Genomic DNA, 57671 nt, shown 5'->3' with positions numbered 1-57671 from the left:
CGGGCTGTCCATGGCGTACAGCAACCAGTCATCGGCACGCAGGTCGGCGTGGAACCACAGCGCATGATCGAGGCTGGCGACCTGCATGTCTTTCTGCCACACGGTCTTGCCATGGGGCAGCAGCGAGGTGGTCAACAGGCCAAAGTCCGAGGCATAGGCCAGCAGGTATTTATGCAGCGCTGGCGTGTCCGCCAAGGCACCGTCGGCACGAAACCACACGTACTTGACCGGGTCGGACGGCTGCGGGTTGAACGGGTCTTTTTCGGTGACCGGGCGCACTTCGATGGGCTTGGGGCACAGCAGCTTGTCGCGCATGTGCTCGGGGATCAGGTGCGCACGCTGCTGGGTCAGCTCCAGCTCCGACGGCAGGTTTTCCGGGCCCACGACCACCGGCATGGTGGTCTGGTGCTCAAAGCCTTCTTCGTCGTACTGGAACGAGGTCGTGCAGGTGAAGATCGGATTGCCCTTTTGAATCGCGGTGACACGACGCGTGCTGAAACTGCCGCCATCGCGCACGCGGTCCACCGAATACACCACCGGCAACGCGGCATCGCCAGGGCGCAGGAAATAACCGTGCAGGGAATGCACATGCCGCGCTTCGTCTACGGTCTGGCTGGCCGCCGACAGCGATTGGCCGAGCACTTGGCCACCGAACAGTTGGCGAAAGCCCAGGTCCTGGCTGCGGCCGCGAAAGAGGTTTTCCTCGATCGGCTCCAGGGTCAGCAAGTCCACCAGATCTTCCAATACTTGGCTCATTGAAACTCTCCTCAAAGCAAAACGGTATCTACCTGTAGGAGCGAGCTTGCTCGCGAAGGTCGTTAACGATGACGCAGCGCTTCTGGTTTACCGCAGCGCTCTTGCGTTCTTCGCGAGCAAGCTCGCTCCTACGGGTTTCTGTTGAGCATGACCGCCTGCTTATCCGTGCAGCGTGTCCAACCATTGGGCGCGGGTGATGCGGTACAACACGTGAGGGCGCAGCGGGTCACCGGCTGCGACTTTCGGGTGTTCAAAATCTGCCTGCGGATCGTAATGCATACCGATGGCCTGCATGACTTTTTGTGAGGGCAGATTGCTCTCGGTGGTGAAAGCCAGGATTTCGTCCAGTTGCAGGCGGTCAAAACCACAGCGCAACGCCGTCCAGGCGGCCTCACTGGCATAACCCAGGCCCCAATGCTCACGGGCCAGGCGCCAGCCGATCTCCACCGCCGGGGTAAAGCCGGCTTCGAAGCTGACATTCGCAAGCCCCGTCAGGCCGATAAACTCACCGGTGTCCTTGCGCTGCAAAGCCCAGAAACCAAAGCCATATTCAGCAAAATGCCCGCGTATCCGGCCGATCAGCGCCGCGCTTTCCAAGTGGCTCAATTGCGCCGGGAAGTAGCGCATTACCTGCGGGTCGGCGCACATGCGCGCAAAGTCCGGCAGGTCGCTGTCGCGCCATTGGCGCAGCACCAAGCGTGCACTTTCCAATTCCAGTATCGGCTCCATGGGTCCCCCCTGCCTTGCCATGTGCGTGAGTGTACAGCGCTGTTAAGATCCTTCGCAGGTTCCCGTCAGAAAATCCCATGCCCTTGCCATTGATCTACCACGAAGACTACAGCCCTGAGTTCCCGGCGGACCACCGGTTCCCCATGGACAAGTTTCGCCTGTTGCGTGACCACTTGGTGGACAGCGGCCTGACCGAAGACAGCCAATTGCTGCGCCCGTCGCTATGCCCGGCAGACATTTTGGCCCTGGCCCATGAACCTGGGTATATCGAACGCTACATGGGCGGCGAACTGTCCCGCGAAGACCAACGCCGCCTCGGCCTGCCCTGGAGCGAAGCCCTGGCCCGGCGCACGGTGCGTGCGGTGGGCGGCTCGATCCTGGCCGCCGAACAAGCCCTGGAACATGGCCTGGCCTGCCATCTGGCGGGCGGCACCCACCATGCCCATTACGATTATCCGGCCGGTTTCTGCATTTTTAATGACCTGGCGGTGATCAGCCATTACCTGTTGGCCAGCGGCCGGGTCAATCGTGTGCTGATCTTCGATTGCGACGTGCACCAGGGCGACGGCACTGCACGCATCCTCCACGACACGCCGGAGGCCATCACCGTGTCGCTGCACTGCGAAAAGAACTTCCCGGCCCGCAAGGCCCAGAGCGACTGGGACATCCCGCTGCCCATGGGCATGGGCGATGCCGACTACCTCAAGGTGGTGGATGACGCGCTCAACTACCTGCTGCCGCTCTACCAGCCAGACCTGGTGCTGTACGACGCCGGCGTGGATGTGCACAAGGACGACGCCCTCGGTTACCTCAAGCTGACAGACGCCGGCGTCGCCGCCCGTGATGAAAGCGTGATGCGCCACTGCCTGGGCCGCGACATTCCGGTGATGGGCGTAATCGGTGGCGGCTACAGCAAGGACCGCCCCGCCCTCGCCCGCCGCCATGGCATCCTGCACCACAGCGCGCAGCGGGTATGGACGTCATCAGGTTGTCATTGAAGTGTGAGCGTTACCCACAATGCCTGTGGAACGGCCTGTGGATAACTTGAGCGTAAGCGGCTGCAAGCGTTTGGCCGTATGGCCTGTAGGAAAGTGTACGTTTTTTGATCAGGCAGCGGCGTCGTGGTCGGGTAGAATGCTCGGCCTATTCATACCACCGTAGCCCTGCCCATGCCTCAGACTTCTGCCCACCACGTCTCCATTATCGGCGGCGGCCCCGCCGGGCTGATGGCCGCCGAAGTCTTGAGCCAGGCGGGCGTGCGCGTGGACCTGTACGACGGCATGCCATCGGTGGGGCGCAAGTTCCTGCTGGCCGGCGTGGGCGGTATGAATATCACCCACTCCGAAGCCTACCCGGCGTTCCTGTCGCGCTACGCCGAACGCGCCCCGCACATGGCGCCGCTGCTGCGCAGCTTTGGCGCCGAGGCGTTGTGCGAATGGATTCATGGCCTGGGCATTCAAACCTTCGTCGGCACCTCTGGCCGCGTATTTCCTACCGATATGAAAGCCGCGCCCCTGTTGCGCGCCTGGCTCAAGCGCCTGCGGGAGCAAGGTGTGGTTATCCACACCCGGCATCGTTGGACGGGTTGGAATGCCGAGGGCGATTTACTTATCCACAGCCCGGAGGGCGAAAAAGTTGTCCACAGCGACGCCTTGCTACTGGCCCTGGGCGGCGGCAGTTGGTCGCGCCTGGGCTCCGACGGTGCGTGGCTTAACCTGTTTGAAGGCAAAGGCCTGCCCTATGTGCGGCTGCAACCGAGCAACTGCGGGTTTGAAGTGTCGGCGTGGAGCGAGTTGATGGTCAGCAAATTCGCCGGCGCACCGTTGAAAAACGTCGCCATTGGCTTGGCAGACGACAAACCTCGGCTGGGCGAGTGTGTGATCACTGCCACCGGTATTGAAGGCAGCTTGATCTACGCCTTGTCAGCGCCGATTCGCGAAGCGATCAACCGCGACGGTGCGGCCACGGTGCATATCGACTTGCTGCCCAGCAAGCCGCTGGACAAGGTGCAGGCCGCATTGGCCAAGCCCCGTGGCTCGCGGTCGATGAGCAAGCACTTGCACAGTCAGTTGGGGTTGGATGGCGTGAAGGCGGCGTTGTTGCGCGAGCTGACGCCTGCTGAACACTTCACCGATCCGGCGCAATTGGCGGTGGATATCAAGGCGTTGCCGCTGACGCTGGTGAGGACGCGACCGATGGATGAGGCGATCAGCACGGCCGGTGGTGTGCCGTTTGAAGCGCTGGATGAGCGGTTGATGCTCAAGCCATTGCCTGGGGTGTTCTGTGCGGGGGAAATGCTCGATTGGGAGGCGCCGACCGGTGGGTATTTGCTGACCGGCTGTTTTGCCAGTGGCCGGGCGGCTGGGCTGGGGATGTTGGAGTGGCTTAACCGCTGAAACTTTCAGTGAGTCCAAGTCCGTCTTCGCGAGCAAGCCCGCTCCCACAGTTTGAATGTATTCACAGATCAACATGTGGGAGCGGGCTTGCTCGCGAAGGGGCCATCAAAGCCCCCTAAAAGCTTACTTCTTCTTACGCGGCCCGGTGTTAAACACCGGCACCTTGCGCACCGGCTTGATCGAAGGCTCGGCCGGGGCCACTTCCCCACTGTCCACCCACTTGCCCAGGTTGCGCTTACCGCCACCGCCAGAGGCCTTAGGCTTCTTCGGCTTTTTCGGTTTCTTCACCACCTGCCCGCTGGCATCGGTGTCCGGCACGCGATGCTCCGGCTCGAAATCCGGCTCCATTTTGCGGGTGAGGGTCTGGCGGGTCAGCATCTCGATGGCCGAGAGCATGTTCACCTCATCGGCACACACCAGGGAAATCGCCTCACCGGTGTTGCCCGCACGCCCGGTACGGCCAATGCGGTGGATGTAGTCTTCGGCCACGATCGGCAGGTCAAAGTTGACCACCAGCGGCAGGTCTTCGATATCCAGGCCACGGGCCGCTACATCAGTAGCCACCAGGATCTGCACGTCGCTGGCCTTGAAGCGGTCCAGTGCGCGTTGGCGGGTGGCTTGGGGTTTGTCGCCATGGATGCCGTCGGCGTTGATGCCCAGGCCCTGCAACTTGTCCACCAGGGCGTCCACGCCGTTGCGGGTCTTGGCGAACACCAGCACTTGCTTCCAACGGCCCTTGCGCATCAGGTGCACAAACAGCTCCGGCTTGCGCTTTTTGTCCACCGGCACCACCCACTGCTTGACGGTGTTGGCGGCGACGTTGCGTGGGCTGACTTCGATGCTCAGCGGGTCGTTGAGCATCTGCCCGGCGAGCAGGCGAATGTCATCGGAGAAGGTCGCGGAGAACAGCAGGGTCTGGCGCTTTTTCGGCAACATGCGGTAGATGTTCGCCAGTTCTTCGGAGAAGCCCAAGTCGAGCATACGGTCGGCTTCGTCCAGCACCAGGGTTTGCAGCTGGTTGAGTTTCAGTGCGTTCTGGCGGAACAGATCGATCAGGCGGCCAGGGGTGGCGACCAGAATGTCCACACCCTTGCGCAGCTTCATCATCTGCGGGTTGATGCTCACGCCGCCGTACACTGCGTAAGTGGTCAGCGGCAGGTGTTGCGCGTACTCGGCAACGCTGGCGTGAACCTGCTCGGCCAGCTCGCGAGTCGGGCACAGGATCAGCGCACGCGCCGAGTTGGCGGCGACTTTCGGCCCTTCCAGGGTCAGCAGTTGCAGCAGCGGCAAGGCGAAACCTGCGGTCTTGCCGGTGCCGGTCTGGGCCGCGGCCATCAGGTCGCGACCGGCCAGCACGGCCGGAATGGCTTGGGCCTGCACCGGCGTCGGGGTCTGGTAGCCAAGCGTCTCAAGGGCGCGCAGCAAGGGTTCGATCAGGCCAAGGGTGGCGAAAGTCATGTAGTTACCGTAGGAAAAATTCAGCGCAAGGGCGTAATGCGCGGCAGTTTACCTTATTTCCGGTTTGGGCTTGCGCCATTGGGGCAGGCTGATCAGCAACACCGCGCTGATGATCACCAGCATCGCCAGGGCTTCTTCCAGGCCGATGCTCTCACCCACGAACACAATCCCCAGTAACACGGCCACGGCCGGGTTCACATAGGCATAGCTGGTCGCCGCCGCCGGGCGTACGTGCTTGAGCAGGTACATATAGGCGTTGAAGGCAATGATCGAGCCGAACACCGTGAGGTACGCCAGGGCCAGCCAGCCTTCCAGCGGCGGCATGGCCTGCAGGTGCTCGCCAGACAACGCGCTGACGATCAGCAGCGCGACGCCGGCCACGAGCATTTCCGCGGCGCTGGCCATGGCGCCTTGGGGCAGCGGCAAGTGGCGGCTCCACACCGAGCCGAAGGCCCAGGACGCCGCTGCCATCAACAGCAACACCGCGCCCAGTGGGCTCGACTGCAAGGTACTGCCCATGTTGAGCATGGCGATGCCGATGATCCCCAGCAGCACCCCGGCCCATTCCAGCCGCGTATTACGCGCGCCCCAGAAAAACCCACACAGCAAGGTAAACAGCGGCACCGTCGCCACCGCCAGCGCGGCCACGCCGGACGACACGCCCATATGTTCGGCCACACTCACGCCACCATTGCCCACGGTGAGCAACAAAATGCCGATCATCCCGGCCGCCTTCCACTGCGGCCAGGTCGGCGCCGGCACCCCGCGCCACCTGAGAAAGCCGTACATCAACGCGCCCGCCGTGCAAAACCGAATGCCCGCCAGCAACAACGGCGGCCAGTACTCCACGCCAATGCGGATCACCAGGTAGGTGGAACCCCAGATCACATACAACGCAAAAAAGGCGGCGATCAACGGTAAGGGAAAGCGACGTGGGCCAGGCATTGGGCGGCTCTATGGCAGGAAATGGGAGACTTATTCTAGAAACGAAGGTGGATAAACTTAAGTTACAAAACCTGTTTAAAACGCCAATACACTTCTCAAACCATGGTTATCAAGGCTATAAACCGTGCTTTCGAAAGCGATGCGCAACCGGAGCCTTATCATGGACAAATACGACCGCATGCTCCTCAGCGCCCTGCTTGAAGATGGCCGTGCTTCCTACGCGCAACTGGCGCGCACCGTGAACCTCTCCGCCCCCGCCGTGGCCGAACGCGTGGCCAAGCTTGAGGCCAGCGGCGTGATCACCGGCTACCAGGCCAAGGTGGATTTATCCAAGGTGGGCTTGCCGATTCAATGCGTGATCGAGTTGCGGCTGACCAATCATGGCAGCCAAAAGGTGTACGACGCCCTGGCGGAAATACCCGAACTGACCGAATGCCACCGGGTTACCGGCGACCCCTGCGTGATCATGCAAGCGGCGGTGGGCACCATGCCGCAGCTGGAAGACCTGATTAATCGGGTGGCGAAGTTCGGGTTCAGCAAGACCTCGATTATTTTGTCCAGCGCCATAGAGCGGCGGGTGCCGTTGGGGCAGTTGGACACCAATGGCAAAAATGCTGGCTGATCTGCCCAAGCGACGCGGTCAACTGTGGGAGCTGGCTTGCCTGCGATGGCGCCAGTGGCCTCACCGGTTGCCCGCCGCCGCCCCCCTGTAGGAGCGAGCTTGCTCGCGAAAAACCCGAGGGCGCCGCGTGCATTCAGGACGCCAGCGTCACCGTTGGCGTTCTTCGCGAGCAAGCTCGCTCCTACAAAGGGCTTGATCTGCGCTCGATCAGATCGACTATCTGCTTGATGGTCGTGATGTGATCCCAATCCTCCTGCGTCGCTTGCAACTTGAACTGCCATTTGATCTGCATGACAAAGCACGTCAGGTCGTCATCAATGATGTCGAAGTCATGGATGAAATCGGTTTGCTCCGTCACTTCACTTCGGTCGATAAAACCGATGATATCGACGAATAGCTGGATCACTTTTTCGCTGATGTCGGCTCTGGTCGAATGATCCTTCATTTCTAGCCGCCTTTTTATCCTGAATAACAACCTGAGCCTCGAAGATGCCCTGGCCCACGCGTCGGATGATGTGATGAACGGGGTGGTGGACCAGGCGCTGGAGTGCGCACAGCCTCGATAGGACACGCATAACCCCATGTGGGAGCGGGCTTGCTCGCGAAGGCGGTGTGTCAGTCAACTTATTTAGCGACTGACACCCTGCATTTGCTGATCGTTCCCACGCTCTGCGTGGGAATGCCGCCCTGGACGCTCTGCGTCCGCTCTTAAAGTCGTGACGCGGAGCGTCACCAGATGCATGCCCACGCGGAGCGTGAGGACGATCATCTTCAGTGTACTTAGAACCCGCGATGTTTCTTCAGGTGTTCATTGATCTTTGCGGCAGGCACTTTCTGCAACGTGCACAACAGGTCATGGGACAGCTCGCGCAAACCATGAGTCTGGCGCAGTTCCTGGGCCAGGTGCGCGGTGAGGTTAGCGGCCATTTCCGCGTCCGCCAGCGCCCGGTGAGCCTGGCCGGTGTGGGGCAGTTTGGCGTAGGTGTTGAGGGTGCCGAGCTTGTGGTTGGGCGCCGCCGGCATGAGGCGGCGGGCCAGCAGCAGGGAGCAGGCGAACTTTTGCAGGCGGGTGCGGCGGATCAGGCCGAGCTCAAAGTCCCAGAACTTCTGGTCGAACGCGGCGTTGTGCGCCATCAGTGGCGTGGTGCCGACGAACTCATTGACCTCGTTCATCACCCGCTCAGCCGGTGGCGCGCTGCGCAGCATGGCGTTGCTGATGCCGGTGAGCTGTTCGATAAACGCCGGTACACGCACGCCGGCGTTCATCAGGCTCTGGTAGCGGTCCACGATTTGCCCGCGTTCGAGGATGACCACGCCAATCTCCGTGGCCCGGCAGTGGCTGCTGGGGGTGATGCCGGTGGTTTCAAAGTCGATGACCGCTATGCGTTCCAAACCTGTTCCTACTCCGTTCAACGATCTATTTGAGCAACAACGCGCCTTCGATCGGCACGTAGTGGCTGGCGGCGCGTATCAATGAGTTGGCCGTCAGCCCCGGCACGCCGTAGGCCACGGCGCGCACGCCATGCTTGTGGATAATGCGCTCGAGCAGCATGTCGAAATCACCGTCACCGGAGGCCAGCACGACCTCGTCGACATGGTCGGCGGCGTCCATGATGTCCAGGGTGATGCCCACGTCCCAGTCGCCCTTGGCCGAGCCATCGCTGCGCTGGATGTACGGCTTGAGTTTTACCGTAAAGCCCAGGTTGCGCAGGATCTGCTGGAACTGCTGCTGCTTGCTGTCGCCACGGTCGATGGCATAGGCGTACGCCTCGACAATCTGCCCGCGCGCGCTGATGTCAGCCCACAGAGCGGCGTAGTTGAAGTGGCAACCATAGGCCTGGCGCACGGTGTAGTAGAGGTTTTGCACATCGGCGAACACTGCAATTTTTTTCACCGCACTTCCTCATGGACAGCCAGGCGCCAGCGCCCGGAAAGGGCGCCAGTATGCCAGCCAAGGGAGTGTTTCCGGGAAAAAATCAGACCGGAGCGCCGTGGCGTTCCGGTCTGCGTGGGTCAGACGAAAGAATCGTCGTCGCCAAAGGATGAGGAATCGTCCGAATAATCGCTGTCGGTGTTATCACTGCCCCAGCGGTCATTGCCGGCGAACTGCTGGTCATCGTTGCCCCAGTTGCCTTGATCGCTGGCCGGTGCCGGTTGTTCGATGATCTCCTCCACTACCTGCGGCTGCGAGTTGTGATGGAACAGGCTGCTGATCCCTTCGGCCAGCAACACACCACCGGCCACACCCGCGGCGGTCTTCATGGCGCCACCGAGGAAACCACTGCCGGCTGGTGCGGCGACCGGTGCTTGCGGCGGCTGGTAGTTCTGCTGCGGCGCAGGCTGGCCAAAAGCGGGCCGCGCCGGTTCACGCCAGCCCCCACCTGAGTTACTCGGCGCAGGCTGTGGCTCCCGGGAGCCGCCGCCAAAGATGCTCGACAGGAACCCACCACCGCTGGCCGGCGCAGGTTGCGTGGCCTTGGCCCGTTGCAACTCGTCCTGCAATTGCTGGATCTGCTGGGCCTGTTGCTTGTTCTGCGCGTCAAGGCTTTGCAGCGCATGTTCCTGCACCAGAATCGACTGGGTCATGTAGTAGCCGACGGCGGGTTGGCGAGCCATATGCTCCTTGATCCGCGCTTCGGCCTGTGCGTCGCGGGGGGCTGAGTCCGTTTCGGCTTGCTGCAACCGAGAAAACAGTCCATCGATCAGGGTTTGCTCTTCGCTGTTCATGGCGACCTCGTAGATTGCCGATAAAAATTCTCGTCCCGCCTGTGATCAGGCCAGGGGCTTTTCAGTTATGGGGATGTTACGAGTTGTTTCAATGGTCTTTACTCAAGGTTTACGTTTGCGCCCCTTTGAGCCTGATCGGTTAAAGTGTCGCCCTCTGCTTCCAGGCCTGTGATGACCCCGATGAATCCGTTAGACGTTTTGCGCGACTCCTTCCGCTTTACCCAGCGCAACCTGGGCGCCATCGTCCAGCTGTGCCTGCCATTGGTGATCCTCGAAGCCTTGCTGCAACAGGTGCTGGACCACACGCTGGGCCCGGATGCGTTTCCCGGCTACAGCGTGGTCGTGGGTTTATTGGTGTACCCGCTGTACACCGGCGCCCTGATCCTGTTTCTCGACGCCCGCACCCGGGGCGAGTCGCCGCGCACCAAGGACATATGGGCCATGGCCTTGAGCCTGTGGCCGCGTTTCGCCCTGCTGACGGCCATGAGCACCTTGCTGATTCTGCTGGGGCTGTCGCTGTATTTCCTGCCGGGCCTGTGGCTGATGGTGGTGTTGGCGTTTGCCGAATACCTGCTGGTATTGCGCGGCATGCCGGCGTTGGCGGCGATGAAGGAAAGCCTGCGCCTGACCCGTGGGCATTTCTGGCGCATCCTGGTGTGCCTGCTGTGCGTGATGACGCCGCTGTGGCTGCTCAAGGGCGCCAGCGTGGCGGCGTACCCTGAGCCGGCGCCGTTGCTGGGGCTGCTGATGGACAGCGCCCACAGCTTTCTGCAACTGTTCACCAGCGTGGTGTTGTTCCGTTTATTCATGCTGATCGGTGGCGACGCCGACGTGCGGTGATATGCTCCGTGGCTCTTCTGACACGCATATAAGCCGAGCCGATGACCCGTTTATTGCGCATCACCCTGTTGAGCCTGTTGATCATCGCCGGCCTGCTGGCCGCGCTGATCTACAGCCTGACCTGGCGCCCTGCCGACAAAGAGACCCTGCCCGTCAGCTGCGTGGCACCCCGCGCGCCGACGTTGTTGCCGGGGCAGGCGCTCAAGGTCATGACCTGGAATGTGCAATACCTGGCCGGCAAGAACTACGTGTTCTGGTACGACACCCCGGACGGCAGCGGCCCGGATGATCGCCCCACCGTCGAAGACATGGCGTTCAGCCTCGACGAAGTGGCCCGGGTGATTCGCGACGAACAGCCCGACATCCTGCTGTTGCAGGAAGTCGACGAAGGCGCCAAGCCTTCCCACTATCAGGACCAGTTTGCGCTGTTGCAGGAGCGCCTGGTGGATCTGTACCCGTGCAGCACCCAGGCGTTCGACTGGAAAGCCGACTTTGTGCCCAGCCTGCACATCTTCGGTAGCGTGGGGCGCAAGCTCGCTACCCTCAGCCGCTACCAGATCGAACACGCCGAACGCCTGCAACTGCCAACCGCCGAAGCCAACTTCATCAGCCGCCAGTTCCAGCCTAAACCTGCGTTGCTACTGACTTACCTGCCCTTGAGCGATGGCGGCCAACTGGCCGTGCTCAATACACGCCTGGACGGCGGTGCGCCTGGGCGCAGTGCCGTGCGGGAGCAAGTCACGAGTACGGTAAAACTGCTGGATAAACTCGAAGGTCGCGGCACACCCTGGTTGATTGGCGGGGATTTCAACCTGCTGCCACTGGGCCAGTTCTTGCGCCTGGACGCGAGCAAGCGTGGCCAGTATTCGCCGGACAGTGAGTTGCATCTGCTGTGGGACAAGTACCCGATGATCCCCAGCAACAGCCAATCCAGTGGCATCGACCGTGAGAAATGGCTGACGCACTTCCCCAACGACCCAGGCCTTGATGGCCCGGATCGCACGCTGGATTACCTGTTCTACAGCTCGCGGATCAAACGTCTGGAAGCCAAGGTGCGCCAGGAAGATACGTTGCGCATTTCCAACCACCTGCCGGTGATCGCCCGCTTCCTGCTGCCTGCCGCGCAATAAGCCCTAGGGTTTCAGGAGCGGCTTAAGCCACTCAAGGCTGGCAACCGTGGTGCCGGATGGGCGGTATTCACAGCCGATCCATCCTCGGTAGCCACGCTGCTCCAGCGCCGCGAACAAGCCAGCAAAGTCCATGGTCCCGGTGCCCGGCTCATGACGCCCCGGGTTGTCGGCGATTTGTACATGGACGGTCCTGTCGTAAAACTGCGCCAGCACCCCGGCTGCATCGCCGGTCAACAGCTGGGCATGGTAAAGGTCCAGAATCATCCCGACACTCGTAAAGGTTTCCAGCACCTGCTGGGCCTTGCTGAAGTCAGACAGGTAATAGCCTGGCATCGCCTGCGGGCTGATCACTTCAATCAACGTTCGCAAACCCTGATCTTCAAGGTACTTGACCGCGTATTCCAGGTTATTGGTGTAGGCAACCGCGCTCTCATCCTGAGGCGTGGTCACGCCCGACATGATGTGCACATCCGAGCAGTTCAGCGCCTTCGCATAGCGGGCAGCCTCGCACAGCCCATCGCGAAATTCCTGCTCCTTGCCCTGCAAGGCAGCGATGCCTTTGGTCACACCCGCCGGCGCCGCGAACTGAATCAACGGCAGGTTGTATTGGGCCAGGTGGTCGGCGAGCAGGCTGGCGTCGAATTCATAGGGGGACGGGAACTCCACCGCCCTGAAACCGGCAGCGGCGGCGGCTTCGATGCGTTGCAGAAAAGGCAATTCGTTGAATTGAAAACCGAGGTGAGCATTGAATTTGAGCATTGGGTACCTATCCATCCTGGGAATAAACAAATCATCAGCCTGGAGCCTCCTTCGCGGCTCCAGCGCCACACTATCGAAAGTGGTCAGTGCGAATACTCATGCTCTTCGTATGGTATTTTCCCACTCCAGTGCGGTGGGGGCATCTGCCCCGACGGGAACGGACTGAAGCTAACCATTCGGAATAGAACCTGTGATCAAGAAAGACCTCGCCCTGCAGTTGGCCCCCCGCGTCATCGACCTGGTTCGCGCCCGTTCGATGAAAGCCGGTGAGCCCTTGCGCGAGCAGACCTTTGCCCAAGCGCTCGGGGTGTCGCGCTCGCCGATTCGGCGGGTTTTTGCCTTGCTCGCCGAATGGGACCTTGCCATTCAAGAGCCCAATCGTGGCTACTTCCTCAAACAAGGTGCCGGGCAGATTCAGGAGGCCGCAGTGCCTTGCGCCAGCGATCCTTTCGAGGACTTTTACCTGCGTGTGGTCGACGACATTCTGGGCGGTGAAATACCTGCGCACTTTTTCGAAGCGCAGTTGTTGCGGCGTTACGAGGTGCCGCGGGGGCAGTTGCTCAAGGTGCTGAACCGGCTGGCCAGCGAAGCGATGGTGGAGCGTAAGCCGGGCCAAGGGTGGGGCCTCAAGGACTTCGTGCATAACACGCAGGCGCACATTCAAAGCTACCGTTTCCGGATGGCCATCGAACCGGCGGCGCTGCTTGAGCCGGGTTATCAGGTCAATCACGCCGCGTTTGCCCAGGCCAGGCAACAGCAACAGGCCCTGATCGACGGCGAGATCCAGACCCTGTCCCGCGCGCAACTGTTCCAGGTGGGCGCCCAGTTTCACGAAATGATCGTGCAGTGTTCCGGCAATGTTTTTTTCATCGACGCCATACGCCACCAGAATCAGCTCAGGCGCTTTATGGGCTACAAGGCCAACATCGATCGCACGCGTCTTAAGGCGCAATGCCAGGAACACATCCATTTGCTCGACCTCATCGAGTCTGATCGGCGTGAAGAAGCCGCACAGTTTCTCTGGCGCCACCTGGATCAAGTCGGTCGACTCAAGACTGATCAACGCGCAACGCCAGAAGACAGCCAAATCTAGAGCACGTCACTGGCAACCCGTCAGTGGCGTAATGCCGTGCAGTTAAGGCTTTTTGTAGGAGCGAGCTTGTTCGCGAAAAAATCACAGGCGCCGCGTTCACACAGGAAACACGCGTTATCGTTGATGTTTTTCGCGAGCAAGCTCGCTCCTACAGAGGGCGCTATAGGCTTAACTGCACGGCATTACGTCAGTGCCGCAGCTTCGCCATCCCCCGCCCGATAAAGGGCCAATCAGCCTAGCACAATTGTTTCTAATCGAAACACAATACAAAAAAATCACCAAACAGTTAATTTTTTCACTACATATTGTATTTCGTTACAACAATAGGCAATCATGCGCGCCGCTCGGACACGGATCCGCATCGAAATCGCACAGGGATGGTTGCCATGAACGAAAGGACGTTGGGTAGCGCAGCGGGAGTCTCAAACCTCCTGTTCGGGGGGTACAACACAGTGGTTGCCCTGCTAGGCGTGATGCTGGCCTATAAGGGCGGCGTGCTGATGGCCGCGGGGGGGTCGCCTTATTACGCGATGATGGGCACCGCGCTGTTGTTATCGGCCATCCTCATGGGCCTGAAAAAGCCCCTCGGCCTCTACCTTTATGGCGCGGCCTCTGTGGCCACCTATGCCTGGGCGGTGTGGGAGTCTGGTTACGATGGCTGGGCCTATATTCCACGCCTGGCGTGGCTGGCGGTTCTCAGCGTGCCGTTCCTGGCGTTCTGGCCCGTGGTACGGCGTGATTTTGCCAACGCCAGAAAAAGTCATTACTTCACCATCATGGGTGTGCTGCCGCTGGTGATGGGGGCTACCATCCTGGTGCCGCTGTTCTTCCCGAAAAGCGTTCACCTTGCCGACTCGGCGCTCGCCACCACACGCCCCACCGCAACGTTCAGCCGCAGCACCGTCGCCTCTCCAGACGGCAATATTGCCGCGTCACACACCGAGACCAACTGGACCGCTTATGCAGGCTCCAACCTGGGCAACCACTATTCAGCCGCGTCGCAAATCACGCCTTCGAATGTGTCGGGCCTGGTCAAAGCCTGGGAATACCACCACGGCGACGTGAAGCAACCCGGTGAGAAAACCAAGTACTTGAACGAAGCCACGCCGATCAAGGTGGGTAACTCGCTCTACACCTGCACCCCCAAGCAAATCATCATTTCCCTGGATGCCACTACCGGGAAGGAGAACTGGCGATTCGACTCCAAAGTCGACCCGGACTACTTCGCCAATGGCGGCGCCTATTGCCGTGGCGTCTCTTATTTCGAAGTCCCCAATGCCAGTGGCTTGTGCGCCTCGCGCATCATTTGGGGCACCAATGATATTCGCCTGGGCGCGGTAGACGCCCTGACCGGCCAGGCGTGCCCCGACTTCGGCAACGCAGGTTTTGCGGATTTGAAAGACGGGCTGGGCACCTTCAGAAAAGGCTCAACCGGCATCACATCTGCCCCTCTGGTCATTCGCGGGGTGGTGATCACCGGGGGCCGCGTGCTCGACTCGGATGTACGCCCTGCCCCCTCGGGCGTGGTACGCGCCTACGATGCAGTGACCGGCAAACAGAAGTGGGCCTGGGATTTGGGCCGGCCAGACACCAACGCCCCCGCTCGTGACAACGAGACCTACACCCTCAGCACCCCCAACTCGTGGGCACCGCTGTCGGCCGACGATGAACTGGGCCTGGTGTATGTCACCACCGGCAACGCAGCGGGCGATTTCTATGGCGGCACCCGCACAGAACAAGAAGACACGTTCAGCTCTTCTTTGGTCGCACTGGACGCCACCACCGGTAAGGTCCGCTGGCACTTCCAGACAGTCCACCATGATCTATGGGACTACGACCTGAGCCCGCAACCCAGCCTGATTGATTTTCCGACGGCTACCGGGCCACGGCCGGCCGTGATTCAGGCGACCAAATCCGGCCAGTTGTTCGTGCTTGACCGCGCCACCGGCGAACCACTGGTAGATGTCGTGCAAGCTCCCGTTCCACAGGGCACCGCCCCGGGCGACTACACCGCAGCCACCCAACCACTGTCCCCCGATATGCCGAGCACCATGGGGCGCCCATCGAAAACACCGGAAGTACTGACCGAAGCCAACGCCTGGGGCCTGACGCCTTTCGATCAGATGCAATGTCGCCTCGAATTTCGCCAGGCACGCTACGAAGGAATCTTCACTCCGCCGGTCGTGGGCCAGCAAAGTCTGATCTTCCCCGGCCATCATGGCGGCTTGAACTGGGGCGGAGTGATGGTAGACCTCAAGCGAGGGCTGCTGATCATCAATAATCAGCGCCTCCCTTATATGCAGGGGCTGGTGCCTCGCGAAGAACTCGATGCCATCAATGCCAAGTCGTTCCAGGAGTCGCCGGGCAATGCTCAGGGTTTTCGCGTCCAGGCCGGTTTGCCTTACGGCGCGATTAAAGATCCGTGGATGTCATCCCTTGACCAGCCTTGCATTGCGCCACCCTGGGGCTTTATCGCCGGTATCGACCTGCGCACTCGCGATGTCGTCTGGAGCCGCCCGTTCGGCACAGGCTATGACAGTGGACCTTGGGGGATCGCCTCCCGGATGCGCTTCGAAATCGGTACACCGAGTGATGCAACGGGCGTGACAACCGCCGGCGGCGTGACGTTCATCGGTGCCGCTATCGACCGGTTCATGCGGGCTTACAACAGCGAAACTGGCGAACTGCTCTGGGAAGAACGCCTTCCGGCAGGCAATCAGGCGTCGCCCTTGACCTACATGAGCCAGGGTCGACAGTACGTCGTGGCGGTGGTTGGCGGTCATGACCGGATCCCAACCAAGTTGGGCGACAGCATCATCGCCTGGGCCTTGCCCGCGCAATAAATCGCGTGCTGTTTGAGAGGCTCGCTATGACCGTATGGATAGACATGTTCTATCCCGTAAGTCATGGCGTAGCTTCTGGTGTGACTAAGTTCTCATTACTTATTGCGGGAAGGTTACAAGTAACGACTATCACGGCTGCCCGTTAATCACGCCTCAACACTCATTTCTACGCAAGATTAAAAGCGCCTGACTCTCAGCGCGCTCGCAGGCGATTGCGCCCGGCTTATTCACCCCGTGAGAAGCCAGCGCATCGATATATACGCTTTACGCTTTATAAAATGGGACAGGAATTAATAATGCTCGAACTTTCTGATGGTTTGTATCTATTGGTGGGCGTCAGTTTTATCACTTCATTCATGACGGCTGCCATTGGTGTGGGCGGCGGGATTGGACTGCTGGCGGTCATGCCTCAATTTATCCCTATCTCTGCGGTCGTACCGGTTCACGGTTTGATTCAAATGGTCAGCAACGCCAGTCGATTCGCGTTTGACTTCAAAAGTGCAAAAGTGGAAATCCTGCCCAAATACGTAATAGGTTGCCTGGTCGGCGCCTTCATCGGCTACTTCTTCATCGGCAAATTCCCCGAGCAATACTTATCACTGATTCTCGGCTTCTTCATTCTGGCCATCACGTGGACCAAGATCGTCGCGCGCCTGGGTTTTATATTTAAAAACTTTGCCCTGGTGGGCTTCTTTCAAACCTTCCTTTCGTTGTTCGTGGCCGTAACCGGTTTGATATCGCAGCCCATCCTGATGAAGATGAATATTAATAAAAACGAAGTCATTGTCACCCACGCCATGCAAATGAGCGTACTGCACGGGCTCAAGGTCGCCGCCTTTGTGATTGCAGGTTTTGCGTTCATGGATTACGCCAACCTGATCATCATCATGATTACCGCCTCCACATTGGGTTCTTACCTGGGCGGCTTTCTCAGAGACCGTATATCGCAGCGTGTCGGCGCAATGCTGTTAAAGGCAGGGGTGACGTTTTTTGGTTTGAAGATGATCTTCGATCATTTTTTCAACGGCCTATAAAAAGTTCTTCCAATAAAACAAGGAGCGTGAAATGAGCACACGTAAGTTTGATTTTTTTGAGACCAAAGAAATCTCGAGCTTTCTGAAAGAGCATGGCTATTGCATCATCAAACCTCGAGACCACTCTCTGGAAGCCTTTAGAGAGGCCGCCGGAAAGTTCGGGCTGATTCAGTTTCATACCAAGTCCGATGAACATGGTGTGGTGGGCGGTGGCGAACCGATCAACAAGGACTGGCAACGGTTCAAGGATGATTATCATGGTGAACTGTCGAGCGATTTTTTCCCGCATACCGATGGATCATTCTTGAATGGCATCGCCTACGTCGAGGGCACTGCGAAAAAAATCACGCCCCCCAAGTTTGTCATTCTTCAGTGCGTTTCAAAGCCTGAATTTGGCGGCGACAACTTCCTGGTGGATGGGCAGAAAATCTACAACGACTTGCTTGCCAATAATACCGAGACGTTAAACATATTGATGACCAGCGGCAGTGTCACCTACTGCCGCGACGATTTGTTGTCCATCGATTGCGCCGTCTTCGAAAAGATCGACGACCAAAAGTTAAGAATTCGCTACCGGTACGACAGCACCGCTTTTATCCCCGAGTGGGCCAACGCTGCGTTCAAATACATCCAGACCCACTATTCCACCAACGAGCACTACATCACCCCTGTCAGCCTTGAACCGGGGGATATTTTGGTGATGGATAACCTGCGGGTCCTCCATGCACGGCATAAATTCATCGATGGCAACCAGCAGAGAAAAGTCAGAAGGCTGTGGATCGCCGATGATACAAGCACCACATTCAAGAACATCCTGGATCAGTCACCGGTGCGCAGGGCCATGCTGCCCTTTCAGAACTACAATATCGCCCAGTCTGAAACAGCCGAACATTCGTTCATCGAGTACACCTGCGGCATCCACGCTCAATCGAGCCAGTCGTTGCTGAACGCGCATAAGCAATTCGATAGCGCACTTGAAGCGCTTTAAGTCCTTCAAGGCAACCTTCTTGCGGTGATTACACCCTTTCAGATAACCCCCAGTCATCAAAAAAGACTGGGGAGTTACTTATACTCAAGGTTTTCTGGGCTTGATCCTGGCCGTCGCTTCGGCCACCAACGGGTCATCCGGCCAGTAATGCTTGGGGTATCGCCCCTTGAGATCCTTCTTCACCTCGGCATAGGTACTGCGCCAGAAGTTCGCCAGATCCTGCGTGACCTGCACCGGCCGCCGCGCCGGGGACAGCAGGTGCAGTTTCACGGCCAGGCGCCCGCCGGCAATGCGCGGGGTGTCTGCCAGCCCGAACAATTCCTGCAAGCGCACCGCCAAAATCGGCGGCTGTTCGCTGTAGTCCAGGCGCACCGATGACCCCGACGGCACTTTCACATGCTGAGGCGCCAGTTCGTCCAGGCGCTGGGGCAAGGGCCAGGGCAACAGGTTATGCAGGTAGCTGGAAATATCCAGGTTGGCAAAATGGCTGAGGCGCGAGACCTTGCCCAGGTAAGGCATCAGCCAATGCTCCAGGCTGGCGAGCAGGGCCTTGTCGCTGAGGTCGGGCCACTCACTGGTTTTGCCGGCATCCAATTGGCGCAGCAGCATCACACGGGCTTGCCATTGGCGCAGCTCCGGGGTCCAGGGCAGCAACTCCAAGCCTTTGCGGCGCACCAGGTTGACCAGCGCCTGGCTGCGGGCGGATTCGTCGAGGCCGGTCAGGGGTTCGCGGCTGAGTACCAACTCGCCGACTTTACGCTGGCGCTCGGCGCGCAAGACGCCTTCACGCTCGTCCCAGTCGAGTTGGTCGACGTTGCGCACTTGCTCGGCCAGCACCGTGTCGAACAGCGCCGGGTCAAAATCCGCCGCCAGGTAGATGCGCTCTTCGCGCTGGCCCTGGCGGCTGCCCAGGTCGGCGATCACCAGCCAGGGTTGTTTCATCAGGCTGTCGGCTTCGGCAAACAGCGCCGCTCGGCCATTGGCCAGGCGGTATTCAGCGCCACCGGGGCGGCGTTGCTGGGCCACGCGGTCCGGGTAGGCCAGTGCCAGCAAGGCGCCGAGCCAGCGCGGGTGGTCGGGGTTGTCCACCGGCTGGGTCGCCTTGCCACGCAGGTAGCCCCGGTATTGCCGGGCTAACTGCTTTGCGCGCTGCACGCCACCTTGGGTGCCGCGCGCACGCTCTTCTCCGGACATCAGCGCCAGGCGGCTGTGCAAATCGGCACCGCCGCCGCGCAAGATGTCGCGTTCGCCCAACAGGGCTGCCACGTCGCAGGCGGTGGCGGCGAGGCCCAGGTCCTGGCCACGCAATAACAGATGGGCGATACGCGGGTGAGCCGGCAACTCGGCCATCTTCTGGCCATGGGCGGTGAGGTTTTCTTCGTCCAATGCACCGAGGCGCTGCAACAGGTCCTGAGCCTGGGCATACGCGGCCGTGGGTGGTACGTCCAGCCACACCAATTGGTTGGGCGTCACGCCCCAGCGGGCCAGTTGCAAGGCCAGCCCGGCCAGGTCGGCGGCGAGGATTTCCGCACTGCCATAAGCGGCCAAACCGTCGTGCTGGTCTTCGGACCACAACCGGTAACACACCCCCGGCTCCAACCGCCCTGCCCGGCCGGCGCGTTGGGTGGCGCTGGCGCGGGAGATGCGCTGGGTGTCGAGGCGGGTCATGCCGCTGCCGGGGTCGAAACGCGGCACCCGCGCCAGCCCGGCGTCGATCACCACGCGCACGCCATTGATGGTCAGGCTGGTCTCGGCGATGTTGGTGGCCAGCACCACTTTGCGCTTGCCAGCCGGCGCCGGGTCGATGGCGGCGCGCTGGGCATTGAGGTCCAGCTCGCCATGCAGCGGGCACAACAGCACATCAGGGCGATCACCCAGAGCGTCGGCCAGTTGCTGGTTGACCCGGCGAATCTCCGCCTGCCCCGGCAAAAACACCAGCACGCTGCCGGTCTCGTCATGCAGGGCTTCGAGGACGGTTTGCACCACGCGCGGCTCGATAAACTCGCCGGCCTGGTAGGGTCGACCCCAACGCATCTGCACCGGGAACATGCGCCCTTCACTGCGCAGGATCGGCGCGTCATCCAGCAAGCCGGCCAGGCGTTCGCCTTCAAGGGTGGCGGACATCAGCAGGATTTTCAGCGGCTGCTCGTCGCGGAACAACTCGCGTCCGTTGAGGCTCAAGGCCAGCGCCAAGTCAGCATCGAGGCTGCGCTCGTGGAATTCGTCAAAGATCAACAGGCCCACGCCGTCCAGCGCCGGGTCGTCCTGCAGGCGGCGAGTGAGGATGCCTTCGGTGACCACCTCGATACGCGTATTAGGGCCGACTTTGCTGTCCAGGCGAATGCGGTAGCCCACGGTCTCACCGACCTTTTCGCCCAGCTCACTGGCCAGCCGTTCGGCAGCAGCGCGGGCAGCCAGGCGCCGGGGTTCGAGCATCAGGATGGTTTGCCCGGCGAGCCACGGCTCATGCAACAAGGCCAACGGCACGCGGGTGGTTTTACCGGCGCCGGGGGGCGCCTCCAGCACGGCTTCATGGCGATGCGCCAAGGCGTCACGCAGGGCGGGTAAAACATCATCGATCGGCAACGAATTCATACTGGCTCCAAAGCAGAGCGGCGAGTATAACGGCGAACTGCATAATCCCATTGGGAACAGAGTCAGATGTGGGAGCGGGCTTGCTCGCGAATGCGGTGGGTCTGCGACATATCGGATGGCTGATACACCGCTTTCGCGAGCAAGCCCGCTCCCACATTTGGACATCATCGCCTTGTAGACTCGCTTATAGTCATTCTTCAAATGCGTTCAGGAGACTTTTTCATGCGTATCGCTTCCCGTGTCATCGGCGGTGTCCTCGCCGTTACCCTGCTGAGCCAACTTACCGCCTGCGGGTCGATTTTCTACCCCGACCGTCGTGGCCAGATCGACGGCAAGATCGACCCGACCATCGCGGTACTCGATGCCCTCGGCCTGTTGTTTTATGTGATCCCCGGCCTGATCGCCTTCGGTGTCGACTTCGCCACGGGCGCCATTTACTTCGAACCGGGCAAAACAGCTCAGGTCGCCCCCGAGAAACTGCACGAAGCCATCGGCGCCGACGGCACGGTCGATAACGCCAAGCTGCAAAGCATCATCCAGAAAGAAACCGGCCGTACCTTGCCGCTGGACGACCCGCGCCTGATCCAGTTCAAGGGCAGCGTGCAGCAACTGGCGGCCCTGGGCCTGCAGCCTGCCGCGTAAGGACTGCCCATGACCAGCAGCCCCGAACACGCAAGGCTCTTGCGCCTGGCCACCCGCGCCTCGGTGGGCGTGGCCTGTGTGCTGATTGTGACCAAGGCCATCGCCTGGTGGCTCAGCGGCTCGGTGAGCATGCTCGCCGGGTTGACCGACTCACTGCTCGACGGCGTGACGTCGCTGTTGAATTTGCTGGCAGTGCATTACGCCCTGCGCCCGGCCGATGACGATCACCGCTATGGGCATGGCAAGGCGGAGTCGCTGGCGGGGATGGCGCAGGCCTTGTTTATCGCCGGCAGTGCGGTGCTGATTGCGCTGCAGGCGTATGAACGGCTCAAGCATCCGGAGCCGGTCGGCGCACCGTGGCTGAGTATCGGCGTAATTATTTTGTCCCTGGCGCTGACCGTGGCCCTGCTGATGCTGCAACACCGAGTGGTGCGCGAGACCGGCTCCAACGCGGTGCGTGCCGACTCGCTGCACTACCGTTCAGATTTGCTGCTCAATGGCAGCATCCTGATTGCGCTGGTGTTGGCAGGTTTTGGCTTTCATCAGGTCGACGCCTGGTTCGGCCTGGGAATCGCCGCCTACATCCTGTGGAGCGCGATCCAGATCGCCCGGGAAAGCTTTGCCGTGCTGATGGATGAAGAGTTACCGCTAGACGTCAGCCAGCACATGCTGGAACTGGCCCGTGGCGTGCCCGGCGTGCTGGGTGCCCACGACTTGCGCACGCGGGTTTCCGGTAATCACTGGTTTGTGCAATTGCATCTGGAATTGCCGGGGGAATTGACCCTGTCGGTGGCCCACGGCATCAGCGACCAGGCCGCTGATGCCATTCACCGGGAATACCCGAGAGCCGAAGTGCTGGTGCACGCCGACCCACGGGAAGTGGTCACCGGCAACAAGGCCTAGTACTGCACCTGATACCCGCGGCTGCCCAGGCAGTTGCCCTGGGCTTGGCGGTAGGTTTGCACCACTGCAGGGTCCGGGGCGTAGGTCACGGTGCGCGGGTCGAAGCCACTTTGCTGCACCGCCCAGCGATAACAGTCGTAGCCGTCCTGCTGGACCTGGGCGGGCGACTGGCCGTTGGCCGGGTAAGCCACTACGTCATAGCCGTTGCCTTGCGGCGCTGGCTGGGGTGATGGCACTTGCGCCGGCGGCTGCACCACTACGTATTGCTGGGTGCTTTGCTCATAGGCGTAATAGGCGCCTGCGGCGAGGAACAACAGCGAGCCGCCTACCCACACTTCACGCGCGTAGTCCGGCAGGTAATGCACGCGAATGCCATAGGGCGGCGTCACCACTACGTAGCGAGGGCCTTGGGGGCGATACCAGTAGCCACCCGAGTAGAAGTAATCCTGGCCACGGTAAGGCACGCGGTAATTGCGGTCTGGGAAACGGTCGATGACATAACCGGGGCGATGCTGCGGGCCTGGGCCCCAGCCATTGCCATGACCGTCGGGGCGACCTGGCCAACGGTTATCGTTGGGATGGTCATTGCCTGGACGCGCACCAGGGCCACCGGCCTCCCAATGCCTGTTGTCATCGTTGCGTCGGGGGATATCACGGTAATAACCCGGGCGCGGCTCCTGGGTCTGGCGCACCGTATCGGGCCGGCCCTGGATCGGCAGGTTATGCTCCGGCCGCGGCCCACCTTCGGGGCCCCGTTCATGCTGTTCATGCTGCCCCTGCGGCCCACGCCCCTGGCCCGGTGAGTTATCACGTTCGTCGGCCATTGCCTGGGAGCCGACGCTGACCACCAGCAAACCAACACCTGCCATACGCCAGATGCGCTTCATGCTTTTCCTCACTGCGGATTGGGGCTTGATCATGAGACTGGAAAAGCCTCGCCCGGTTCTGAGACAGGTTATCAGTCACGAGAACTATTTTCTGAAGGCAAAACGCGCACAAAGAAAAAGGGGTGACCCGTCGGCCACCCCTTGAGAATTTCGTCCTGGCTCAACGCTTTTGACGTTGGCTCACCTCACGCCGTCTTGTGGACAGTGTGCAGCCTGGAGGCCGGCTCAACCCTGCTGGGGCGGCGGCCGCAACGGGCCTGATTGGGCGCGCTGCTGTGGACTGTTGTCCAGGCGGTGATTCTGTTGGTAATCATAGGCGTGCCGGGCGGGCAGAGGATTGCGAAGATTGCGTCAATAAACAGTGCTTGCGCAATTTTTAACCCTTCATGGATAATTCACCGCAATAGTTACGACAAAGGCCAACCCAATGAGCAAGCTTGACCGATACGACCTGAGTATTCTGGCGGAATTGCAGCGCGACGCGAGGATCTCCAACCAGGAGCTGGCCGAACGCATCGGCCTGTCGCCTTCGCCCTGCTCGCGCCGGGTCAAGCAATTGGAAGACGACGGCTACATCGCCCGCCAGGTCGCCCTGCTCGACCGCAAGATGCTCGGCCTGAGCCTCACGGCTTATGTATTGATTGGCATGGACCGTCACACGCCAGAGCGCTTCGAAAACTTCGAAGCCGCCATCCGCACCTTGCCGCAAGTGCTGGAATGCAGTTTGGTGACCGGCATGGATGCGGACTATCAACTGAAGGTAGTGGTGCCGGACATGGACCATTATCAGAAGCTGCTGCTGGGCCACCTGACGCGGATTGAAGGCGTGACCAGCGTGCGTTCCAGCTTTGTGCTGAACCAGGTACTGAACAGCACCGAACTGCCCCTGACCCACCTACGCACCTGAGAACAACAATGTTCAACTGTAGGAGCGAGCTTGCTCGCGAAAAACGTTAACGATAACGCCTGCCTTCTGAATGAACGCGGCGTCTGTGAGTTTTTCGCGAGCAAGCTCGCTCCTACAATGGCATCAGCCCCCCACAGTTTGACCGTGCAGGACTCAGGTCAATGTTGCCGGTGTGACGCTGCCGTATACTGCTCGCTTGTCTTGTCGGAAGAGCCTCATGAACAACATCGATCCCGCCCTGTTTGAAGAATGGATGATGACTGGCCTGGTCAGCATCCTGATCATTTTCATGGGCTTTATCGTCTGGGACCTGGCGAAGAAATCCAAGGCCGGGCGCTTTGGTTCGTTCATCCTGTTTTTCGTGCTGGGGCTGGGCGTGGCGGCGTTCATCATCAAGAGCGTGGTGATCGGCCTGATCGAATCCGGGGCGTTATAAGCGCGCCGGCACTGCCTTCCACTGGCCTTGATCCAGGCCGTCGATCGACCACTCACCAATACGCACGCGCACCAGGCGCAGGGTCGGCAAGCCTACCGCCGCGGTCATGCGCCGTACCTGGCGGTTACGCCCTTCGCGAATCACCAGTTCCAGCCAGTGGGTGGGCACGCTTTTACGAAAACGTACTGGCGGGTTGCGCGGCCATAATGCCGGTTCATCCAGTTGCCGTGCCTCGGCGGGCAAGGTCATGCCGTCGTTGAGCTCCACGCCGTCACGCAGGCGTTGCAGCTGTTCTTCGGTGGGCTCGCCTTCTACCTGTACCCAGTAGGTTTTCGCCAACTTGTGCTTGGGGTCGGCAATCCGCGCCTGAAGCTGGCCATCGTTGGTCAACAGCAGCAGGCCCTCGCTGTCCCGGTCCAGGCGCCCTGCCGGGTAAATACCGGGAATATCAATAAAGTCCTTGAGGGTCGCGCGCCCGCCTTCGTCGCTGAACTGGGTCAGCACGTCGAAAGGTTTATTGAACAGGATCAACTTCGGCTCGGCCGGTGGCGCCTTGGCAACGCGGCGAGCGGCAGAGTACGGTGGTTTCACGCCAGGGCGGCGCGAATCGGGACGAGTGGGACGGGACATGGCAAAGGAACATCTAACGGTCAGGACCGACAATGCTAGTGGCCTGACCGCTAAATGACCATCCCAACCGCTTAGCGGAACGGCGGCTCGTCGAAGCTGCGCAGTTTGCGCGAGTGCAACGAGTTGAGTTCGGTGCGCAACAGGTCGACCGCCTCGATGCCGATCTTCAAGTGCTGGCTGACCGCACGCTCATAGAACGCGTTGGCCGAGCCTGGCAGCTTGATCTCGCTGTGCAAGGGTTTGTCCGATACGCACAACAAGGTGCCGTAAGGCACGCGCAGACGGTAACCCTGGGCGGCGATGGTGCCGCTTTCCATGTCCACGGCCACGGCGCGGGACAGGTTGATCAACGGGCGCTCCTGGGCCCAGCGCAGTTCCCAGTTCCGGTCGTCGTAGGTCAGCACGGTGCCGGTGCGCAGGCGTTTTTTCAGCTCTTCGCCTTTTTCGCCAGTGACCTTGGCCGCCGCCTGCTGAAGCGCCAGCTGCACTTCAGCAAGGGCCGGAATCGGGATGTTCGGCGGTACTACACGGTCCAGAATCCCGTCGCGGCGCATGTAGGCGTGGGCCAGTACGTAGTCGCCGATGGTCTGGGATTGGCGCAAGCCGCCGCAGTGGCCGATCATCAGCCAGCAATGCGGGCGCAGTACGGCCAAGTGGTCGGTGATGTTCTTGGCGTTGGACGGGCCCACGCCGATGTTCACCAGGGTCACGCCGTGGCCGTCAGTGGCCTGCAGGTGATACGCCGGCATCTGGTAGCGGTGCCATACCACGCCGGCAGCAATGGCCGAGGCTTCGCCGTGGTCCATGCTCTTGTCGATCACCACGTTGCCGGGCAGCATCATGCGGATAAAACGCGGGTCACTGCGCAGTTGCTCCAGGCCATGCAGGATGAACTGGTCCACGTAGCGGTGGTAGTTGGTCAGCAGGATCCACGGCTGTACATGGCGCCAGTCGCTGCCGGTGTAATGCACCAGGCGGCGCAGGGAAAAGTCCACGCGGGCGGCATCGAACAGGGCCAGGGGCAACGGGTCGGTGTTTTCCCAGTCGTACAGGCCATCGGCAATGCCGTCGGTGGCGGCAGACAGGTCGGTACTGGGGAACACGCGAGCCAGGGTCGCGGCAGTGACGCCGGAGCCGGCCAGTTCATCACCCTGCTCCACCACATAGGGGTACGGAATGTTCTGCTGGCTGACGCCCACTTCCACCGTCACGGTGAAGTCGTGCATCAGCGGCACCAGTTGCTCCAGCAGGTACTTACGGAACGCGGCCGGGTGGGTCACGGTGACGCTGTAGGTACCCGGCAGTTGCACCTTGGCATACGCCCGAGTGGTTTGTGGGACTTCACCGTGGCAGTGGTAGGTCAGGCGCAGTTCCGGGTAGCGAAACAATGCGCGCTGCGCGGCGTCGGGCTCGACGCGGTCCTTGAGGTATTGCTTGAGCGCCTGGTTGAGCGCGCCAGTGGCACGCTCATGCAGCGCCGCCAGCCGGTCCACGGCTTCTTCGGCGGTTTTAACGACAACAAAAGCTTCGGTCACGGTAAGCATCCTGTGTTCTGACTTGCAGGCCTTTATCTTGCCTGTATCCAGGCTTCACCGAAACCACAGGATTGGAATGCACCTTAAAATGTGGGAGGGGGTAATACCATGTAGGAGCGAGCTTGCTCGCGAGAAACCCATAGGCGCCGCGTTTATTCAGGAAACACGCGTTATCGTTGACGTTTTTCGCGAGCAAGCTCGCTCCTACAGTTGACCGTGTTTATTCAAGGAAACGTCGGGGTTGAGCGGGCGACAATCGCTTCCACGTCGACGCCACGCGGCAAGGTGCCGTATACCCGCCCCGACGACTCACCCAACCGGCTGGCGATAAACCCATCGCTGACCGCCGCATTACCCGCCTCCAGCAACAACTTGGCCTGCAACGCCAGGGCAATGTCCTCGGTCAGTTGCCGCGCCCGATACTGGATGTCCTGGGTGTCCATGAACGCCGCCTTCAACTGCTCGATATGCCGCGCCAACTGTTTGTGGCCGTGGCCATCGCCCAGTTCGACAAACAGCACCTCAAGCACACCGGGCTCTTTGGACAGTGCACGCAATACGTCCAGGCACTGCACATTGCCGGAACCTTCCCACGTCGAATTCACCGGTGCCTCGCGGTAAAGGCGCGGCAGGATACTGTCTTCCACATACCCGGCACCGCCCATGCATTCAGCGGCTTCGTTGATCATCGCGGGTGCGCGCTTGCAGATCCAGTATTTGCCCACGGCCGTGACCAGCCGGGCGAATTTGGCTTCATGCGCATCATCCAGATGATCCAGGGCGCGCCCCATGCGCAGGCTCAAGGCCAGGGCCGCTTCGCTTTCCAGGGCCAGGTCGGCCAACACGTTCTGCATCAGCGGCTGCTCGCTGAGCACGCGGCCACCCACCTGGCGATGGGCGCAGTGATGGCTGGCCTGGGTCAGCGCCTGGCGCATCAAGGCGCTGGAGCCGACCATGCAATCGAAGCGCGTCATGGCGACCATTTCGATGATGGTTGGAACGCCGCGGCCTTCTTCGCCGACCATCCACGCCAGGGCGCCGCGAAATTCCACTTCGCTGGAGGCGTTGGAGCAGTTGCCGAGTTTGTTCTTCAAACGCTGGATGTAGAACTCGTTGCGCGTGTCATCCGGGCGGTGCCGAGGCAGCAGGAAACAGGTCAGGCCCTTGTCGGTCTGGGCCAAGGTCAGAAAGCCATCGCACATCGGCGCCGAGCAAAACCACTTATGCCCCACCAGCTCGTAGGCTTGGCCGGGGCCGCCCGCGCCCACGGGGTAAGCGCGGGTGGTGTTGGCGCGCACGTCGGTGCCGCCCTGCTTCTCGGTCATGGCCATGCCGATAGTGGCGCCGGCCTTGTGGGCGATGCCGACATTGCGCGGGTCGTACTGGGTATTGAGGATTTTTGGCAGCCAGAAGTCCGCCAGCGCAGGTTGCAGGCGCAAAGCCGGGACGCAGGCGAAGGTCATGGTCAGCGGGCAGCCGCTGCCAGCTTCGGCCTGGCTGTGCAGGTAGGTCATCGCCGCACGTGCCACATGGGCGCCAGCCTGCGGATGGGCCCACGGCAACGACGGCAGGCCATGTTCGACGGCGGTGCGCATCAGCTCATGATAAGCCGGGTGAAACTCCACCAGGTCGATGCGATGGCCATAACGGTCGTGGCTGCTGAACACCGGCTTGTTCTGGTTGGCCAGGAACCCCGCCACCATCAACGGCCCACCCGCCAGCGCGCCGTAGGCATCCATGCGCGACTCAGCCCAGCCGGCGCCAAAGCGGCGCGACCATTCCTGCAAAGGCACGTCGATGCGATACAGGTTGGTGCCGTCCAGGGACGGTGACTGGTTGGTAACGTCGTGGGTTTCGGCAAACTGATGCAGGTTCATGACGGGCCTCCTGGAAAAAAGGCCACATCGATTTCAGGCTGCCTGTAGGAGCGAGCTTGCTCGCGAAAAACCTGAGAGCAACGCGCTAACCCAGGCGGGGCGCGTTATCGTTGACGTTCTTCGCGAGCAAGCTCGCTCCTACAAAAAAACACAGATCGATTGAGGCCGGTTTTTTCAGTTAAGCACTGCCACTGCGCTTAAAAAAGTGGCATACGCGCCGAATGTTCGGCGCTTTCACCCTCATCCGCGCACAGCACGCTACGCTCAAGCGCCGCCTGCAAAGCATCGAAACGCACCGGTTTGGCCAGCCGGTCCGTCATGCCAATGCCATGGCAGCGCTCACGCTCCGGGCCATTGGGCGAAGTGCTCAGGGCGATCACCGGCAATTCACCGCAGCCGGGCAATGCGCGAATCTGGCAGCACAACGAGAAACCACCCTCAGGCACGTCCAGCAACACAGCGTCGAAGCTGTGCCCTTGCAATGCAGCGAGGGCCGCCGGGCCGCTGTCCACGGTTTTGACCCGATAACCAAGCTTGAGCAACATGCCACGCACCGCCAGTTGGCCCACGCTGTTATCGTCCACCAGCAGCACCGTGCATTCCTGAGGCGCACGCTGTGCAGGCAGCGTTTGCGTGGCGGGCGTCATCTGCTGCGGCAACGAGACGTCCACTTCCAACTGGAAGCGGCTACCTTTACGGGGTTCCGAATGGTGGGTCAGACGCCCGCCCAGCAGTTCGATCAACTGCCGGCAGATCGCCAGGCCTATGCCCAGGCCGCCGTATTCACGCGTCATCGAGCCATCGAGCTGGAAGAAGCGCTGATACAGCGTGGCTTCATCGAGAAAGGCAAAACCGATACCGGTGTCGGTGACGATAAAGCTTAGGTGCAAGGCGCCATCCCCTTGGGGCACGCCCACCACGCGCAAACGCACCGCGCCGACGTGGGTGAATTTGAAGGCGTTATCGAGCAGGCAATCCAGGCACTGGAGCAATTTGTCGGCATCGCCGATCAGCCGATCCGGCACCTCATCGGCCACATCAATGGAAAACGCCAGGCCCTTGCTCTGGGCACTGCCGGTGAACTGCTGGCGCAAGGTGTCGAGCGTGCCGCGCAGGCTGAACACTTGCGGCTGGGCCACCAGGCGACCGGCCTGCAACTCGGTGAGGGTGAGGATGCCGTTGACCATGCGCATCATGTCCCGCGCCGAACCAGCGGCGGTTTGCTGGTATTGCGTCATGTCATCGTCCAATGACACGGTTTGCATCAGCTCCAACGAGCCGATCACACCGTTCATCGGCGTGCGCAGTTCGTGGGTCAGGGTGGCGAGAAATTCGTCTTTGAGGCGGTTGCTGCGGGCCAGTTGCTGGTTGAGCGCTTCGAGTTTCTGGCTGGCATCGAGCAGAATCTGTGCCTGCTGTTCGCGCATGCCGTTGATGCGGTCGGCCAGGGCCAGGGACAACAGCGCCACTTCAATGGCCGAGCCGAGCTGGCTGGCGTACATGGTCAGGAACACGTTAGGCAGGTAACCCAGCACCATCAGGGTATTGACCACCCCGCCGAGCAGAAAGGCCGACCAGGCGATGATGAAATAACGCGCCATGCGCTGCCCGCAATACCAGGCCTTGATGGCCGCCACGAAGATGGTCACGGTAAACACCAGCGCCAGCGCAGTGGCCAGGCGCAGGGCCACGGCGTAGCTGGTCAACAACGCCAGTGCCATCACCAAACCACCACAGGCCGCGAGCGCCAGCAGGATGCGGTTGAGCCAGCGGCTGTGCTGCGCGGTGTGCAGGAAGCTGCGCGCGAACAGGCTGCCGAACAAGGCCGCCGAGCCGATCAGGAAGGGCACCGCGGCATTCGCCCACCACGGGTTGTTCGGCCAGAAGTACTCCACCGCCACACCATTGACCGACAGCTGGTACAGGCCGAACGAGGCGATATAGAGGATGTAATACAGGTAGCTGGTGTCGCGCACGCTCAGGTAGATGAACAGGTTGTAGATCAGCATGCCCAGCAACACACCATAGATGGCGCCGAGCACGTACAAGCGCAGCGGCTGCTCCTCCATGTAGGCGGTGCCGGCCCACAAGGTCAGCGGTGCCTGGATCGAACCTTGGCTTTGCAAGCGCAGGTAGACGGTTTGTTGCTGGTCGGGCAAGAAGCTGAGCTTGAACAGGTAGTTGCTCTGGCTCACCTCTCGGCTGGAAAACGGCAACGCGCTGCCGGTTCGTGCGGTGAGGCGGTAATTCCCGGTGCCGTCGTTCTGGTAAAGGTCCAGGCGATTGAGCGGCGGGTAGGCCAGTTCCAGAAACCAGCTGCGTGGTGCGCGGGGATCTGTGGCGGTGTAGTGCAGGTTGACCTTCAGCCAGAACACCGAGCGTGAATAGCCGGCATTGAGGGTGTCTTTGTCGTGGGTCTTGAACTGGGCGGCATAGGCGGGGGAACTGACATCGGCGATGGTCAGGGCATCGGTTGGGTCTTCGAGCACTTGCATGACCCGGCCCAACGGGAGGCTTCGCGTGTTCTGGTTGAACTCGACGGCGCTGGCGAGCATCGGCAGCCCGCACAATAAAAAAATCAGCAAATAGCGCATAGAGCCCCAGCGTAGCCTGGTCCGGTTGTGTCAAAAGCCCCCCATTCCTTTTGAGAAGACGTACACCGGCGATACAGTAAGTTGTTTGGATGCACTTTAGCATAGCCAGTAAAAGCCATTAGCCACTGTCGGAACTTTTTTTAGAACGGCTCTAGGGCAATGCTTTCAGGCCACTTCATTGCGGTTTTCAGCCACGCAAAGCGACACCGCAGCGGCAAACTTCTGCCATCGCCATACAGCCACGCAAAAAGCGTTTGGTGGTAAGCTCGCGCACCATGAATATCTACTGCTCTCGCCCCGTTGTCCTCTGTCTCTCCGGCCACGACCCCAGTGGTGGCGCCGGCCTGCAGGCAGATATCGAAGCCCTGCTCGCCCAGAGCTGCCACGCGGCCCCGGCCGTCACCGCGTTGACCGTGCAAAACACCGTCAATGTCAGTGACTTCCGCGTGCTTGACCGTGAGTGGGTACTGGCCCAGGCCAATGCCGTGCTCGGCGACTCTGAAGTCGCGGCGGTCAAGCTGGGCATGCTCGGCTCCACCGCGATGGTCGACACTGTGGTCGAACTGCTGCAGGCGCACCCGCATTTGCCGGTGGTCTGCGACCCGGTGCTGCGCGCCGGCGGTGGCGGTAGCCTGGGCAAGGACGAGGTCGGTTATGCGATGCGCGAGCGGCTGCTGCCCTTGTCATTGATCGCCACCCCCAACCTGCCAGAAGCGCGGATCCTCGCGGAACTGCCCGACGGCAGCGCCGACGACTGCGCCGAGAAGCTGTTGCCGTACATCAAGCACCTGCTGATCACCGGCGGCCATGGCGATGAGCACGAAGTGCACAACCGCTTGTACAGCCGCGACGGCACGCGCCAGACCTTTACTTGCCAGCGCTTGCCCGGCAGTTATCACGGCTCGGGTTGCACCTTGGCCAGTGCGCTGGCCGGGCGCATTGCCCAGGGCGAAGGCTTGGCCAGCGCCGTGCAAACGGCCCTCAACTACACGTGGCGTACCCTGCGCGATGCCGAACAACTCGGCCAGGGCCAGTTCGTGCCGCGCCGATTGCCGCTGGATTTCTGCTCGTAACTTATCGCTCGTCAGCAAGGGGTTTGCCCGATGAAACTACGCGGCCTTTACGCCATTACCGACAGCCAGCTGTTGGCCGGCAAATTCCTCGCCTACGTCGAGGCGGCGCTGGACGGTGGCGTCACCCTGTTGCAGTACCGCGACAAGAGCAGTGACGAGGCACGCCGCCTGCGTGAAGCCGAAAAGCTGCATGAGCTGTGCTCGCGCTACAAGACTCAATTGATCATCAACGACGATGCCGAACTGGCCGCGCGCCTGGGCGTCGGCGTGCACCTGGGCCAGACCGACGGCCCGCTGACCCCGGCCCGCGCGCTGCTCGGTTCTAAGGCGATCATCGGCGCCACCTGCCACAGCCAGATCGAACTGGCCGAACAGGCCGCCAAAGAAGGCGCCAGCTATGTCGCCTTCGGCCGCTTCTTCAATTCCACGACCAAACCCGGCGCACCTGCCGCCACCGTTGACATGCTGGCCCAGGCCCGCAAGCGCCTGCACCTGCCGATCTGCGTGATCGGCGGCGTCACCCTGGAAAACGCCGAGCCGCTGGTGGCCCATGGGGCCGACCTGCTCGCCGTGGTCCATGGCCTGTTCGGTGCCGACAGCACCCAGGAAGTCACCCGCCGCGCCCGTGCATTCAACGATCTTCTTAAATCTTCAGTTTAGAGAGCCCGATCATGTCCCGTTCCGAAACCCTGTTTGCCAACGCCCAGAAACACATCCCCGGCGGTGTGAACTCCCCCGTGCGTGCGTTCAAGAGCGTGGGCGGCACGCCGTTGTTCTTCAAGCATGCCGAAGGCGCCTACGTCACCGATGAAGACGACAAGCGCTATGTCGACTACGTCGGCTCCTGGGGCCCGATGATCCTCGGCCACAGCCATCCGGACGTGCTGGACGCGGTGCGCCAGCAACTGCAACACGGCTTGTCCTACGGCGCCCCAACCGCGATGGAAACCGAGATGGCCGACCTGGTCTGCTCGATCGTGCCGTCGATGGAGATGGTGCGCATGGTCAGCTCCGGCACCGAAGCGACCATGAGCGCGATCCGCCTGGCCCGTGGTTTTACCGGCCGTGACAACATCATCAAGTTCGAAGGCTGCTACCACGGCCACTCCGACAGCCTGCTGGTAAAAGCCGGCTCCGGCGCACTGACCCAAGGCGTACCCAATTCCGCTGGCGTACCTGCGGCGTTCGCCAAGCACACCCTGACCCTGCCGTTCAACGACATCGCCGCCGTCGAGCAGATGCTCAGCGAAGTCGGCCAGGACGTGGCGTGCATCATCGTCGAGCCGGTTGCCGGCAACATGAACTGCGTGCCCCCGGCACCGGGTTTCCTTGAGGGCCTGCGCGAGCAGTGCGACAAGCATGGCGTGGTGCTGATTTTTGACGAAGTGATGACCGGTTTCCGGGTCGCCCTTGGTGGCGCCCAGGCTTACTACGGCGTCACGCCGGACCTGAGCACCTTCGGCAAGATCATCGGCGGCGGCATGCCGGTAGGCTGCTTCGGCGGCAAGCGCGAGATCATGCAACACATCGCCCCGCTCGGCCCGGTCTACCAGGCAGGCACCTTGTCGGGTAACCCGCTGGCGATGGCCGCCGGCCTGACCACCCTGCGCTTGATCAGCCGCCCGGGCTTCCACGCCGAGCTGACCGACTACACCACGCGCATGCTCGACGGCCTGCAACAGCGCGCCGACGCCGCCGGCATCCCGTTCGTGACCACCCAGGCCGGTGGCATGTTCGGCCTGTACTTCAGCGGCGCCGACGATATCGTCACCTTCGATGACGTGATGGGCAGCGATGCCGAGCTGTTCAAGCGCTTCTTCCACCTGATGCTCGAAGGCGGTGTGTACCTGGCGCCGAGCGCCTTTGAAGCCGGCTTCACGTCGATCGCCCATGGCGAAGCCGAACTGAAATTGACCCTGGATGCTGCCGAGCGCGCCTTTGCGGCCCTGAAATAAGTGACGGCAACCGCTGACGTTGCCCCTGGCAGCGTCAGATTTGCTACTTTGCTTACAGACAATTCCTGGTTTTTTCGAGAATTGCCCTGCAATCCGGCAGATAACTTGCCCAAGCAGCAGAAAAACGAGTAAAGACTTTGTAAGCAGAGGCCTGCTTATTTCATAATGCGCGCTTATTGGACTCCCTCGAGGGTCCCGCGCCCCGTCAGAGGTAAGTCGATTCCCATGAAACGCACCGGCCGCACCCTGGTTCTGGGCTGCCTGTTGCTCCTTCAACCGCTACTGGCACATGCCCAGGCCGGCGGCAACTCGTTGTTAATCCCAGCGATGGGTCGTTGCACCCTCAATACCCAGCCAGACAGCCAGGCCGAAGCCCTGAGCGCGTGCCAGAAACAGGCCGAGGACGGGGATGCGCAGGCGCAATACGAGTTGGGCGAGTACTACCACGACAGCAAGAACCCGGCCGTTGATCTCAACAAAGCGTTGAGCTATTTCGAGAAAGCCTCGTTGCAGGGCCACGCCCAGGCGCAATACCAGTTGGGCAACATGTTCTTCAAAGGCGAAGGCGTGCCGGCCAACAACGTCCAGGCGTACATCGTGCTGAAAATGGCCGCAGTCAACGGCGCTGAAGACGCACTGGACACCGCCGACGAAGTCGCCGAGCACATGCAGCGCGATGAACTGGAAGTGGCAACCCAGGTGCTGGGGCAGATTTTCCGCAACTACCTGCAAGAACTGCAGAGTGCTGATGGGCGTTCGCCGTTCTCACCCCTGCCCTGATTCTTTGTAGACCTTACATCGCTATCGCAGGCAAGCCAGCTCCCACAGTTGACTGCATTTCAACATGGAAACGCGGTCGAATGTGGGAGCTGGCTTGCCTGCGATAGGCACCACTCGGTCTAAAGCCCTACTTCTCAGGCATCGGCATCGGAAACGGCATCACATTGCTCACGCCCCGAGCCTCACTGATCTTCGGCGTACCCAGGCGCTCGACCTCATCGATGCGCACAATCGAATGCATCGGCACAAAGCTGCGCACCACGCCTTCGAACTGGGCCTTGAGCTTTTCTTCGCCCGGATCGACCACCAATTGGGTGCGCTCGCCAAAGACGAACTCTTCCACCTCCAGGAAGCCCCACAGATCACTTTGATAGATCTGCTTGGCGTACATTTCGAACACCTGGCCCTGGTTGAGGAAAATCACCTTATAGATTGGAGCTTCACGTTTGGTCATGGTGGGCGAACAACACATGGGGATATAAAAGAGGGCGCGAACTATAGCATGGCACCCGATGCACAGCGCTAGGAACCAATGGGCATGCCCCCTATAATGCGCGGTTCTTTACCACCAGTTGACGATTCCCATGGCCAAGAAGCTTTACATCGAAACCCACGGTTGCCAGATGAACGAGTACGACAGCTCGCGCATGGTCGACTTGCTGGGCGAACACCAGGCCCTGGAAGTCACTGCCCGCGCCGAAGATGCCGACGTGATCCTGCTCAATACCTGCTCGATCCGCGAGCGGGCCCAGGACCGTGTGTACTCGCAGCTGGGTCGCTGGCGTGAATTGAAACTGGCCAACCCGGACATGGTGATCGCCGTCGGCGGTTGCGTGGCCAGCCAGGAAGGCGCCGCGATTCGCGACCGCGCGCCCTATGTCGATGTGGTGTTCGGCCCGCAGACCCTGCACCGCCTGCCGGAAATGATCGACGCCGCACGCGTCACCAAGCTGCCGCAGGTGGACGTGTCGTTCCCCGAAATCGAAAAATTCGACCATCTGCCCGAACCGCGCATCGACGGGCCGAGCGCCTATGTGTCGGTGATGGAAGGCTGCAGCAAATACTGCACCTTCTGCGTGGTGCCTTACACCCGTGGCGAAGAAGTCAGCCGGCCGTTTGACGATGTGCTGGCGGAAATCATCCACTTGGCTGAAAACGGCGTGCGCGAAGTGACCTTGCTGGGCCAGAACGTCAACGGCTACCGCGGCCTGACCGATGACGGGCGCCTGGCCGACCTGGCGGAATTGATCCGCGTGGTCGCCGCCGTCGACGGCATCGAGCGCATCCGCTACACCACCTCGCACCCGCTGGAGTTCTCCGACAGCCTGATCCAGGCCCACGCCGAAGTGCCAGAGCTGGTCAAGCACCTGCACTTGCCGGTGCAATCGGGTTCGGACCGCATTCTCTCGGCGATGAAGCGCAACCACACCGCACTGGAATACAAATCCAAACTGCGCAAACTTCGCGCCGCCGTGCCGGGTATCTGCATCAGCTCGGACTTTATCGTCGGCTTCCCGGGTGAAACCGAGAAAGATTTCCAGCAGACCATGAAGCTGATCGAAGACGTCGGTTTCGACTTTTCCTACTCGTTCGTCTACAGCCAGCGCCCAGGCACCCCGGCTGCCGACCTGCTGGATGAAACCCCGGAAGCGTTGAAAAAAGAGCGTTTGAACGCGCTGCAACATCGTCTCAATCAGCAGGGCTTCGAAATCAGCCGACAAATGGTCGGTTCGATCCAGCGCATCCTGGTCACCGATTATTCGAAGAAAGACCCGGGTGAATTGCAGGGGCGTACCGAGAACAACCGGATCGTCAACTTCCGCTGCGACAATCCCACGCTGATCGGCCAGTTTGCCGATGTGCACATTGATGCGGCGCAGCCACACTCGTTGCGTGGCTCGCTGATCAACTGATCTCGCTGACCGGATGAAGATCAAAATGTGGGAGCTGGCTTGCCTTAATGCCAGTCAGTTAAGGCTTTTTTGTAGGAGCGAGCTTGCTCGCGAAAAACTCACCGGCGCCGCGCTCATTCAGCAAACACGCATTATCATTGACGTTTTTCGCGAGCAAGCTCGCTCCTACAGCAGGCAAGCCAACTCCCACAGGGATTTTTCAGGTTTATCGAGAGTGGGGCCAGGTTATTTAAGTGCTTTCGCACACCGACGCCTGGCGTTATTCTCTCTCTCACCTCATCAGCCAAAGGGCGGCTAAAAGCAACCTTGAACGCACCCATAGCAGAACCCCATCGTTTTATCCTCGAGCCTTTTGAGGCTCGCCGTTTCGCCAACCTGTGCGGACAGTTCGACGAGCACCTGCGCCTGATCGAACAACGCCTGAGCATCGAGATCCGCAACCGCGGCAATCAGTTCGAGCTCATTGGTGAACCCCAACACACCACGTCTGCAGAAAACCTGCTGCGCCGTCTCTACCGTGAAACCAAGGGTAGCGAGCTGTCGCCGGAGACCGTGCACCTGTACCTGCAGGAATCGGCTGTGCAAGACCTGGCCAATAACCCGGTGGCCGAAGCCAGCGTGGCCTTGCGTACCAAAAAAGGCATGATTCGCCCACGCGGCTTGAATCAGCAGAAGTACGTCAAGGAAATCCTCGGCAACGACATCAACTTCGGCATCGGCCCGGCCGGTACCGGCAAGACCTACCTGGCAGTGGCCTGCGCCGTCGACGCCCTGGAGCGCGAGCAAGTGCGGCGCATCCTGCTGGTGCGCCCAGCGGTCGAGGCCGGCGAAAAGCTCGGCTTCCTGCCCGGCGACCTGGCCCAGAAGATCGACCCGTACCTGCGCCCGCTCTACGACGCGCTGTACGAAATGCTCGGCTTTGAATACGTGGCCAAGCTGATCGAGCGCCAGGTGATCGAGATCGCCCCGCTGGCCTACATGCGTGGCCGTACGCTCAACAACAGCTTCATCATTCTCGACGAAAGCCAGAACACCACTGTCGAGCAGATGAAGATGTTCCTCACCCGTATCGGTTTCGGCTCAACCGCCGTGATCACGGGCGACATCACCCAGGTCGACCTGCCCAAGGGCACCAAGTCGGGCCTGGGCCAGGTGATCGAGGTGCTCAAGGACGTGCCGGGTATCAGCTTCACGCACTTCATGCCCAAGGACGTGGTACGCCACCCGCTGGTGCAGCGTATTGTCGAAGCCTATGAGCGTTTCGAACACCGCGACGACGCGCCCGCCAAGGACGCTCGCCACGATGCTTGAGCTAGACCTGCAGCTGGCCACCGACGCGCCCGCCCCCAGCGAAGCCCAGTTTCGCCAATGGTGTGAGCTGGCCTTGCGCCAGCGCACCGCCGACTCGGAGCTGACCATTCGTCTGGTGGACGAGGCCGAAGGCCGTGAGCTGAACCACACCTGGCGCCAGAAAGACTACGCCACCAACGTGCTGTCCTTCCCCGCCGATGTGCCCGACGAATTGCTGGATATCCCGCTGCTGGGCGACCTGGTGATCTGCGTCGCGGTGGTCGAGCGAGAAGCTGCCGAACAAGGCAAGGAACTTGAGGCCCATTGGGCCCATCTAGTCATCCACGGCTGCTTGCATCTCTTGGGTTACGACCATATAGACGATGACGAAGCCTGGGAAATGGAAGCGCTGGAACGAACGTTGCTTGCAGAACTGGGTCACCGCGACCCGTATGCAGACGACGAAAGCTGATCAACACTCAACTGTCATATCAAAGGATTTAGAGTAATCGCTATGAGCGAAGACCGATCGAGCAACGGGCAGAAGTCATGGCTGGGTAAACTGACCCAGGCTTTTGCCCACGAGCCGAAAAACCGCCAGGAGCTCTTGGAGCTGCTGCGCGATGCACACCAGAACAAATTGCTGGACAGCGAAGCGCTGGCCATCGTCGAAGGCGCCATTCAGGTGGCTGACCTGCAAGTACGCGACATCATGGTCCCGCGCTCGCAGATGATCAGCATCAAGGCGACCCAGACCCCACGGGAATTCCTCCCGGCCGTGATCGACTCGGCGCACTCGCGCTACCCGGTGATCGGTGAAAGCCATGACGATGTCATGGGTGTCCTGCTGGCCAAGGACCTGCTGCCGTTGATCCTCAAGGAGAACGGTGACAGCTTCAACATCAAGGACCTGCTGCGCCCGGCCACCTTCGTGCCCGAGTCCAAGCGCCTGAATGTGCTGCTGCGCGAGTTCCGCGCCAACCACAATCACATGGCCATTGTGATTGACGAATACGGCGGCGTGGCCGGCCTGGTCACCATCGAGGACGTGCTGGAGCAGATCGTCGGCGACATCGAAGACGAGCACGACGTCGAAGAAGACAGCTACATCAAGCCGCTGCCCAGCGGTGATTTCCTGATCAAGGCGCTGACGCCCATCGAGAACTTCAACGAGTTCTTCGACAGCGAGTTCTCGGACGATGAGTTCGACACCGTCGGCGGCCTGGTGATGAGTGCGTTCGGGCATCTGCCCAAGCGTAATGAAACCACCGAGATCGGCGCCTATCGCTTCCGCATCCTCAATGCTGATAGCCGGCGTATCCATCTGATCCGATTGACACCTATCGCCCGCTAAGGACTGACATGCGCCGTATGATCGCACCCGGCTGGCCCGGTAATTTGCTGGCCGTGGTGGCCGGCGCCATCACAACCCTGGCGCTGGCGCCGTTCGATATCTGGCCGTTGGCGCTGGTAGCGGTCGGCCTGTTCTATATTGGCCTGCGGGAACTCTCGCCCCGCCAGGCCCTGGGCCGTGGCTGGTGTTTCGGCTTCGGCCTGTTTGGCGCCGGTACCAGTTGGATCTACTACAGCATCCACCACTTCGGCGGCGCTTCGGTGCTGCTGGCGGGGTTCCTGATGCTGCTGTTCACCGCCGCCATCGCCTGGTTCTTCGCCCTGCCCGCCTGGCTATGGGCGCGCTGGTTGCGCCGTAACGAAGCACCACTGGCGGACGCATTGACGTTTGCCGCGCTGTGGGTCGGCCAGGAAGCCTTTCGGGGCTGGTTCCTCACCGGCTTCCCGTGGTTGTACTCCGGTTACAGTCAACTCGATGGGCCATTGACCGGCCTCGCGCCATTGGGTGGGATGTGGCTGATTTCCTTCGCCCTCGCACTCACTGCCGCATTGCTGTGCAACCTGCCGCGCCTGCTGGCCAGCAAGCGCAATGCCTTCATCGGCACGGGTCTGTTATTGCTGGTTGCACCCTGGGCCATTGGCCTGGCACTCAAGCATCACGCCTGGACATCACCGTCTGGCGCGCCGCTGAGCGTTGCCGCGATCCAAGGCAACGTCGAGCAAAGCATGAAATGGGACCCGGACCAGCTCAATGCACAGTTGGCGCTGTACCGCGATATGAGCCTGAGTTCCAAGCGTGTCGACTTGCTGGTGTGGCCGGAAACCGCCGTGCCGGTGCTCAAGGAGTCCGTGGAGGGCTACCTGGGCATGATGGGCAAGTTTGCCGCCGACCGGGACAGTGCGCTGATCACCGGAGTACCGATTCGCCAGGAAGTGCACCACCAGAAGCGCTACTTCAACGGCATCACCGTGGTCGGCGAAGGCGACGGCACCTACCTCAAGCAAAAACTGGTGCCGTTTGGCGAGTACGTGCCGCTGCAGGACATGCTGCGTGGGCTGATTGCCTTCTTCGACCTACCCATGTCGGACTTCGCCCGCGGCCCTTCTGACCAGGCCATGCTGCAGGCCAAGGGTTATCAGATTGCGCCGTTCATTTGCTATGAAGTGGTATACCCCGAATTCGCCGCCGGCCTGTCGGCCCAGAGCGACCTGCTGCTGACCATCAGCAACGACACCTGGTTCGGCCGCTCCATCGGCCCGCTGCAGCACCTGCAAATGGCGCAAATGCGTGCATTGGAGGCTGGCCGCTGGATGATCCGCGCCACTAACAACGGCGTGACCGGGCTGATCAACCCCTTTGGGCAGATCACCGCGCAGATCCCGCAGTTCGAGCGTGGCATTCTCTATGGGGAGGTGGTGCCGATGCACAACCTCACGCCATACCTGCAATGGCGCTCGTGGCCGTTGATCATTGTGTGCCTGGCATTGTTTGGCTGGGCTCTGCTGGCTGCACGAATGTCCAAAACGCTCTGAACTGCGGGAGCTGGCTTGCCTGCGATAGCCATAGGTATCTACACAACACTGTAACGCTCAACGGTAACCACGATGCGAAGCGAGCCGCTCTTGATCTTGCTCTTGATCTGCTTTTGATCTCAGGCGCCCCGTTAAACCACGCTGGCCGGAATTCGACAGGGATTTGGGGGGTAAACCGGCAGGGATGCCGGTTTAGCCGCCCCGCGCCATGGATGGCGCGTGGCGGCGGCCCCCCAAATCACTGGCGAATTACGGGCACACCGAGCCTAGGCGAGGTGCCGAGTGGTGGGGCAAGAGCGTTTTGCTTACTTTTGCGCTTTTCAAAAGTGAGCCGCCGTCAGGGCGGAACCCTAAGTGGCCGTTACCGCAGCAATGGATATGTACACGGTCCAACTGTGTTGACTGTCATGCCGTCTTCGCAGGCAAGCCAGCTCCCACATTTGGATCGCGGTGCGTCAGTTAGAACAGCGTCGGCTATCCGGTCGTCACGGGAGCAAGCTCCCTCGCCACAAGTTCAGCGTCGCAGCAGAATTGTGTAGATACCTATGCTGCGATAGCGGTGTATCAGTGCCCTGAGTGTTCAATGACCCACCGCCATCGCAGGCAAGCCAGCTCCCCCAATTGATCTCCTGTGTTGCACCTATCGGTAGAACAACCGATACCCCACCTGCCCCACCGCCTCATTGATCAACTGCCCGCTTTGCCACACCGCCTTGACGTCCGGCATCCAGCCACCCAGCGGCCGGCCATGGTCCACACCCAAAAAGCCCACCGGCCCCGGCACCACGGTGAAGCCGGCTTTCTCAAAGCTCCACACCGAACGCGGCATGTGCCAGGCCTGGGTCACCACCACCACCCGCTTGATACCTTGCGGCAACAAAATCTCGGCGCTCATCTGGGCGTTTTCCCAGGTGGTGCGGCTGCGCTCTTCTTTCCAGCGCACGCTAACGCCGAAATCATCCTGCATCGACACCGCCATCAGCTCGGCCTCACTGGGCGGCGTGCCGTAGTGCAAGCCGCCGCTGGTCAGCACCGGCAAACCGGATGCCTTGGCCAGCCGCGCGGCAAAACGCTCACGCTCCAGGCCAATACCGGTGGGCTGGTCGCTGCCCCACGCAATGTCCCCACGCTCGCGCCCCGAGCCCAGCACCACAATCGCGTCGGCACGCTGGGCCAATGTAGCCCAGTCTTCCCGGGCCAAAGGCGGCTCTGTCTCCAGGGCACGGGCGCCCCACTGCACCATCACGGGCAGGCTGATCAACCACATCCCGCCAAGCCCCAGGGCAAAACACAAGCCCGCCAGGCGCGGACGGCTGTGGCGAAACCACCAGGCACACGCCAACAACAGCAGAAAAATACCGGGCGGCAACAACAGTTGTTTAATGAAATAACGAAAAGGCATCGGGCATCTCCAAAGATGCCCGAAGCCTAGATGCAACGGGGTTTTGCAACAATCCTTACCGACAACATTTTGATAACGCTAACGGATAACGCGGGGCTCACTTGCACCGCACGGACCGCAAGTTCTCTGGCCCGCGGCCGGTCGCCAGGTCTTTGAGCCAGATGACCTTGGCCGAATGAGCGGGCGGGGAAGCCTGCCCATGGGAGGCGCGGTCGTGATTCAACGCCAGGTAGTTATTGATCAATTCAAGCTCCGCCTGGCTCAAGCCTCGCAACTCCAGCTCCAGAGGCCGTTCATCACGCAATCGGCCTGCGGTTCTTGCGGCATCCAATGCCCGACCCAAACGGTCGATCAATCCCTCATACAACTGCGGTTTCGTTAAAGTTCGCTGCGATTCAACCATCCCCTCACCTCATTGAAGAAATACTTGCTCCCCACTAAACAGCGTAGCCCCCGTTGCTGCGCCTGCCCGGTGCCGCGACAGACGGCCCTTGCCGCGCAATCAGGGTTTCCCTCGATAGAGTGGGGTCATGTATGCTACGGCGCTTCCTGTAACTCCACTTCCCGCAGGGTTTGGGCACGGACGCGCCGCTTCTTGGTGTCGAACAACCCGGACAGTGCACCGAAGAGGATTAGGCCACCCCTATCCAGTTCAAAAGTAGCCATGCACGAACAATATCAGCCCCGTGAAATAGAAAATGCCGCCCAAACCTTCTGGGACGAGCAAAAGTCCTTTGAAGTCAGTGAACAGCCAGGCAAGGAGACGTACTACTGCCTATCGATGTTCCCTTACCCCAGCGGCAAGCTACACATGGGGCACGTGCGCAACTACACCATCGGCGACGTGATTTCGCGCTACCAGCGCATGCTCGGCAAGAACGTGTTGCAACCCATGGGTTGGGACGCCTTCGGCATGCCGGCAGAAAACGCCGCGATGAAAAACAACGTGGCGCCCGCCAAGTGGACCTACGAAAACATCGCCTACATGAAGACCCAGCTGCGCAGCCTGGGCCTGGCGGTGGACTGGTCCCGCGAGGTCACCACCTGCAAGCCCGATTACTACCGCTGGGAACAATGGCTGTTCACTCGCCTGTTCGAAAAAGGCGTGATCTACAAAAAAAGCGGCACCGTGAACTGGGACCCGATCGACCAGACCGTACTGGCCAACGAACAGGTCATCGACGGTCGTGGCTGGCGTTCCGGCGCGCTGATCGAAAAGCGCGAAATCCCGATGTACTACTTCAAGATCACCGCCTACGCGGATGAACTGTTGTCGAGCCTCGACGATCTGCCGGGCTGGCCTGAACAGGTCAAGACCATGCAGCGCAACTGGATTGGTAAATCCAAGGGCATGGAAGTGCAGTTCCCGTACAACGTCGACTCCATCGGCGAAGCGGGCGCACTGAAAGTGTTCACCACCCGCCCCGATACCCTGATGGGCGCGACCTACGTCGCCGTGGCCGCCGAGCACCCGCTGGCCACCCAGGCCGCACAGAACAACCCTGAGCTGCAGGCATTCATCGCTGAATGCAAAGGCGGCAGCGTGGCCGAAGCCGACGTCGCCACCCAGGAGAAAAAAGGCCTGCCCACCGGCCTGTTCGTCGAGCACCCGCTGACCGGCGAGAAGCTGCCGGTATGGGTCGCCAACTACGTATTGATGCACTACGGCGATGGCGCCGTCATGGCGGTGCCGGCCCACGACGAGCGCGATTTTGAATTCGCCACCAAATACAACCTGCCGATCAAGTCGGTCGTGCGCACCAGCTCGGGTGACACCAACCCCGCTCCGTGGCAAGACGCCTACGGCGAGCACGGCACGCTGATCAACTCCGGCGAATTCGACGGCCTGGATTTCCAGGGCGCGTTCGACGCCATGGAAGTGGCCCTGATCAAGAAAAACCTCGGCGCCTCGCGCACCCAGTTCCGCCTGCGCGACTGGGGCATCAGCCGCCAGCGCTACTGGGGCTGCCCGATCCCGATCATCCACTGCCAAACCTGTGGTGACGTGCCGGTGCCAGAAGACCAACTGCCGGTCGTGCTGCCAGAAGACGTAGTGCCGGATGGCGCTGGCTCGCCGTTGGCACGCATGCCTGAGTTCTACGAGTGCAGTTGCCCTAAATGCGGCGCGCCGGCCAAGCGTGAAACCGACACCATGGACACCTTCGTCGAGTCCTCGTGGTACTACGCTCGTTATGCCTCGCCGCACTATGAAGGTGGCCTGGTGGAGAAATCCGCAGCCGACCATTGGTTGCCGGTGGATCAGTACATCGGTGGCATCGAACACGCCATCCTCCACCTGCTGTACGCGCGCTTCTTCCACAAGCTGATGCGTGACGAAGGCCTGGTGAGCTCCGATGAGCCGTTCAAGAACCTGCTGACCCAGGGCATGGTGATCGCCGATACTTACTATCGTCGCGAAGCCAATGGCGCCTACACCTGGTTCAACCCGGCGGATGTCGAGCTTGAGCGTGACAGCAAAGCCAAGGTCATCAGCGCCAAGTTGAAAGCCGACGGCCTGCCAGTGGAAATCGGCGGCACCGAGAAGATGGCCAAGTCCAAGAACAACGGCGTCGACCCACAGTCGATGATCGATCAGTTCGGCGCCGACACCTGCCGCCTGTTCATGATGTTCGCCTCGCCGCCTGACATGAGCGCCGAATGGTCCGACTCGGGTGTCGAAGGCTCGCACCGTTTCCTCAAGCGCGTCTGGCGCCTGGCCCACGCCCATGTCAGCCAGGGCCTGCCGGGCAAGCTGGACCTCGGCGCCTTGAACGACGAGCAGAAAGCCGTGCGTCGCAGCATCCACCTGGCTATCCGCCAGGCCAGCCAGGACGTCGGGCAGAACCACAAATTCAACACCGCCATCGCCCAGGTGATGACGCTGATGAACGTGCTGGAAAAAGCCCCGCAGGCGACCGAACAAGACCGTGCGCTGATCCAGGAAGGCCTGGAAACAGTTACCCTGTTGCTCGCGCCGATCACGCCGCACATCAGCCATGAACTGTGGAGCCGCCTGGGCCACAGCGGTGCCGTCATTGATGCCGCCTGGCCGGTGCAAGATGACAGCGCCCTGGTGCAGGACACGCTGCAACTGGTCATCCAGGTTAACGGTAAACTGCGTGGCCAGATCGACATGCCAGCCAGCGCCAGCCGTGAAGAGGTTGAAGCGGCTGCACGTATCAATGAGAACGTGCTGCGCTTTACCGAAGGCCTGACCATCCGCAAGGTGATCGTGGTGCCCGGCAAACTGGTCAATATCGTCGCCAGCTAAATCGGATCGGGCGCGGGGCTTGGGCCCCGCGCCGAACTAAACCTTTAGGGCCCGAGAAGGCCCACCTGGTTTCAAGGGGAGCAACAAAATGATCAAACGCAATCTGCTGGTTATGAGCCTTGCCGTGCTGTTGAGCGCTTGCGGCTTCCAGCTGCGCGGCACCGGCACCAATGAGCTGTCGCTCAAGGAACTCGACGTCAGCGCCCGCAACGCCTACGGCGAAACCGTCACCCAACTGCGCCAGACCCTGGAAAACAGCGGTGTGCACGTGTACAACGGCGCGACCTACAAACTGATCCTGACGGATGAGCGCGAAACCCAGCGCAATATCAGCTACGCCAGTGCTGGCCGTGCGTCCGACGTCGAGCTGAACACGGCGCTGATGTTCGAAATACAAGGCCGTGATCAGTTGCCGCTGATGGGTGACAAGATCCAGGTGCAGAAAGTGGTGAGCCACGACGGCAACAACCTCGTGGGTTCGGACTCCGAGACCATCCAGGTGCGCAAGGAAATGCGTCGTGAGCTGATCCAGCGCATGATGACTCGCCTGCAAATGCTCACCCCGGAAAAACTGGCTGAGCTGCAGCAAGTGGCCGACAACAAGGCCAAGGCTGACGCCGACGCCCTGAAAGCCGCGCAGGAATATGAAGACAACACGCCGAAACAGTCGCCTGTTGAAGTCCCTGTCGAGTAAGCCAGACGGGGCGCCCCTGGCGCCCCGTTCGCCCCGCCTATGAAACTTGCCCCCGCCCAACTCGCCAAACACCTGCAAGGTGGCCTTGCGCCTGTGTACATCGTCAGCGGCGATGACCCGTTGTTGTGCCAGGAAGCGGCCGACGCTATCCGCACCGCCGCACGCCAGCAAGGTTTCGATGAACGCCAAGTGTTCAGCGCCGACGCCAGTTTCGACTGGGGCACGCTGCTGCAAGCTGGCGCGAGCATGTCGCTGTTTGCCGAGAAACGCCTTCTGGAACTGCGCCTGCCCTCGGGCAAGCCGGGCGATAAAGGCGCGGCGGCCTTGATGGAATACTGCTCGCGCCCTGCCGAAGACACCGTGTTGCTGATCAGCCTGCCCAAGCTCGACGGCAGCGCGCAGAAAACCAAGTGGGGCAAGGCCCTGGTCGAAGGTCCACAGACTCAGTTCATCCAGATCTGGCCGGTGGACAGCAACCAGTTGCCACAGTGGATTCGCCAGCGCCTATCCCAATCAGGCCTGGCGGCAACACAGGACGCCGTGGAGCTGATCGCCGCTCGGGTCGAAGGCAACCTGCTTGCCGCCGCCCAGGAGATCGAAAAGCTCAAGTTGATGGCTGAAGACGGGCAGATCACCGTCGAAACCGTGCAAGGCGCAGTGGCCGATAGCGCGCGCTTTGATGTGTTCGGCCTGGTGGACGCCATCCTCAACGGCGAGCCCGCCCACGCCCTGCGCATGCTCGAAGGCCTGCGCGGCGAAGGGGTGGAACCACCGGTGATTCTCTGGGCCCTGGCCCGTGAGTTGCGCGTGCTGGCGAACATTGCCCTGCAATACAGCCAGGGCACACCGCTGGATAAATGCTTCAGCCAGGCCCGGCCACCGGTGTGGGACAAGCGCAAACCCCTGATGAGCAAAGCCCTGCAACGGCACTCGGCGCAACGCTGGGCGCAACTGCTGCTGGAAGCGCAGCGCATCGATGCACAGATCAAAGGCCAGGCAGCCGGTTCTCCGTGGATGAGCCTAAGCCGTCTGTCGCTGTTGATGGCAGGCCAGCGCCTGGCGTTGCCTGCCGAGTAACCCCGCTAAACCCAATGTAGGAGCGAGCTTACTCGCGAAAAACTCACAGGCGCCGCGTTCATTCAGGAAATACGCGTTATCGTTGACGTTTTTCGCGAGCAAGCTCGCTCCTACAGGGGCTTTACAGCCAGCCCACTTCGGCAGATGATTTGCACCGCTGCATTCCACCCCCAAGCGAGAGAACCTACCATGAGCAAAAAGCCATCCAAGCATGGCCCCAACAAGGCCAAATCCATCATCGCCCAGCCCTTGTTCCGCAGCCGCCAGGAACGCGCCGGCAAAGGCAAAGGCAGCTACCGCCGCGAAGCCTTCCAGTCTAATAGCTGGGAGGCTTCTTACTTTCTGGCTGCCTGAAGGCAAGCGCCCCTCTGGCATGATAAGGTCTGTACCTGATTGGTAATCCCTGGACCTGTGCATGCCCTCTAGTCTTTCCCGTCGTTGGCACCTACGCCAATTGATCGCTGCCTCCAGCCTCATTCTGCTCGTCGCCTGCGCCGAAAAGCCCACGGCTGCGGACGCTCAACCCCTGCCCAAGCTCCAGACGGCCCCGGCTATCGCGCCCGCCGTGGTGGCCCCATTGGCAGTGGACAATCTCGATATCCAACCCACCCAGACCTTTGCCGAATGGCAGGCTGGCTTCCGTGCTCAAGCGCTGCAAGCCGGGATCACTGCGGCCGTGTTCGATAACGCTTTTGCCGGTGTCACCCCTGATATGGCGGTGATTCGCGCCGACCGCAGCCAACCGGAGTTTTCCCGCCCGGTGTGGGAATACCTCGACGGTGCACTGTCGCCGGTGCGCGTGCGCAATGGTCAGGCACTGCTGGTCAAGTACGCCGATATTCTGCAAAGCATCGAGCAACGCTATGGCGTCGACCGCCAGGCGCTGGTCTCGGTGTGGGGCATGGAGAGCAACTTTGGCGCTTTCCAGGGCAATAACTCGGTGATCCGCTCCCTGGCCACCCTGGCCTATGAAGGCCGTCGTCCAGCCTTTGCACAAGCGCAACTGCTGGCAGCCCTGCAGATCATCCAGCATGGCGATATTCAGGCCGACCAGATGAAAGGTTCCTGGGCTGGCGCTATGGGCCAGACTCAGTTTATCCCGACAACCTATAACACCCATGCGGTGGACTTTGACGGTGACGGCCGCCGCGATATCTGGAACAGCCCGTCCGACGCCCTCGCCTCCACCGCGCACTACCTGCAAAGCTCCGGCTGGCAGAAAGGCCAGCCATGGGGCGTTGAAGTGCAGCCGCTGCCGTCGGGCTTCGACTACAGCCTGGCCGATGGCGGCGTGCGCAAGACCGTGGCGCAATGGCTGCAACTGGGCATCCAACTGCCGCCTGGCGTGAGCCTGCCGGCCAATGTCGACCAGTTGTCCGCCGCCCTGCTGCTGCCGGCCGGCTACCGTGGTCCGGCGTTCCTGGTGCTGGATAACTTCCGCGCGATCCTCAAGTACAACAATTCGTCGTCCTATGCACTGGCGGTTGGCCTGCTGTCGGAGCGATTTGGCGGTGGCGGTGTGATTCGGGGCAGTTGGCCAAAAGATGAGCTGCCATTGAGCCGCTCGCAACGCATTGACCTGCAGACGGCGCTCAGCGCCAAGGGCTACGACGCGGGTAATGCCGACGGGATTATTGGCGCCAACACGCGCAAGGCGATTCGGGCGGCGCAGCAGGCGCTGGGCTGGCCGGCGGATGGGTATCCGACGGTGAAGTTGCTGGAGTCGCTGCAGAGCCAATAGATCGTTGTATCGCTCCCACGCTCTGCGTGGGAGCGCGGCCTTGGACGCTCCGCGTCCGCGGCTGGAGAGGGTGACGCAGAGCGTCACTGGAGGCATTCCCACGCAGAGCGTGGGAACGATCAACGCAGAGCGTGGGAACGATCAAGCCTTGAAGACTACATCCTGCTCCAACACCACCCGCTGCTCCCCCGCATCCAGGCGCACCAAGGCGCCCATCGGCAATGTCAGGTTCGGGTCGCAATGCCCACTGCGCCAGCCCGCCAGCACCGGAATGCACAGCGGCTCAAAGGTCTGCTTGAGCAGACGCGCCAGCGCCAGGTTATCCACACCCGCCACATCCCCTACAAGCACACCGGCAACTTGAGCCAGCTTGCCAGCCAACCGCAGGTGAGTCAGCAATCGGTCGATGCGATAAAGCGGTTCGTTGACGTCTTCGATAAACAGAATGATGCCATCGGCGTCTATTTCGTACGGCGTGCCCATGACTGCGGCAATCATCGACAAGTTACCGCCCAGCAAGCGCCCACAGGCCACACCTGGCTCGATGGTGGTCAGCGGGTAGGCCATCGGGTGCGGCAGCACACTGCCAGCGCCCCGTTGGCCACGCAGCAGGCTGAACAAGGAGGACTCGGTGGGCGGCTGTTTGCCGCCGAGCAGGTCGGCATTGAGCATCGGGCCGTGGAACGTCACAAAGCCCGCGTAGCGGTTGATCGCCAGGTGTAAGGCGGTGATATCGCTGTAGCCCACGAACGGCTTGGGGTTGGCGCGTAGCAGGTCGAAGTCCACGGCATCCAGCAAACGGGGCGTGCCATAGCCGCCCCGCAGGCAAAGGATGGCATCGATGTCGGGGTTGGCGAACGCGGCATGCAAATCCCGCAGGCGCACTTCATCGCTACCGGCCAGGTAGCCGTCGCGCTCGTGCACACCCGGGAAAATATGCAGGTCGTAGCCACGGGCACGCATCCATTGCCTGGCTTTTTCAACATCCAGCTCGGCGGGGCCGGCGGGGGCGATCAGGCCGAGGGTGCCTTCGGGGGGCAGTGCAGGTACGGCGGCACTCGGTAGAGCGGTCATCCATGTTCTCCCTATCTGTAATGCAGAACCCAATGTGGGAGCGGGCTTGCTCGCGAAGGCGCCGTATCAGTCAATGGATCGGGTGACTGACACTACGCCTTCGCGAGCAAGCCCGCTCCCACACAAGCCCGCATTTCACATTGATTCTGGGGGCGGCTTACGAAACCAGGCTCGCCTTGACCAGCTTGGCCTGCTCATCGGCGTGGTACGAAGACCGCACCAACGGGCCCGAGGCCACGTTCTTGAAGCCCATCTTGTAGCCTTCCTCGGCGAACCAGGCGAAGGTGTCCGGGTGCACAAAACGCTGCACCGGCAAGTGGCTGCGGGACGGTTGCAGGTACTGGCCCAGGGTCAGCATGTCGATGTCGTGTTCGCGCATGCGCTTCATGACTTCGATGACTTCTTCGTCGGTTTCACCCAGGCCCAGCATCAAGCCGGACTTGGTTGGAATGTGCGGCATCATCTGCTTGAACTTCTGCAGCAGGGTCAGCGACCACTGGTAGTCCGAACCCGGGCGCGCAGCCTTGTACAGGCGCGGCACGGTTTCCAGGTTGTGGTTGAACACATCCGGCGGTTCGGCAGCGGTGATTTCCAGGGCGACGTCCATACGGCCACGGTAGTCCGGCACCAGGGTTTCGAGCATCACGTTCGGCGACAGCTTGCGGATCTCGCGGATGCAGTCTGCAAAGTGCTGGGCACCGCCGTCACGCAGGTCGTCGCGGTCCACCGAGGTGATCACCACGTACTTGAGTTTGAGGTCGGCGATGGCGATAGCCAGGCTTTCTGGCTCGTTGACGTCCAACGGCTTCGGACGGCCGTGGCCGACGTCGCAGAACGGGCAACGACGGGTGCAGATGTCACCCATGATCATGAACGTGGCGGTGCCGCCGGAGAAGCACTCGCCCAGGTTCGGGCAGGACGCTTCTTCGCAGACGCTGTGCAGCTTGTGTTTGCGCAGCAGCGACTTGATACGGTCGACTTCCGGCGAAACCGGGATGCGCACGCGAATCCAGTCGGGTTTCTTCGGCAGTTCGGTGGTCGGGATGATCTTGACCGGGATGCGTGCAACCTTCTCGGCGCCGCGCAGCTTGACGCCGGCTTCCACCTTGGCACGCGGGGCCGGGGCTGGACGCTCAGTGATGTCCAGCGTCGGGATCATGGTTTGCACAACATCAGTAGTCATATCAATCGATTCCGCCCGTCAGGGTCGTCTGCTCTGCATAGTCGAGGTGTTTGACGAGCTGCGCGCGCAGCCGGGCACTTACCTCGGCAAATTCAATGGATGTTGCATGGTCACTCAACTGGGTCATCGCAAGCCCGGCATAACCGCACGGGTTGATGCGCCGGAACGGCGCCAGGTCCATGTCCACATTCAAGGCCAGGCCATGAAAGGAACAACCGTGGCGAATGCGCAGCCCCAGGGAGGCGATTTTCGCGCCATCCACGTACACACCTGGCGCATCGGGCTTGGCCACGGCGGTCACGCCGTAACTGGCCAACAGCTCGATCAGGCACGTCTCCATGCGGCTGACCAGGTCGCGCACGCCAAACCCCAGCTTGCGCACGTCCAGCAGCAGGTAAGCCACCAGTTGACCGGGCCCATGGTAAGTCACTTGACCCCCTCGGTCGACCTGCACCACCGGAATATCACCCGGCAGCAGCAAGTGCTCGGCCTTGCCGGCCTGGCCCTGGGTGAAGACCGGCGGGTGTTCCACCAGCCAGATTTCATCCGGGGCCGAGGTGCCGCGCTCATTGGTAAAGCGCTGCATGGCATGCCAGACCGGCTCATAGGCCATCCGGCCGAGCTCGCGAAAGCCCAGGACGTGCGACATCACAGCACCATGTGCACGAAGCCGGTGGCCCGCAGTTCGCTGTTGATGTCGTAGAGCTGGTCTTGACCGGTCGCAACGATGTGCAACTGGATCGTGGTGTATTTGCCGGTAGAGCTTGATCGCTCATCCACACGCTGATCGTTGATCGTCGCGTGTTTACGCACGATCCCGAGAATCAGGTCTTTACGGCCGACACCAGTATCGCTGATTACCTTGATGGGATAGTCCACCACCGGGAATTCGATCTTTGGCGCCTTTACTTCTTTATCGGTCATGGCAGAACAGCCTCGTAAGCGCTAAGCCGTGGCGACGGGCAAAGCCCCGCGTTGGATCAACGCGGGGCTTTGCAGGTGCACACAATCAGTTGAACAAGCCGTAGAAGAATAGACGGATGCTATCCCACACGCGACGGAAGATACCACCTTCCTCGACAGCGTCCAGCGCGATCAGGTCGGCGCTGTGCACCACCTTGTCGTCCAGCTTGACTTCAACCTTACCGATCACATCACCCTTGGCGATTGGCGCAACCAATTGCGGGTTCAGGGTCATGCTGGCGGCGAGCTTTTTGAGCTGGCCTTTAGGCATGGTCAGGGTCAGGTCGTCGGCCAGGCCGGCCTTGACTTGCGAAGTCGCGCCCTTCCACACCGGCGCGGTCGCCAGTTCAGCACCCTTCTGGTAGAAGGTCTGGGTTTCGAAGAAGCGGAAGCCGTAAGTCAGCAGTTTTTGCGTCTCGGCCGCACGGGCCTGCTCGCTGTTGGTGCCGAATACCACGGCGATCAGGCGCTGGCCATCACGTACGGCAGACGACACCATGCAGTAGCCGGCTTCGTCGGTGTGGCCGGTTTTCAGGCCGTCGACCGTCTTGTCGCGCCACAGCAACAGGTTGCGGTTAGGCTGCTTGATGTTGTTCCAGAAGAACTCCTTCTGGGAGTAGATCGCGTAGTGCACCGGGTCAACGCGGATGATCGCGCGCGCCAGGATCGCCATGTCGTGAGCCGACGAATAGTGCTCTGGGTTTGGCAGGCCGGTCGGGTTCATGAAGTGGCTGTTGGTCATGCCCAGCTCGCCGGCGGTCTTGTTCATCATGTCGGCGAAGGCGTCTTCGCTGCCGGCGATGTGCTCGGCCAGGGCGACGCTGGCGTCGTTACCGGACTGGATGATGATGCCGTGCAGCAGGTCGCTCACAGTGACTTGCGAACCCACCTTGATGAACATCCGCGAACCACCGGTACGCCAGGCGTTTTCGCTGACGGTCACCGGGTCGTTTTCGCCGATCTGGCCGCGACGGATTTCCAGGGTCGCGATGTAGGCGGTCATCAGCTTGGTCAGGCTGGCAGGCGGCAGGCGTACATCACCACCGTTTTCGACCAGCACGTTGCCACTGGCGGCATCCATGAGTACCCAGGACTTGGCGGCCAGTTGCGGGGAGGCCGGCACCATTTCAACCGCCCAGGCGGCTGGGGTGATGATCAGCGAGATAAGCAGGCAGGTACGTTTGGCTAAGGTGGTGATGTTCATCCGTCTCTCGAAATTGCTTATGGAAACTTGCCCTCGCGGGCAAAACTATTCAGACAGCCCGCTTCCAGACTGTCACGTGTTCGGTTGCCCGCTCACCCCTTGCCCCTGGGTTTTTATTGTTCAACGAGCCAACAACCAGGGTTCAAGCGCGCAGGCGCGCCTGAGCCATCAAACCGTTACTGCTTATTCTGCGGTGACCACGCTGGGTTGCCCCAGGTTGGCCAAGCGTACGCTGTTCTGCACTTGCGCCACCTCGCTCGGCGAGCCGATCGGGCCCATGCGTACACGGTGCAAGGTTTGCTGGTTACGCACGATGGAGCTGATGAAGACCGGCGCGCTGACCATGCCGCTGAGCTTGGACCTTAACAGTTCTGCCGCATCCGGGTTGGCGAAAGCGCCGACCTGCAGGTATTGCCCACCGGCCATGGAGGCGCCCGCTGCCGCATGCGGTACCACCACGGTATCAGGCGCATGCTGCGCCGGTGGCGGCGTCCATTGCTCGATCTTGCCAGTGGAGGCCGTCACTTGCGGTTGCGGGGTTGGCGGTTCGTTTAGCATCAACGGCGCGGGTTTGCCACGCTGGGCCCAATACTGCGCCGGGTCGATGCCTTCGACTTTGACCCGTGCAGTGCCGGTTTCGGCATAACCGAGTTTCTTGGCGGCCGCGTAGGACAAGTCGATGATGCGGTCCGAATAGAACGGCCCACGGTCATTGACCCGCAGGATCACGGTGCGGTTGTTGTCCAGGTTGGTCACGCGCACATAGCTGGGCAGCGGCAGGGTCTTGTGGGCCGCGCTCATGCCATACAGGTCATACACTTCGCCGTTGGCGGTGTTCTGGCCATGGAACTTGGTGCCGTACCAGGACGCGGTGCCCGACTGCACGTAGGTCTTGGATTCCTGCAGCGGGAAGTAATTCTTGCCCAGCACGGTATAGGGGTTGGCCTTGTACGGACCAGTGTGCAGGGTCGGCGTGGCGTCCGGAATCTTCGACACATCCACATCCCACCACGGCGCGCCGTCTTTGTGCGCACGGTTGATGTCCAGGCCCGGCTGGGCGCGGACTACTGCACCGCCCGCTTTCTTGGCCGGCGCACGGTTAGGCGTAGTGGAACAACTGGCTACCAACAAGGACAACGCGGCGAACGCCACCAGCTTGAGCGGTTTTTTGAACGGCGATACCCGCATTACTTGTTGCCCCGTGCTTGAACCAGCTCATCTGACAGCTGATGCACGGCCATGGCGTACATCACACTGCGGTTATAACGCGTGATTGCGTAGAAATTCTTCAGGCCCATCCAGTATTCAGGGCCATTTGCGCCTTCCAGGCGGAATGCCGTCACCGGCATGTCATCGCGTGGCGCATTCTGACTCGACCAGCCCAGCGCTCGCAACTCCCCAACGGTCTTGACCGGTTCGATACCTTGGGTCAGGCCCTCGTCGGCGCGCTCGCCCGTGACATCGGCGCGGATAACCACCGGCTCGCCGGCCACCCACCCGTGACGCTTGAAGTAGCTGGCCACGCTGCCGATGGCATCGTCAGGGTTGCTCCAGATATTGATGTGCCCGTCACCGTCAAAATCCACCGCATAGGCGCGAAAGCTGCTCGGCATGAACTGCGGCAAGCCCATCGCCCCGGCGTAGGAGCCCTTGAGGCTCAACGGGTCGACCTGCTCTTCGCGGGCCAGCAACAGGAATTCGCGCAGTTCCTTGCGGAAGAACTCAGCGCGGGGCGGGTAATCGAAGCCCAGGGTCGACAAGGCGTCGATCACCCGATAGCTGCCGGTGTTGCGCCCGTAAAAGGTTTCGATGCCGATGATCGAGACGATCACCTGGGCCGGCACGCCGTACTCCTGCTCGGCGCGGGCCAGGACTGCCTCGTGCTGGCGCCAGAAATCCACGCCCCGGGCGATGCGCGCATCAGTGAGGAACATCGGGCGATAGTCCTTCCACTGCTTTACGCGTTCGGCGGGCCGGGAGATAGCGTCGAGGATCGCCTGCTTTTTCTGGGCTTCGCGGAACACGCCCATCAGTTGCTCACCGGCAAAACCGTAGTCGCGGGTCAGCTCACCGACAAATTCGGCAACCTGGGGAGAGCCATCGTAGTCACCGGCCTGCGCCTCTTGCGTTGCCCCCAGCAGCCCGATCAGGCCCATCCAGGTCGCATGCCGAGTCGCCCAGCCGCGCATTACTTGCATTGACATCTTCACCTTATTCAAACCTGTGCGATCCACTTGCGATGCGTATGAATCGACATCAAAACCCCAAACGCTGACAGCAATGTCACCAGCGAAGTTCCGCCGTAGCTAATGAATGGCAACGGCACCCCAACCACCGGCAGCAGGCCACTGACCATACCGATGTTGACGAAAACGTAAACAAAAAAAGTCATGGTCAGGCTGCCGGCGAGCAATTTGCCGAACAGCGTCTGCGCCTGGGCCGTGATCACCAGGCCGCGACCAATCAACAGCAGATAGATCAGCAACAACGCGCAAATGCCCACCAGGCCGAACTCTTCGCCCATCACCGCAATGATGAAGTCGGTATGGCTCTCGGGCAAGAAGTCCAGGTGAGACTGGGTGCCCAGCAACCAGCCCTTGCCAAATACTCCGCCGGAACCGATGGCCGCCTTGGACTGGATGATGTTCCAGCCGGTGCCCAACGGGTCGCTTTCCGGGTCGAGGAACGTCAGGATCCGTTGCTTCTGGTAGTCGTGCATAAAGAAGAACCACATGGCCACGGCCACGGGCACGGCAGCGGCCAGCACGCTGAGGATCCAGCGCCAGCGCAATCCGCCCATGAACAATACGAACGCGCCACCGGCGAGGATCAGCAACGAGGTGCCCAGATCCGGCTGGCGCACGATCAGCACGAAGGGCACGCCGATCAGGATCAGGCTGATCGCCACGTGCTTGAGCTGCGGCGGCAAGGTGCGCTTGGACAGGTACCAGGCAATGGTGGCCGGCATCAGGATCTTCATGAATTCCGACGGCTGGAAGCGAATCACCCCGGGGATGTTGATCCAGCGTGTGGCGCCCATGGCGTTGTGGCCCATAACGTCCACCACCACCAGCAGCAACACGCCGGCGACATAGCCCAAGGGCACCCAGCGCGCCATGAAGCGCGGCTCCAGTTGGGCGATCACCACCATCGACAGCAGGCCCAGGCCAAACGAGGACGCCTGCTTGATCAGCAAGTCCCAGTTCTTGCCGCTGGCCGAATACAGCACGAACAGGCTGCCGGCTGCCAGCGTCAGCAGCAGGATCAGCAAGGGGCCATCAATGTGCATGCGTTGCAGCAACGTCGCACGGCGACGCATCACATCTTCACTGGAGAGGATGCGGTCAAAATTACTCTTCACGGGCCGTAACCTCGGGGCTTGAAGGGGGGCCGCCATACTCGGGCTTGAGCCGGCCATCGTCGGCCAGCAGCCAGGCATCCATCACCTGGCGTACCACGGGGGCCGCGACGCCGGAGCCGGACTCGCCGTTCTCGACCATTACGGCCACCACGATTTTCGGGTCTTCCGCCGGAGCAAAGCCGACAAACAAGGCGTGGTCGCGGTGGCGCTCCTGCACCTTGGAACGGTCATACTTTTCGCCCTGCTTGATCGCGACCACCTGGGCCGTACCACTCTTGCCGGCAATGCGGTACTGCGCGCCGATTGCCGCCTTGCGTGCGGTACCACGAGCACCGTGCATCACCTGCTGCATGCCGTGGTTGACCTTGGCCCAGTCGGACGGGTCACGCAGCACGATGTCCGGAATCGGATTGTCGTCCACCGGTTTTTCGCCTTCGATGGTCCGAGCCAGGTGCGGTCGGTTCCACACGCCTTTGTT

The 57671-nt window shown here is 61.1% G+C and carries 54 protein-coding genes (2 of these 54 only partly in view); 27 read left to right on the top strand and 27 right to left on the bottom strand.

Translation table 11 applies throughout. The annotated features are described in order from the left end of the window. Both tesB and CRN80_RS12995 read right to left on the bottom strand, forming a co-directional pair. Positions 1-756: the 5' portion of an acyl-CoA thioesterase II gene (tesB, locus tag CRN80_RS13000; RefSeq protein WP_032895201.1), read on the bottom strand. Its footprint begins 114 nt before the window's first position; the window shows 756 of its 870 coding nt (coding positions 1-756); its start codon is at positions 754-756; its stop codon lies beyond the left edge, outside the window. Between the two features lie 159 nt (positions 757-915). Further along, on the bottom strand, positions 916-1485 hold the full coding sequence (locus tag CRN80_RS12995) for a GNAT family N-acetyltransferase (protein WP_014720044.1): 570 nt from the start codon (positions 1483-1485) through the stop codon (positions 916-918). A gap of 77 nt (positions 1486-1562) precedes the next feature. Between CRN80_RS12995 and CRN80_RS12990 the strand changes: the two genes are divergently transcribed. Together CRN80_RS12990 and CRN80_RS12985 are read left to right on the top strand one after the other, a co-directional pair. Further along, on the top strand, positions 1563-2483 hold the full coding sequence (locus CRN80_RS12990; protein WP_098950297.1) for a histone deacetylase: 921 nt from the start codon (positions 1563-1565) through the stop codon (positions 2481-2483). Between the two features lie 171 nt (positions 2484-2654). After that, positions 2655-3881: a TIGR03862 family flavoprotein gene (locus CRN80_RS12985; protein ID WP_098950296.1), complete on the top strand. Its 1227-nt coding sequence runs from the start codon at positions 2655-2657 to the stop codon at positions 3879-3881. A 123-nt stretch (positions 3882-4004) separates the two neighbouring features. Here the strand turns inward: CRN80_RS12985 and CRN80_RS12980 are convergent, their stop codons facing one another. Together CRN80_RS12980 and yedA are read right to left on the bottom strand one after the other, a co-directional pair. Then, on the bottom strand, positions 4005-5339 hold the full coding sequence (locus CRN80_RS12980) for a DEAD/DEAH box helicase (RefSeq protein ID WP_056791984.1): 1335 nt from the start codon (positions 5337-5339) through the stop codon (positions 4005-4007). Between the two features lie 48 nt (positions 5340-5387). Beyond that, positions 5388-6284 (bottom strand): drug/metabolite exporter YedA, encoded by an 897-nt coding sequence (yedA, locus tag CRN80_RS12975; RefSeq protein ID WP_003194388.1) that lies wholly within the window; start codon positions 6282-6284, stop codon positions 5388-5390. A gap of 160 nt (positions 6285-6444) precedes the next feature. Between yedA and CRN80_RS12970 the strand changes: the two genes are divergently transcribed. Next, complete coding sequence (locus tag CRN80_RS12970) at positions 6445-6906, top strand: Lrp/AsnC family transcriptional regulator (RefSeq protein ID WP_098950295.1); 462 nt, start codon at positions 6445-6447, stop codon at positions 6904-6906. Positions 6907-7087: 181 nt separating this feature from the next. Here the strand turns inward: CRN80_RS12970 and CRN80_RS12965 are convergent, their stop codons facing one another. The 4 genes from CRN80_RS12965 to CRN80_RS12950 all read right to left on the bottom strand — a co-directional run bounded on the left by CRN80_RS12965 (position 7088) and on the right by CRN80_RS12950 (position 9633). Further along, positions 7088-7351 (bottom strand): acyl carrier protein, encoded by a 264-nt coding sequence (locus CRN80_RS12965; RefSeq protein WP_098950294.1) that lies wholly within the window; start codon positions 7349-7351, stop codon positions 7088-7090. Between the two features lie 335 nt (positions 7352-7686). Then, entirely contained in the window at positions 7687-8298 is a 612-nt protein-coding gene (locus tag CRN80_RS12960) for a PolC-type DNA polymerase III (RefSeq protein WP_032895195.1), read from the bottom strand. 25 nt (positions 8299-8323) lie between these two features. After that, positions 8324-8800 carry an NYN domain-containing protein gene (locus tag CRN80_RS12955; RefSeq protein ID WP_003194396.1) on the bottom strand — a complete coding sequence of 159 codons (477 nt, stop codon included), beginning with the start codon at positions 8798-8800 and terminating at the stop codon, positions 8324-8326. A 119-nt stretch (positions 8801-8919) separates the two neighbouring features. Next, entirely contained in the window at positions 8920-9633 is a 714-nt protein-coding gene (locus CRN80_RS12950; protein WP_098950293.1) for a DUF2076 domain-containing protein, read from the bottom strand. A gap of 180 nt (positions 9634-9813) precedes the next feature. Here CRN80_RS12950 and CRN80_RS12945 point away from each other — a divergent pair, with 180 nt between their 5' ends. Then, positions 9814-10473: a YciC family protein gene (locus tag CRN80_RS12945; RefSeq protein WP_003194402.1), complete on the top strand. Its 660-nt coding sequence runs from the start codon at positions 9814-9816 to the stop codon at positions 10471-10473. 41 nt (positions 10474-10514) lie between these two features. Continuing rightward, positions 10515-11603, top strand: a complete 1089-nt coding sequence (locus CRN80_RS12940) for an endonuclease/exonuclease/phosphatase family protein (RefSeq protein WP_098950292.1) — start codon at positions 10515-10517, stop codon at positions 11601-11603. Positions 11604-11606: 3 nt separating this feature from the next. On the opposite strand, the gene CRN80_RS12935 is transcribed toward CRN80_RS12940, so the two are convergent. Then, on the bottom strand, positions 11607-12362 hold the full coding sequence (locus tag CRN80_RS12935) for a hydroxypyruvate isomerase family protein (RefSeq protein WP_032895192.1): 756 nt from the start codon (positions 12360-12362) through the stop codon (positions 11607-11609). A gap of 190 nt (positions 12363-12552) precedes the next feature. Between CRN80_RS12935 and CRN80_RS12930 the strand changes: the two genes are divergently transcribed. From CRN80_RS12930 to CRN80_RS12915, 4 genes are all read left to right on the top strand, one after another. Beyond that, on the top strand, positions 12553-13455 hold the full coding sequence (locus tag CRN80_RS12930) for a GntR family transcriptional regulator (protein WP_032895190.1): 903 nt from the start codon (positions 12553-12555) through the stop codon (positions 13453-13455). A 386-nt stretch (positions 13456-13841) separates the two neighbouring features. Continuing rightward, complete coding sequence (locus CRN80_RS12925) at positions 13842-16298, top strand: membrane-bound PQQ-dependent dehydrogenase, glucose/quinate/shikimate family (protein ID WP_032895188.1); 2457 nt, start codon at positions 13842-13844, stop codon at positions 16296-16298. A gap of 296 nt (positions 16299-16594) precedes the next feature. Then, positions 16595-17332, top strand: a complete 738-nt coding sequence (locus CRN80_RS12920; RefSeq protein WP_005791677.1) for a TSUP family transporter — start codon at positions 16595-16597, stop codon at positions 17330-17332. Positions 17333-17363: 31 nt separating this feature from the next. After that, positions 17364-18320: a TauD/TfdA family dioxygenase gene (locus tag CRN80_RS12915; protein WP_098950291.1), complete on the top strand. Its 957-nt coding sequence runs from the start codon at positions 17364-17366 to the stop codon at positions 18318-18320. Between the two features lie 84 nt (positions 18321-18404). Here CRN80_RS12915 and hrpB read toward each other — a convergent pair whose 3' ends face one another. Then, entirely contained in the window at positions 18405-20915 is a 2511-nt protein-coding gene (gene hrpB / locus CRN80_RS12910; RefSeq protein WP_098950290.1) for an ATP-dependent helicase HrpB, read from the bottom strand. A 222-nt stretch (positions 20916-21137) separates the two neighbouring features. On the opposite strand from hrpB, the gene CRN80_RS12905 reads away from it, so the two are divergent. Then, positions 21138-21557: a hypothetical protein gene (locus tag CRN80_RS12905; RefSeq protein ID WP_003194410.1), complete on the top strand. Its 420-nt coding sequence runs from the start codon at positions 21138-21140 to the stop codon at positions 21555-21557. 9 nt (positions 21558-21566) lie between these two features. Next, positions 21567-22460 (top strand): cation diffusion facilitator family transporter, encoded by an 894-nt coding sequence (locus CRN80_RS12900; RefSeq protein WP_098950289.1) that lies wholly within the window; start codon positions 21567-21569, stop codon positions 22458-22460. Here CRN80_RS12900 and CRN80_RS12895 read toward each other — a convergent pair. Continuing rightward, positions 22457-23347, bottom strand: a complete 891-nt coding sequence (locus tag CRN80_RS12895) for a DUF6515 family protein (RefSeq protein WP_098950288.1) — start codon at positions 23345-23347, stop codon at positions 22457-22459. The two genes, CRN80_RS12900 and CRN80_RS12895, sit on opposite strands and share 4 nt — an antisense overlap. A gap of 427 nt (positions 23348-23774) precedes the next feature. On the opposite strand from CRN80_RS12895, the gene CRN80_RS12890 reads away from it, so the two are divergent. Further along, positions 23775-24254 (top strand): Lrp/AsnC family transcriptional regulator, encoded by a 480-nt coding sequence (locus tag CRN80_RS12890; RefSeq protein WP_003194418.1) that lies wholly within the window; start codon positions 23775-23777, stop codon positions 24252-24254. Between the two features lie 226 nt (positions 24255-24480). Beyond that, positions 24481-24690 carry a DUF2788 domain-containing protein gene (locus CRN80_RS12885; protein WP_016773053.1) on the top strand — a complete coding sequence of 70 codons (210 nt, stop codon included), beginning with the start codon at positions 24481-24483 and terminating at the stop codon, positions 24688-24690. On the opposite strand, the gene CRN80_RS12880 is transcribed toward CRN80_RS12885, so the two are convergent. The 4 genes from CRN80_RS12880 to CRN80_RS12865 all read right to left on the bottom strand — a co-directional run bounded on the left by CRN80_RS12880 (position 24685) and on the right by CRN80_RS12865 (position 31326). Further along, entirely contained in the window at positions 24685-25320 is a 636-nt protein-coding gene (locus CRN80_RS12880; RefSeq protein ID WP_056791964.1) for a pseudouridine synthase, read from the bottom strand. The genes CRN80_RS12885 and CRN80_RS12880 overlap by 6 nt on opposite strands. Positions 25321-25391: 71 nt before the next feature. Then, a complete protein-coding gene (amn, locus tag CRN80_RS12875) occupies positions 25392-26864 on the bottom strand; it encodes an AMP nucleosidase (RefSeq protein WP_169918611.1) in 1473 nt (490 codons plus the stop codon). A gap of 215 nt (positions 26865-27079) precedes the next feature. Continuing rightward, on the bottom strand, positions 27080-28732 hold the full coding sequence (locus CRN80_RS12870) for an acyl-CoA dehydrogenase family protein (protein ID WP_098950286.1): 1653 nt from the start codon (positions 28730-28732) through the stop codon (positions 27080-27082). Between the two features lie 197 nt (positions 28733-28929). Next, positions 28930-31326 (bottom strand): hybrid sensor histidine kinase/response regulator, encoded by a 2397-nt coding sequence (locus tag CRN80_RS12865; RefSeq protein ID WP_098950285.1) that lies wholly within the window; start codon positions 31324-31326, stop codon positions 28930-28932. Between the two features lie 275 nt (positions 31327-31601). Between CRN80_RS12865 and CRN80_RS12860 the strand changes: the two genes are divergently transcribed. The 4 genes from CRN80_RS12860 (at position 31602) to CRN80_RS12845 (ending at position 35134) form a co-directional block, all read left to right on the top strand. Next, the gene (locus CRN80_RS12860; protein WP_098950284.1) at positions 31602-32399 is read left to right on the top strand and encodes a hydroxymethylpyrimidine/phosphomethylpyrimidine kinase; all 798 of its coding nucleotides are present in this window, start codon (positions 31602-31604) and stop codon (positions 32397-32399) included. Between the two features lie 30 nt (positions 32400-32429). Beyond that, the gene (gene thiE / locus CRN80_RS12855; protein ID WP_078803893.1) at positions 32430-33059 is read left to right on the top strand and encodes a thiamine phosphate synthase; all 630 of its coding nucleotides are present in this window, start codon (positions 32430-32432) and stop codon (positions 33057-33059) included. Between the two features lie 11 nt (positions 33060-33070). Continuing rightward, entirely contained in the window at positions 33071-34354 is a 1284-nt protein-coding gene (gene hemL, locus CRN80_RS12850; protein WP_098950283.1) for a glutamate-1-semialdehyde 2,1-aminomutase, read from the top strand. Between the two features lie 225 nt (positions 34355-34579). Then, the gene (locus CRN80_RS12845; protein WP_003194434.1) at positions 34580-35134 is read left to right on the top strand and encodes a tetratricopeptide repeat protein; all 555 of its coding nucleotides are present in this window, start codon (positions 34580-34582) and stop codon (positions 35132-35134) included. Positions 35135-35261: 127 nt separating this feature from the next. Here the strand turns inward: CRN80_RS12845 and CRN80_RS12840 are convergent, their stop codons facing one another. After that, positions 35262-35588, bottom strand: a complete 327-nt coding sequence (locus CRN80_RS12840; RefSeq protein ID WP_003236992.1) for a DUF1820 family protein — start codon at positions 35586-35588, stop codon at positions 35262-35264. Between the two features lie 130 nt (positions 35589-35718). Here CRN80_RS12840 and miaB point away from each other — a divergent pair, with 130 nt between their 5' ends. The 5 genes from miaB (at position 35719) to lnt (ending at position 41223) form a co-directional block, all read left to right on the top strand. Further along, positions 35719-37047: a tRNA (N6-isopentenyl adenosine(37)-C2)-methylthiotransferase MiaB gene (miaB, locus tag CRN80_RS12835; RefSeq protein ID WP_044268938.1), complete on the top strand. Its 1329-nt coding sequence runs from the start codon at positions 35719-35721 to the stop codon at positions 37045-37047. Positions 37048-37353: 306 nt separating this feature from the next. Continuing rightward, complete coding sequence (locus tag CRN80_RS12830; protein ID WP_003194440.1) at positions 37354-38358, top strand: PhoH family protein; 1005 nt, start codon at positions 37354-37356, stop codon at positions 38356-38358. Further along, entirely contained in the window at positions 38351-38809 is a 459-nt protein-coding gene (gene ybeY, locus CRN80_RS12825) for an rRNA maturation RNase YbeY (protein WP_044268940.1), read from the top strand. The genes CRN80_RS12830 and ybeY overlap by 8 nt, the downstream gene beginning before the upstream one ends. Positions 38810-38851: 42 nt before the next feature. After that, positions 38852-39691 carry an HlyC/CorC family transporter gene (locus tag CRN80_RS12820; protein ID WP_003194444.1) on the top strand — a complete coding sequence of 280 codons (840 nt, stop codon included), beginning with the start codon at positions 38852-38854 and terminating at the stop codon, positions 39689-39691. A gap of 8 nt (positions 39692-39699) precedes the next feature. Then, entirely contained in the window at positions 39700-41223 is a 1524-nt protein-coding gene (lnt, locus tag CRN80_RS12815; protein WP_098950282.1) for an apolipoprotein N-acyltransferase, read from the top strand. Between the two features lie 640 nt (positions 41224-41863). Here lnt and CRN80_RS12805 read toward each other — a convergent pair. Continuing rightward, positions 41864-42625, bottom strand: coding sequence for a YdcF family protein (locus CRN80_RS12805; RefSeq protein ID WP_098950280.1), 762 nt, complete (start codon positions 42623-42625; stop codon positions 41864-41866). A gap of 97 nt (positions 42626-42722) precedes the next feature. Next, positions 42723-43028: a hypothetical protein gene (locus CRN80_RS12800; protein WP_098950279.1), complete on the bottom strand. Its 306-nt coding sequence runs from the start codon at positions 43026-43028 to the stop codon at positions 42723-42725. Positions 43029-43289: 261 nt separating this feature from the next. On the opposite strand from CRN80_RS12800, the gene leuS reads away from it, so the two are divergent. The 5 genes from leuS to CRN80_RS12775 all read left to right on the top strand — a co-directional run bounded on the left by leuS (position 43290) and on the right by CRN80_RS12775 (position 49408). Further along, entirely contained in the window at positions 43290-45896 is a 2607-nt protein-coding gene (gene leuS / locus CRN80_RS12795; protein ID WP_032895163.1) for a leucine--tRNA ligase, read from the top strand. A gap of 88 nt (positions 45897-45984) precedes the next feature. Then, positions 45985-46590 (top strand): LPS assembly lipoprotein LptE, encoded by a 606-nt coding sequence (gene lptE, locus CRN80_RS12790; protein ID WP_098950278.1) that lies wholly within the window; start codon positions 45985-45987, stop codon positions 46588-46590. Between the two features lie 39 nt (positions 46591-46629). Then, positions 46630-47667, top strand: coding sequence for a DNA polymerase III subunit delta (gene holA / locus CRN80_RS12785; RefSeq protein ID WP_032895162.1), 1038 nt, complete (start codon positions 46630-46632; stop codon positions 47665-47667). A gap of 189 nt (positions 47668-47856) precedes the next feature. Continuing rightward, positions 47857-48021 (top strand): alternative ribosome rescue factor ArfA, encoded by a 165-nt coding sequence (gene arfA / locus CRN80_RS12780; RefSeq protein ID WP_003176285.1) that lies wholly within the window; start codon positions 47857-47859, stop codon positions 48019-48021. Between the two features lie 61 nt (positions 48022-48082). Further along, positions 48083-49408 (top strand): lytic murein transglycosylase, encoded by a 1326-nt coding sequence (locus tag CRN80_RS12775; protein ID WP_098950277.1) that lies wholly within the window; start codon positions 48083-48085, stop codon positions 49406-49408. Between the two features lie 141 nt (positions 49409-49549). Here CRN80_RS12775 and CRN80_RS12770 read toward each other — a convergent pair whose 3' ends face one another. From CRN80_RS12770 to mrdA, 9 genes are all read right to left on the bottom strand, one after another. Continuing rightward, the gene (locus tag CRN80_RS12770; RefSeq protein WP_098950276.1) at positions 49550-50482 is read right to left on the bottom strand and encodes an LD-carboxypeptidase; all 933 of its coding nucleotides are present in this window, start codon (positions 50480-50482) and stop codon (positions 49550-49552) included. 157 nt (positions 50483-50639) lie between these two features. Beyond that, positions 50640-51641: a lipoyl synthase gene (gene lipA, locus CRN80_RS12765; protein WP_161794304.1), complete on the bottom strand. Its 1002-nt coding sequence runs from the start codon at positions 51639-51641 to the stop codon at positions 50640-50642. A gap of 25 nt (positions 51642-51666) precedes the next feature. After that, complete coding sequence (lipB, locus tag CRN80_RS12760) at positions 51667-52314, bottom strand: lipoyl(octanoyl) transferase LipB (protein ID WP_056791936.1); 648 nt, start codon at positions 52312-52314, stop codon at positions 51667-51669. Further along, complete coding sequence (locus tag CRN80_RS12755; RefSeq protein ID WP_032895158.1) at positions 52314-52589, bottom strand: DUF493 domain-containing protein; 276 nt, start codon at positions 52587-52589, stop codon at positions 52314-52316. Before CRN80_RS12755 ends, lipB begins: the two co-directional genes overlap by 1 nt. Positions 52590-52674: 85 nt before the next feature. After that, the gene (locus CRN80_RS12750; protein WP_003194468.1) at positions 52675-53832 is read right to left on the bottom strand and encodes a D-alanyl-D-alanine carboxypeptidase family protein; all 1158 of its coding nucleotides are present in this window, start codon (positions 53830-53832) and stop codon (positions 52675-52677) included. A gap of 183 nt (positions 53833-54015) precedes the next feature. Continuing rightward, the gene (locus tag CRN80_RS12745) at positions 54016-55020 is read right to left on the bottom strand and encodes a septal ring lytic transglycosylase RlpA family protein (protein WP_032895156.1); all 1005 of its coding nucleotides are present in this window, start codon (positions 55018-55020) and stop codon (positions 54016-54018) included. Then, the gene (gene mltB, locus CRN80_RS12740; protein ID WP_054896188.1) at positions 55020-56030 is read right to left on the bottom strand and encodes a lytic murein transglycosylase B; all 1011 of its coding nucleotides are present in this window, start codon (positions 56028-56030) and stop codon (positions 55020-55022) included. Before mltB ends, CRN80_RS12745 begins: the two co-directional genes overlap by 1 nt. A 17-nt stretch (positions 56031-56047) precedes the next feature. After that, entirely contained in the window at positions 56048-57151 is a 1104-nt protein-coding gene (gene rodA, locus CRN80_RS12735) for a rod shape-determining protein RodA (protein WP_044268991.1), read from the bottom strand. A gap of 31 nt (positions 57152-57182) precedes the next feature. Next, positions 57183-57671, bottom strand: partial view of a penicillin-binding protein 2 gene (mrdA, locus tag CRN80_RS12730; RefSeq protein ID WP_003194477.1) — the final stretch only. It continues 1410 nt past the right edge of the window; only the last 489 of its 1899 coding nucleotides appear in the window; its start codon lies off the right edge, out of view; its stop codon occupies positions 57183-57185.

Source organism: Pseudomonas sp. FDAARGOS_380, assembly GCF_002591235.1.
Taxonomy (GTDB): Bacteria; Pseudomonadota; Gammaproteobacteria; order Pseudomonadales; family Pseudomonadaceae; genus Aquipseudomonas; species Aquipseudomonas salmasensis.
Note: the sequence above shows the minus strand (reverse complement) of the source record. Positions and strands in the feature narration are given on the sequence as shown.

Coding starts and splice junctions, on each gene's coding strand:
- CRN80_RS12820 (WP_003194444.1), top strand. CDS start 38,852: ATGAGCGAAGACCGATCGAGCAACGGGCAGAAGTCATGGCTGGGTAAA.
- leuS (WP_032895163.1), top strand. CDS start 43,290: ATGCACGAACAATATCAGCCCCGTGAAATAGAAAATGCCGCCCAAACC.
- CRN80_RS12970 (WP_098950295.1), top strand. CDS start 6,445: ATGGACAAATACGACCGCATGCTCCTCAGCGCCCTGCTTGAAGATGGC.
- lipA (WP_161794304.1), bottom strand. CDS start 51,641: ATGATCCCGACGCTGGACATCACTGAGCGTCCAGCCCCGGCCCCGCGT.
- lnt (WP_098950282.1), top strand. CDS start 39,700: ATGCGCCGTATGATCGCACCCGGCTGGCCCGGTAATTTGCTGGCCGTG.
- CRN80_RS12900 (WP_098950289.1), top strand. CDS start 21,567: ATGACCAGCAGCCCCGAACACGCAAGGCTCTTGCGCCTGGCCACCCGC.
- lptE (WP_098950278.1), top strand. CDS start 45,985: ATGATCAAACGCAATCTGCTGGTTATGAGCCTTGCCGTGCTGTTGAGC.
- CRN80_RS12895 (WP_098950288.1), bottom strand. CDS start 23,347: ATGAAGCGCATCTGGCGTATGGCAGGTGTTGGTTTGCTGGTGGTCAGC.
- CRN80_RS12925 (WP_032895188.1), top strand. CDS start 13,842: ATGAACGAAAGGACGTTGGGTAGCGCAGCGGGAGTCTCAAACCTCCTG.
- hemL (WP_098950283.1), top strand. CDS start 33,071: ATGTCCCGTTCCGAAACCCTGTTTGCCAACGCCCAGAAACACATCCCC.
- amn (WP_169918611.1), bottom strand. CDS start 26,864: ATGCTTACCGTGACCGAAGCTTTTGTTGTCGTTAAAACCGCCGAAGAA.
- hrpB (WP_098950290.1), bottom strand. CDS start 20,915: ATGAATTCGTTGCCGATCGATGATGTTTTACCCGCCCTGCGTGACGCC.
- CRN80_RS12890 (WP_003194418.1), top strand. CDS start 23,775: ATGAGCAAGCTTGACCGATACGACCTGAGTATTCTGGCGGAATTGCAG.
- CRN80_RS12985 (WP_098950296.1), top strand. CDS start 2,655: ATGCCTCAGACTTCTGCCCACCACGTCTCCATTATCGGCGGCGGCCCC.
- arfA (WP_003176285.1), top strand. CDS start 47,857: ATGAGCAAAAAGCCATCCAAGCATGGCCCCAACAAGGCCAAATCCATC.
- thiE (WP_078803893.1), top strand. CDS start 32,430: ATGAAACTACGCGGCCTTTACGCCATTACCGACAGCCAGCTGTTGGCC.
- yedA (WP_003194388.1), bottom strand. CDS start 6,284: ATGCCTGGCCCACGTCGCTTTCCCTTACCGTTGATCGCCGCCTTTTTT.
- CRN80_RS12980 (WP_056791984.1), bottom strand. CDS start 5,339: ATGACTTTCGCCACCCTTGGCCTGATCGAACCCTTGCTGCGCGCCCTT.
- rodA (WP_044268991.1), bottom strand. CDS start 57,151: ATGCGTCGCCGTGCGACGTTGCTGCAACGCATGCACATTGATGGCCCC.
- CRN80_RS12880 (WP_056791964.1), bottom strand. CDS start 25,320: ATGTCCCGTCCCACTCGTCCCGATTCGCGCCGCCCTGGCGTGAAACCA.
- CRN80_RS12950 (WP_098950293.1), bottom strand. CDS start 9,633: ATGAACAGCGAAGAGCAAACCCTGATCGATGGACTGTTTTCTCGGTTG.
- CRN80_RS12915 (WP_098950291.1), top strand. CDS start 17,364: ATGAGCACACGTAAGTTTGATTTTTTTGAGACCAAAGAAATCTCGAGC.
- CRN80_RS12770 (WP_098950276.1), bottom strand. CDS start 50,482: ATGACCGCTCTACCGAGTGCCGCCGTACCTGCACTGCCCCCCGAAGGC.
- CRN80_RS12840 (WP_003236992.1), bottom strand. CDS start 35,588: ATGACCAAACGTGAAGCTCCAATCTATAAGGTGATTTTCCTCAACCAG.
- CRN80_RS12750 (WP_003194468.1), bottom strand. CDS start 53,832: ATGAACATCACCACCTTAGCCAAACGTACCTGCCTGCTTATCTCGCTG.
- lipB (WP_056791936.1), bottom strand. CDS start 52,314: ATGTCGCACGTCCTGGGCTTTCGCGAGCTCGGCCGGATGGCCTATGAG.
- CRN80_RS12945 (WP_003194402.1), top strand. CDS start 9,814: ATGAATCCGTTAGACGTTTTGCGCGACTCCTTCCGCTTTACCCAGCGC.
- CRN80_RS12990 (WP_098950297.1), top strand. CDS start 1,563: ATGCCCTTGCCATTGATCTACCACGAAGACTACAGCCCTGAGTTCCCG.
- CRN80_RS12865 (WP_098950285.1), bottom strand. CDS start 31,326: ATGCGCTATTTGCTGATTTTTTTATTGTGCGGGCTGCCGATGCTCGCC.
- CRN80_RS12905 (WP_003194410.1), top strand. CDS start 21,138: ATGCGTATCGCTTCCCGTGTCATCGGCGGTGTCCTCGCCGTTACCCTG.
- ybeY (WP_044268940.1), top strand. CDS start 38,351: ATGCTTGAGCTAGACCTGCAGCTGGCCACCGACGCGCCCGCCCCCAGC.
- CRN80_RS12870 (WP_098950286.1), bottom strand. CDS start 28,732: ATGAACCTGCATCAGTTTGCCGAAACCCACGACGTTACCAACCAGTCA.
- mltB (WP_054896188.1), bottom strand. CDS start 56,030: ATGCAAGTAATGCGCGGCTGGGCGACTCGGCATGCGACCTGGATGGGC.
- CRN80_RS12805 (WP_098950280.1), bottom strand. CDS start 42,625: ATGCCTTTTCGTTATTTCATTAAACAACTGTTGTTGCCGCCCGGTATT.
- CRN80_RS12800 (WP_098950279.1), bottom strand. CDS start 43,028: ATGGTTGAATCGCAGCGAACTTTAACGAAACCGCAGTTGTATGAGGGA.
- CRN80_RS12995 (WP_014720044.1), bottom strand. CDS start 1,485: ATGGAGCCGATACTGGAATTGGAAAGTGCACGCTTGGTGCTGCGCCAA.
- holA (WP_032895162.1), top strand. CDS start 46,630: ATGAAACTTGCCCCCGCCCAACTCGCCAAACACCTGCAAGGTGGCCTT.
- CRN80_RS12755 (WP_032895158.1), bottom strand. CDS start 52,589: ATGACCGATAAAGAAGTAAAGGCGCCAAAGATCGAATTCCCGGTGGTG.
- CRN80_RS12935 (WP_032895192.1), bottom strand. CDS start 12,362: ATGCTCAAATTCAATGCTCACCTCGGTTTTCAATTCAACGAATTGCCT.
- CRN80_RS12940 (WP_098950292.1), top strand. CDS start 10,515: ATGACCCGTTTATTGCGCATCACCCTGTTGAGCCTGTTGATCATCGCC.
- CRN80_RS12845 (WP_003194434.1), top strand. CDS start 34,580: ATGAAACGCACCGGCCGCACCCTGGTTCTGGGCTGCCTGTTGCTCCTT.
- CRN80_RS12775 (WP_098950277.1), top strand. CDS start 48,083: ATGCCCTCTAGTCTTTCCCGTCGTTGGCACCTACGCCAATTGATCGCT.
- CRN80_RS12920 (WP_005791677.1), top strand. CDS start 16,595: ATGCTCGAACTTTCTGATGGTTTGTATCTATTGGTGGGCGTCAGTTTT.
- miaB (WP_044268938.1), top strand. CDS start 35,719: ATGGCCAAGAAGCTTTACATCGAAACCCACGGTTGCCAGATGAACGAG.
- CRN80_RS12965 (WP_098950294.1), bottom strand. CDS start 7,351: ATGAAGGATCATTCGACCAGAGCCGACATCAGCGAAAAAGTGATCCAG.
- CRN80_RS12745 (WP_032895156.1), bottom strand. CDS start 55,020: ATGCGGGTATCGCCGTTCAAAAAACCGCTCAAGCTGGTGGCGTTCGCC.
- CRN80_RS12860 (WP_098950284.1), top strand. CDS start 31,602: ATGAATATCTACTGCTCTCGCCCCGTTGTCCTCTGTCTCTCCGGCCAC.